This window comes from Pseudomonas fluorescens (genome assembly GCF_000802965.1).
In the GTDB taxonomy this organism is placed as follows: Bacteria; Pseudomonadota; Gammaproteobacteria; order Pseudomonadales; family Pseudomonadaceae; genus Aquipseudomonas; species Aquipseudomonas fluorescens_A.
The window spans coordinates 172,081-215,041 of the sequence record NZ_JSAK01000004.1 but is presented as its reverse complement, the minus strand read 5'-3'; the positions used below and the strand labels follow the sequence as shown (position 1 = coordinate 215,041).

At 60.1% G+C, this 42,961-nt stretch carries 50 protein-coding genes and 2 pseudogenes (1 of these 52 cut by a window edge); 35 read left to right on the top strand and 17 right to left on the bottom strand.

The annotated features are described in order from the left end of the window. Nucleotides 1-144: 144 nt before the first annotated feature. The 5 genes from NL64_RS04625 (at nt 145) to NL64_RS04605 (ending at nt 3,171) form a co-directional block, all read left to right on the top strand. A complete protein-coding gene (locus NL64_RS04625) occupies nt 145-432 on the top strand; it encodes a DUF7693 family protein (RefSeq protein ID WP_034146973.1) in 288 nt (95 codons plus the stop codon). Nucleotides 433-538: 106 nt separating this feature from the next. Then, nucleotides 539-1,108: a chorismate mutase gene (locus tag NL64_RS04620; RefSeq protein WP_034146972.1), complete on the top strand. Its 570-nt coding sequence runs from the start codon at nt 539-541 to the stop codon at nt 1,106-1,108. A gap of 206 nt (nt 1,109-1,314) precedes the next feature. Then, nucleotides 1,315-1,677 (top strand): hypothetical protein, encoded by a 363-nt coding sequence (locus NL64_RS04615; protein ID WP_034146971.1) that lies wholly within the window; start codon nt 1,315-1,317, stop codon nt 1,675-1,677. 307 nt (nt 1,678-1,984) lie between these two features. Then, entirely contained in the window at nt 1,985-2,740 is a 756-nt protein-coding gene (locus NL64_RS04610; protein ID WP_052321197.1) for an SGNH/GDSL hydrolase family protein, read from the top strand. Between the two features lie 2 nt (nt 2,741-2,742). After that, nucleotides 2,743-3,171 (top strand): nuclear transport factor 2 family protein, encoded by a 429-nt coding sequence (locus tag NL64_RS04605; RefSeq protein WP_034146970.1) that lies wholly within the window; start codon nt 2,743-2,745, stop codon nt 3,169-3,171. Here the strand turns inward: NL64_RS04605 and NL64_RS04600 are convergent. Continuing rightward, a pseudogene (locus NL64_RS04600) lies at nt 3,147-4,121 on the bottom strand (LysR family transcriptional regulator). The gene NL64_RS04605 and the pseudogene NL64_RS04600 overlap by 25 nt on opposite strands. A gap of 310 nt (nt 4,122-4,431) precedes the next feature. Between NL64_RS04600 and NL64_RS04595 the strand changes: the two are divergent. The 5 genes from NL64_RS04595 to NL64_RS04575 all read left to right on the top strand — a co-directional run bounded on the left by NL64_RS04595 (nt 4,432) and on the right by NL64_RS04575 (nt 7,863). Further along, a complete protein-coding gene (locus NL64_RS04595; RefSeq protein ID WP_034146969.1) occupies nt 4,432-4,656 on the top strand; it encodes a hypothetical protein in 225 nt (74 codons plus the stop codon). After that, the gene (locus NL64_RS04590; RefSeq protein WP_034146968.1) at nt 4,649-4,852 is read left to right on the top strand and encodes a catalase-related domain-containing protein; all 204 of its coding nucleotides are present in this window, start codon (nt 4,649-4,651) and stop codon (nt 4,850-4,852) included. The genes NL64_RS04595 and NL64_RS04590 overlap by 8 nt, the downstream gene beginning before the upstream one ends. A gap of 326 nt (nt 4,853-5,178) precedes the next feature. After that, on the top strand, nt 5,179-6,162 hold the full coding sequence (locus NL64_RS04585; RefSeq protein ID WP_172668642.1) for a FecCD family ABC transporter permease: 984 nt from the start codon (nt 5,179-5,181) through the stop codon (nt 6,160-6,162). Beyond that, complete coding sequence (locus NL64_RS04580; RefSeq protein ID WP_034146966.1) at nt 6,162-6,929, top strand: heme ABC transporter ATP-binding protein; 768 nt, start codon at nt 6,162-6,164, stop codon at nt 6,927-6,929. The genes NL64_RS04585 and NL64_RS04580 overlap by 1 nt, the downstream gene beginning before the upstream one ends. Nucleotides 6,930-6,978: 49 nt before the next feature. Beyond that, nucleotides 6,979-7,863 (top strand): ChaN family lipoprotein, encoded by an 885-nt coding sequence (locus tag NL64_RS04575; protein ID WP_034146965.1) that lies wholly within the window; start codon nt 6,979-6,981, stop codon nt 7,861-7,863. Between the two features lie 57 nt (nt 7,864-7,920). On the opposite strand, the gene NL64_RS04570 is transcribed toward NL64_RS04575, so the two are convergent. Then, nucleotides 7,921-8,310 carry a c-type cytochrome gene (locus NL64_RS04570; protein ID WP_034146964.1) on the bottom strand — a complete coding sequence of 130 codons (390 nt, stop codon included), beginning with the start codon at nt 8,308-8,310 and terminating at the stop codon, nt 7,921-7,923. Nucleotides 8,311-8,679: 369 nt separating this feature from the next. On the opposite strand from NL64_RS04570, the gene NL64_RS04565 reads away from it, so the two are divergent. Together NL64_RS04565 and NL64_RS04560 are read left to right on the top strand one after the other, a co-directional pair. Next, the gene (locus NL64_RS04565; protein WP_034146963.1) at nt 8,680-9,090 is read left to right on the top strand and encodes a cupin domain-containing protein; all 411 of its coding nucleotides are present in this window, start codon (nt 8,680-8,682) and stop codon (nt 9,088-9,090) included. Nucleotides 9,091-9,273: 183 nt separating this feature from the next. Beyond that, nucleotides 9,274-9,741, top strand: coding sequence for a hypothetical protein (locus tag NL64_RS04560; RefSeq protein ID WP_253277055.1), 468 nt, complete (start codon nt 9,274-9,276; stop codon nt 9,739-9,741). 76 nt (nt 9,742-9,817) lie between these two features. On the opposite strand, the gene NL64_RS04555 is transcribed toward NL64_RS04560, so the two are convergent. Together NL64_RS04555 and NL64_RS04550 are read right to left on the bottom strand one after the other, a co-directional pair. Then, nucleotides 9,818-10,153 (bottom strand): hypothetical protein, encoded by a 336-nt coding sequence (locus tag NL64_RS04555; protein WP_034146962.1) that lies wholly within the window; start codon nt 10,151-10,153, stop codon nt 9,818-9,820. 195 nt (nt 10,154-10,348) lie between these two features. After that, nucleotides 10,349-11,179 (bottom strand): oxidoreductase, encoded by an 831-nt coding sequence (locus NL64_RS04550; RefSeq protein ID WP_034146961.1) that lies wholly within the window; start codon nt 11,177-11,179, stop codon nt 10,349-10,351. 130 nt (nt 11,180-11,309) lie between these two features. On the opposite strand from NL64_RS04550, the gene NL64_RS04545 reads away from it, so the two are divergent. Then, entirely contained in the window at nt 11,310-12,221 is a 912-nt protein-coding gene (locus NL64_RS04545; RefSeq protein WP_034146960.1) for a LysR family transcriptional regulator, read from the top strand. Between the two features lie 85 nt (nt 12,222-12,306). Here NL64_RS04545 and NL64_RS04540 read toward each other — a convergent pair. Then, a pseudogene (locus NL64_RS04540) lies at nt 12,307-13,024 on the bottom strand (cysteine hydrolase family protein). A gap of 153 nt (nt 13,025-13,177) precedes the next feature. Here NL64_RS04540 and NL64_RS04535 point away from each other — a divergent pair. The 4 genes from NL64_RS04535 to NL64_RS29335 all read left to right on the top strand — a co-directional run bounded on the left by NL64_RS04535 (nt 13,178) and on the right by NL64_RS29335 (nt 15,685). Further along, nucleotides 13,178-14,074, top strand: coding sequence for an AraC family transcriptional regulator (locus NL64_RS04535; RefSeq protein ID WP_034146959.1), 897 nt, complete (start codon nt 13,178-13,180; stop codon nt 14,072-14,074). Nucleotides 14,075-14,094: 20 nt separating this feature from the next. Further along, on the top strand, nt 14,095-14,412 hold the full coding sequence (locus NL64_RS04530) for an NIPSNAP family protein (protein WP_034146958.1): 318 nt from the start codon (nt 14,095-14,097) through the stop codon (nt 14,410-14,412). A gap of 275 nt (nt 14,413-14,687) precedes the next feature. Further along, nucleotides 14,688-15,497, top strand: coding sequence for a DUF2092 domain-containing protein (locus tag NL64_RS04525; protein ID WP_034146957.1), 810 nt, complete (start codon nt 14,688-14,690; stop codon nt 15,495-15,497). Beyond that, a complete protein-coding gene (locus NL64_RS29335; protein WP_080757854.1) occupies nt 15,494-15,685 on the top strand; it encodes a hypothetical protein in 192 nt (63 codons plus the stop codon). The genes NL64_RS04525 and NL64_RS29335 overlap by 4 nt, the downstream gene beginning before the upstream one ends. A gap of 174 nt (nt 15,686-15,859) precedes the next feature. On the opposite strand, the gene NL64_RS04515 is transcribed toward NL64_RS29335, so the two are convergent. The 5 genes from NL64_RS04515 to speB all read right to left on the bottom strand — a co-directional run bounded on the left by NL64_RS04515 (nt 15,860) and on the right by speB (nt 22,592). Then, a complete protein-coding gene (locus NL64_RS04515; protein ID WP_034146955.1) occupies nt 15,860-16,318 on the bottom strand; it encodes a GNAT family N-acetyltransferase in 459 nt (152 codons plus the stop codon). A 148-nt stretch (nt 16,319-16,466) separates the two neighbouring features. Next, a complete protein-coding gene (gene betA, locus NL64_RS04510) occupies nt 16,467-18,155 on the bottom strand; it encodes a choline dehydrogenase (protein ID WP_034146954.1) in 1,689 nt (562 codons plus the stop codon). Between the two features lie 3 nt (nt 18,156-18,158). Next, nucleotides 18,159-19,727, bottom strand: coding sequence for a purine-cytosine permease family protein (locus NL64_RS04505; protein WP_034146953.1), 1,569 nt, complete (start codon nt 19,725-19,727; stop codon nt 18,159-18,161). Nucleotides 19,728-20,027: 300 nt separating this feature from the next. Continuing rightward, entirely contained in the window at nt 20,028-21,536 is a 1,509-nt protein-coding gene (locus NL64_RS04500; protein ID WP_034146952.1) for an aldehyde dehydrogenase family protein, read from the bottom strand. A gap of 54 nt (nt 21,537-21,590) precedes the next feature. Then, nucleotides 21,591-22,592 carry an agmatinase gene (gene speB / locus NL64_RS04495; protein WP_034146951.1) on the bottom strand — a complete coding sequence of 334 codons (1,002 nt, stop codon included), beginning with the start codon at nt 22,590-22,592 and terminating at the stop codon, nt 21,591-21,593. A 151-nt stretch (nt 22,593-22,743) separates the two neighbouring features. Between speB and NL64_RS04490 the strand changes: the two genes are divergently transcribed. The 7 genes from NL64_RS04490 to NL64_RS04460 all read left to right on the top strand — a co-directional run bounded on the left by NL64_RS04490 (nt 22,744) and on the right by NL64_RS04460 (nt 29,950). Next, nucleotides 22,744-23,658 (top strand): LysR family transcriptional regulator, encoded by a 915-nt coding sequence (locus NL64_RS04490; protein ID WP_034146950.1) that lies wholly within the window; start codon nt 22,744-22,746, stop codon nt 23,656-23,658. Between the two features lie 69 nt (nt 23,659-23,727). Continuing rightward, nucleotides 23,728-25,236, top strand: a complete 1,509-nt coding sequence (locus tag NL64_RS04485; protein ID WP_034146949.1) for a sigma-54-dependent transcriptional regulator — start codon at nt 23,728-23,730, stop codon at nt 25,234-25,236. 403 nt (nt 25,237-25,639) lie between these two features. After that, entirely contained in the window at nt 25,640-26,023 is a 384-nt protein-coding gene (gene gcvH, locus NL64_RS04480) for a glycine cleavage system protein GcvH (protein ID WP_034146948.1), read from the top strand. A gap of 43 nt (nt 26,024-26,066) precedes the next feature. After that, on the top strand, nt 26,067-27,335 hold the full coding sequence (glyA, locus tag NL64_RS04475) for a serine hydroxymethyltransferase (RefSeq protein WP_034146947.1): 1,269 nt from the start codon (nt 26,067-26,069) through the stop codon (nt 27,333-27,335). A gap of 139 nt (nt 27,336-27,474) precedes the next feature. Next, nucleotides 27,475-28,431 carry a lipoyl synthase gene (gene lipA, locus NL64_RS04470; protein ID WP_034146946.1) on the top strand — a complete coding sequence of 319 codons (957 nt, stop codon included), beginning with the start codon at nt 27,475-27,477 and terminating at the stop codon, nt 28,429-28,431. A gap of 38 nt (nt 28,432-28,469) precedes the next feature. Further along, nucleotides 28,470-29,231 carry a M15 family metallopeptidase gene (locus NL64_RS04465; RefSeq protein ID WP_034146945.1) on the top strand — a complete coding sequence of 254 codons (762 nt, stop codon included), beginning with the start codon at nt 28,470-28,472 and terminating at the stop codon, nt 29,229-29,231. Next, complete coding sequence (locus tag NL64_RS04460; protein ID WP_034146944.1) at nt 29,228-29,950, top strand: L,D-transpeptidase family protein; 723 nt, start codon at nt 29,228-29,230, stop codon at nt 29,948-29,950. Before NL64_RS04465 ends, NL64_RS04460 begins: the two co-directional genes overlap by 4 nt. 8 nt (nt 29,951-29,958) lie before the next feature. On the opposite strand, the gene NL64_RS04455 is transcribed toward NL64_RS04460, so the two are convergent. The 3 genes from NL64_RS04455 to ggt form a co-directional block, all read right to left on the bottom strand. Further along, the gene (locus NL64_RS04455; RefSeq protein ID WP_080757852.1) at nt 29,959-31,080 is read right to left on the bottom strand and encodes a sterol desaturase family protein; all 1,122 of its coding nucleotides are present in this window, start codon (nt 31,078-31,080) and stop codon (nt 29,959-29,961) included. A gap of 334 nt (nt 31,081-31,414) precedes the next feature. Next, nucleotides 31,415-31,948 (bottom strand): cysteine hydrolase family protein, encoded by a 534-nt coding sequence (locus tag NL64_RS04450; RefSeq protein ID WP_034146943.1) that lies wholly within the window; start codon nt 31,946-31,948, stop codon nt 31,415-31,417. Between the two features lie 68 nt (nt 31,949-32,016). Further along, the gene (ggt, locus tag NL64_RS04445) at nt 32,017-33,744 is read right to left on the bottom strand and encodes a gamma-glutamyltransferase (RefSeq protein ID WP_034146942.1); all 1,728 of its coding nucleotides are present in this window, start codon (nt 33,742-33,744) and stop codon (nt 32,017-32,019) included. Between the two features lie 150 nt (nt 33,745-33,894). Between ggt and NL64_RS04440 the strand changes: the two genes are divergently transcribed. Continuing rightward, entirely contained in the window at nt 33,895-34,416 is a 522-nt protein-coding gene (locus NL64_RS04440; protein ID WP_034146941.1) for a methylated-DNA--[protein]-cysteine S-methyltransferase, read from the top strand. A gap of 143 nt (nt 34,417-34,559) precedes the next feature. On the opposite strand, the gene NL64_RS04435 is transcribed toward NL64_RS04440, so the two are convergent. Further along, the gene (locus tag NL64_RS04435) at nt 34,560-35,150 is read right to left on the bottom strand and encodes an NUDIX domain-containing protein (RefSeq protein WP_034146940.1); all 591 of its coding nucleotides are present in this window, start codon (nt 35,148-35,150) and stop codon (nt 34,560-34,562) included. Between the two features lie 69 nt (nt 35,151-35,219). Beyond that, the gene (locus NL64_RS04430; RefSeq protein ID WP_034146939.1) at nt 35,220-35,657 is read right to left on the bottom strand and encodes a hemerythrin domain-containing protein; all 438 of its coding nucleotides are present in this window, start codon (nt 35,655-35,657) and stop codon (nt 35,220-35,222) included. 144 nt (nt 35,658-35,801) lie between these two features. Between NL64_RS04430 and NL64_RS04425 the strand changes: the two genes are divergently transcribed. After that, a complete protein-coding gene (locus tag NL64_RS04425) occupies nt 35,802-36,233 on the top strand; it encodes a GNAT family N-acetyltransferase (RefSeq protein WP_034146938.1) in 432 nt (143 codons plus the stop codon). A 92-nt stretch (nt 36,234-36,325) separates the two neighbouring features. Here NL64_RS04425 and NL64_RS04420 read toward each other — a convergent pair whose 3' ends face one another. Then, nucleotides 36,326-36,676 carry a hypothetical protein gene (locus tag NL64_RS04420; RefSeq protein WP_034146937.1) on the bottom strand — a complete coding sequence of 117 codons (351 nt, stop codon included), beginning with the start codon at nt 36,674-36,676 and terminating at the stop codon, nt 36,326-36,328. Nucleotides 36,677-36,823: 147 nt separating this feature from the next. Between NL64_RS04420 and NL64_RS04415 the strand changes: the two genes are divergently transcribed. The 9 genes from NL64_RS04415 (at nt 36,824) to NL64_RS04375 (ending at nt 41,821) form a co-directional block, all read left to right on the top strand. Further along, nucleotides 36,824-37,072: a hypothetical protein gene (locus NL64_RS04415; protein WP_034146936.1), complete on the top strand. Its 249-nt coding sequence runs from the start codon at nt 36,824-36,826 to the stop codon at nt 37,070-37,072. Between the two features lie 20 nt (nt 37,073-37,092). Then, nucleotides 37,093-37,422: a DUF6388 family protein gene (locus NL64_RS04410; RefSeq protein ID WP_034146935.1), complete on the top strand. Its 330-nt coding sequence runs from the start codon at nt 37,093-37,095 to the stop codon at nt 37,420-37,422. A gap of 25 nt (nt 37,423-37,447) precedes the next feature. Next, nucleotides 37,448-38,152, top strand: a complete 705-nt coding sequence (locus NL64_RS04405) for a YoaK family protein (protein ID WP_034146934.1) — start codon at nt 37,448-37,450, stop codon at nt 38,150-38,152. Between the two features lie 197 nt (nt 38,153-38,349). Next, entirely contained in the window at nt 38,350-38,742 is a 393-nt protein-coding gene (tusD, locus tag NL64_RS04400) for a sulfurtransferase complex subunit TusD (protein ID WP_034146986.1), read from the top strand. Between the two features lies 1 nt (nt 38,743). Further along, nucleotides 38,744-39,106 (top strand): sulfurtransferase complex subunit TusC, encoded by a 363-nt coding sequence (gene tusC, locus NL64_RS04395; protein ID WP_034146933.1) that lies wholly within the window; start codon nt 38,744-38,746, stop codon nt 39,104-39,106. Next, the gene (gene tusB / locus NL64_RS04390; protein WP_034146932.1) at nt 39,106-39,399 is read left to right on the top strand and encodes a sulfurtransferase complex subunit TusB; all 294 of its coding nucleotides are present in this window, start codon (nt 39,106-39,108) and stop codon (nt 39,397-39,399) included. Before tusC ends, tusB begins: the two co-directional genes overlap by 1 nt. Beyond that, nucleotides 39,396-39,731 carry a TusE/DsrC/DsvC family sulfur relay protein gene (locus NL64_RS04385; RefSeq protein ID WP_034146931.1) on the top strand — a complete coding sequence of 112 codons (336 nt, stop codon included), beginning with the start codon at nt 39,396-39,398 and terminating at the stop codon, nt 39,729-39,731. The genes tusB and NL64_RS04385 overlap by 4 nt, the downstream gene beginning before the upstream one ends. Then, nucleotides 39,728-40,729, top strand: coding sequence for a glycosyl transferase family protein (locus tag NL64_RS04380; protein ID WP_034146930.1), 1,002 nt, complete (start codon nt 39,728-39,730; stop codon nt 40,727-40,729). The genes NL64_RS04385 and NL64_RS04380 overlap by 4 nt, the downstream gene beginning before the upstream one ends. A gap of 90 nt (nt 40,730-40,819) precedes the next feature. After that, complete coding sequence (locus NL64_RS04375; protein WP_034146929.1) at nt 40,820-41,821, top strand: glutathione S-transferase family protein; 1,002 nt, start codon at nt 40,820-40,822, stop codon at nt 41,819-41,821. A 129-nt stretch (nt 41,822-41,950) separates the two neighbouring features. On the opposite strand, the gene cysG is transcribed toward NL64_RS04375, so the two are convergent. Next, nucleotides 41,951-42,961 carry the 3' portion of a siroheme synthase CysG gene (gene cysG / locus NL64_RS04370; RefSeq protein WP_034146928.1) on the bottom strand. Its footprint extends 384 nt past the window's final position, so 1,011 of the gene's 1,395 nt are visible here — the last part of the coding sequence; its start codon lies off the right edge, out of view; the stop codon is at nt 41,951-41,953.

The following is a 42,961-nucleotide window of genomic DNA, read 5'->3' as shown; positions in this document are numbered from 1 at the left end:
CTGCAAGGCAACACCGTTGCCTGAACCAATGGCTTCACCGCAGTACCCACGAAAAGCCCGGCCTGATCAGCCGGGCTTTTTCATGCTCAAAATCCATCACTCAATCGTCTATCCTGTGCCCCCGCACACTCACCGGAGACAGCCGTGCCGCCCCTGACCGCCCGCGAGGTTTACCAGCAATTGCGTGATGTCGCCCAAGGCATTCGCCCGTTCGCGCGTCTCGCCGATCAGCCCGGACAGGGCCACGCGCAGGTCGACATCGAGGGCTGGCGCATGACCCTGGATGTCGACGGCAATCATCTGCGCCACTGCCTGCATTGCCAAAGCCCCGATGGTCGTGAGTACGACGGTTGGCAGCATTACGGCACCGACCCGGTCAGTTTGCTCAGCACTTGGGAGCTGGCACAGATCGAACGACGGTTGGCTGAGTGACACGCGCGCTCAATCTTCAACAAACCCGTCAATGGGCCTTCGTTCCGCTGTCTCACCTGTGTTACATAACAGTGATAGTGAATCCAGCGTCCAACGAGGTTTACCCATGCTCCGCTTCCCACGCTTGCCGCATCTGTCGACCTGCACCCTGATCGGTCTGCTCGCGGGCGGCGCCCACGCTGAAACACCTTCCCCGGCACCTGAACCCTTGCAACCGCTGCTGGCGACGATCAACGAGCGCCTGAACATCGCTGACCAGGTAGCGCTGACCAAGTGGGACAGCGGCAAGCCGATCCAGGACAGCACTCGGGAAGCGCAAGTCATCGCCAATGCCAGGAAGATTGCGATTGAGAAAAACGTGGACGCGGATGAGGCCGCCGAATTGATCGCCGCCCAGATCGAAGCCAACAAACTGGTGCAGTACGGGCTGATCGCGCAATGGCAAGCGGCGCGCAATGCACCTGATGTACCACGGCCGGACCTGAATCAAATCAGGCCGAAACTGGATGAACTGCAAAGCCGCCTGTTGCAGCAATACGCTGATTTCGTGCCCTACCGCGTCGACCCGGAATGCCCGAACTGGCTGGCCAAAGAGCGCTCCGGCCTGATCAAGGATGCGCTGCACGGCCAGGCACTGATCCGTGCCACCGGAGAGTTGTGCATCACTGATCAATAAGCACGACCCATACCGGTAGGAGCCGGCTTGCTGGCGATAGCGCTCTCAAGGACGCCATCGCCAACAAGCCGGGCTCCTACAAAAAGCCGTCTCTACCATCCATTGACTGCGTCAATAGTCACCATCAACTCAATGAAGTTCTCTTAAAAAATCCGCGGCGTAACATTGGCTCCATACCAACCAACAACACCTTGGAGCACACGATCATGAAACGCCAAACTATCCTCAGCATCGCTTTCTCGGTTTTTGCAGTTAACGCTTTTGCCGCTACCGCTACTCAGCCAGTTGTCGCTGAAGGTGGCTCGGATCGTCTGATTGAAAGCCGTGTGGCTGAAGGTGGTTCGGATCGTTTGATCCAGAATCGTGTCGCCGAAGGTGGCTCTGACCGCCTGATTGAAAATCGCGTTGCTGCTGATGGTTCGGATCGCCTGCAAGGCAACACCGTCGCGGCCGATGGCTCCGACCGTCTGCAAGGCAACACCGTTGCCGCTGATGGCTCGGATCGCCTGCAAGGCAACACCGTCGCGGCCGATGGCTCCGACCGTCTGCAAGGCAACACCGTCGCCTAAATAAATCGCTTCACCGCAATACCCACGAAAAAGCCCGGCCTGATCAGCCGGGCTTTTTCGTGGACGCCGAGTTTGCTTTCGAGACAAACGAAAACCTGTGGCGAGGGAGCTTGCTCCCGCTGGGTCGCGAAGCGGCCCCCTCTTCATTCAAAAAGAGCGGGACTGCTGTGCAGTCCAGCGGGAGCAAGCTCCCTCGCCACAGCGTTTAAGTGAACAGCATTTCGGCTGATATGACCGGTGACGCGCCATGGGTGGATCTGGCAGCCTTGCTTAATGTGTCGCGACCTCCCTGATCTGGACCTCAAGCATGAGCAAGACCGAAGCGCTGGCCAAAATAATGCTCGGCCCCGTGCTACTTATGCAGGGGCAATACACGCGCCGGGTAACCCCAAAATTGCCGGAAGCCGAGGGCGAACGCGAGGGTGTTGCGGGAAGTGGCGAAGCCTTGCGCTTGTTGATTCTCGGCGATAGCGCCGCTGCCGGCGTCGGGGTGTCGACGCAGGCCGATGCGTTGAGCGGACAGTTGGTCAGCCTGCTGGCCAGGCAATATCGGCTGAGCTGGAAGCTCTGGGCGCGGTCCGGTCTGGATTCGCAGACACTGCTGGAATTGCTCGAACACCACGCCCCGGAACCCTTCGATGTGGTGCTGCTGTCCATTGGCGTCAATGATGTCACCAGCACCTTGGCGGTTGAGCAGTGGATCGCCCGGCAACAACGCTTGATCGACGTCCTGCGCGACAAATTCGCGGTGAAGCAGATCGTCGTCTCCCCGCTTCCGCCCATGCATCTGTTTCCTGCGCTGCCGCAACCGCTGCGATGGTACCTGGGCCATCGGGCGGCCTGTTTCAACCGGCAGCTTGCCAAACTGGCGGCAAGCACGGATCACTGTACGCTGCTGAGCACCCGGCTAGTGCCCATGGCTGGATCAATGGCGCGGGATGGTTTCCACCCCGGACCGGCAACCTACCGTGTTTGGGCAGGCGATGCCGCGGAGGTGATCGCCGCGCGCTTTCGCACAACTGCATCAGGCAACATTGAACAACAACAAAAAAACAGGAGTTGAAAATGTCTGAACTGAAACTGCACCCCAACGCCGCCGCATCCTTGAGCCAATGGCACGAGATGATCCGCAGCGGTGACTTGAGCCACTTGCCGGAGTTGCTGGACCCGCAAGCCGTGTTCCGCTCGCCCATGGCGCACACGCCGTATCCGGGCGCGCCGGTGGTGTCGATGATCCTCAACACCGTGTGCAAGGTGTTCGAAGACTTTGCCTACCACCGCGAACTGGTCAGCGCCGACGGCTTGAATGTGGTGCTGGAATTCAGCGCCACAGTCGGCGAAAAACAGTTGAAGGGCATCGACATGATCCGCTTCAACGAACAGGGAAAAATCGTCGAATTCGAAGTGATGGTTCGTCCGTTGAGCGGCTTGCAAGCGTTGGGCGCGGAAATGGGCCAACGTCTCGGCGCTTATCTGGCCGCCAGTAAAGCCTGATCGCTGGGCAGCACCGGTCGAGGCTTTGGCACCACTTGCAGCTCGACCGGCTCGCAGAAAAAACCATTGCAGCGTGAACGTAACCAGCGCTCGCCCGGATCGTTGTGCACCGCCGCGCGCCAGACCATGGAAAGCTCCTGCGAAGGCAACTCCACCGGCGCCGGCTCGGCGCGCAATCCACCCGGCGATACCATGGCCCTGGCCACGTAATCCGGCACGATGGCCAACATTTCACTGTGTGCCAACAGCACCGGCAACGCACTGAACTGCGGAACCGTCAGCACGACTTTGCGCTGCCGATCAAGCAGTCCAAGGGCCTGATCGGTGTCGTCCATCACGTTGCCTGTCGACGACACCATGGCGTGTGGACGGCGGCAAAACTCCTACAATCCTAATGGACCGGGTCGACTATCCGCCCGCAGCAGCATCGGGCGAATTGGCCGCAGGCCCTTGCGGCGTGCCGTCGCCGGCAGGTCGTGGGTATGGCTGATGCCGAGGGATACTTCGCCGCTGAGCAATATCTGCGACATCTGCCGGTGATCGGCTCGACGCACGATCAACCTGATGTTCGGTGCCTCGATTTGCAGCTGCCGCAACAGACGCGGGAGCAACGCGTATTCGACGTCATCAGAGAGTCCGACATGAAAAGTCGCTTCACTGGTGCGCGGGTCGAACGACTGGCAACGGCTCAACGCGGCCGCCATGCCGTCCAGCGCCGGCGTCAGGTTGGAGAAGATTTCTTCCGCCCGCGCGGTCGGCTCCATCACCCTTCCGGCACGAACGAACAACGGGTCATCGAACATCACCCGCAAACGGCCCAATGCACCGCTGATGGCTGGCTGGCCGAGGAACAGCTTCTCACCGACGCGGCTGACATTTCGCTCGTGCATCATCGTCTCGAACACCACCAGCAGATTGATGTCGGCACGACGCAGGTCATTTCTGTTCATGATGTTCGTTACCTGGGCACAAGGCCAAAGAGTTCAGGAAAGTGCATGGACAGGTTAATTGCGCGGATGAAAATCGTCTGTCGTACATGGGGACAGCTCACTCATGCGTTAGATGAGTGCATTGATACCTCGGTATAGCCAGTGACTAAAAAAATCAATTTTATTAATGACTTCCAACTGTTTTAGATCACCGCGTGCGCCAACGCCTGGCAGATATTTCGGGTTTTTTGTCCTAACGGAACGCAGGCCCGTGCTTCTAGGATACTGAACCGATTCTCCGCCCCCAGCCCGACCAGAAACCGAGGCGCGCATGATCGAAAACCAGACAAATAAGCCTGCCCATGCACGCAGCACACATCCCTTCCTAAAAGGAGCCGACAGCAAGATGCTGTACAACTCTGGCCAAAGGACTTCTCGTTTCTTGATCGCTACCAGCCTGAAGCCGCTGGAGAACGCGCTGGTGTGGTTGGTGGGCTTGATCGTCGCGTGCGGGATTTTCCGGGGCGGCCGGGCATTGGGATCATCGCGTGGATGAGGACCATTTCGAACAACCAGGCAATCTGTTCCGCTTGGTGTCACAAGCGCAGAAACAAGCCCTGTTCGAAAACACCGCGCGCTCACTCAGTGGCGTTTCCCAAGCGGTTCAACAGCGCCATATCGCACATTGCACCAAGGCCGATCCGTTCTACGGCGCGGGGGTTTCCAGGGCGTTGGCCGCCATTAACGGTTAACACACAAAAACCTGTGGGAGCGGGCTTGCCCGCGATTGCGGAGTGTCAGGTAACGTCAATGGCGACTGATACACCGCTATCGCGGGCAAGCCCGCTCCCCCAGGATCCGGCGAATCGCTCAGAAAAATATTCAGTGCAGGCAGGTCAGCAACCCGCGTCGGTTAGACGCGTGTGCACAAGCCGAGCGTCGATGGCATCATCAGCCGCTACCTGATCGACCAAGGAAGTCTCCTGATGCGTATGAAATCAATGCTGGCCGCCGAGATCGAGCGATGACGGCCATCGTTCGGCCGCGGCCGATGCTGATATTCCTGGGTCTGTTGCTGGTGTTAGTGTTCTGGCTGTCCCTGGCGCTCGGGCCGGTCAGCCTGCCGCTGGGCGATACCTTGCTGGCCGGGCTGCGGCTGTTCGGGTTGCCGGTGGACGGCGGCGATACCCAACAGGCCGAGCTGATTCTCGGGCAGATCCGCCTGCCGCGCAGTTTGCTCGGCATCGCGGTCGGTTCGGTGCTGGCGTTGTCCGGCGTGGCCATGCAAGGGTTGTTTCGCAATCCGCTGGCGGATCCGGGACTGGTCGGGGTGTCGGGTGGTGCGGCACTGGGCGCGGCCCTCGCCATTGTCGGCGGCAGCATGCTTGGCGGATTGCCGCCGGCCATTGAACCGTATCTGCTGTCGGTCTGCGCCTTCGTCGGTGGCTTGATCGTCACCGCGGTGGTGTATCGCTTCGGCCGCAGCAATGGCCAGACCAACGTCGCCACCATGTTGTTGGCGGGCGTAGCGATGACGGCCATGGCCGGTGCCGGGGTCGGATTGTTCACCTACCTGGCTGACGATGCCACCCTGCGCACCCTGACCTTTTGGAACCTGGGCAGCCTCAACGGTGCCAGCTATCCGCGCCTGTGGCCGTTGCTGATGGTCGCGGTCGGCGTGGCGTTGTGGTTGCCCCGTCGCGCGGCGGCACTCAATGCGATGCTGCTGGGTGAATCGGAAGCGCGTCACCTGGGTTTCGATGTCGAGCGGATCAAACTGGAGCTGGTGTTGTGCACGGCGCTGGGTGTCGGTGCTGCGGTCGCGGCTGCGGGCCTGATCGGGTTTATCGGCCTAGTGGTTCCACACTTGATGCGGCTGCTGGTCGGGCCGGATCATCGCGTATTGCTGCCGGCGTCATTGCTCGCTGGTTCCAGCCTGTTGTTGCTGGCCGATCTGGTCGCGCGACTGATGCTGGCGCCGGCCGAATTGCCGATCGGCATTGTCACCGCACTCATCGGTGCACCCTTCTTCCTTTATCTGCTGGTGCGGGGGCGTTCCTGATGTTGCGGGCAAACAACTTGCTGGTGCGGCGCGGCAGTCGCACCGTGCTGACGGACATCGATATCGAGTTGCATGCGGGGCAAGTCCTCGGCGTGCTGGGCCCCAACGGCGCCGGCAAAAGCACCCTGCTCGCCGCCTTGTGCGATGAGTTGCCGGCCAGCGAAGGTACGGTCAGCCTGGACGGGCGCAAGCTCGCTGACTGGCCCGGTCAGGAGCGAGCCAAACGCCTGGCGGTATTGCCCCAGAGTTCGAGCCTGAACTTTGCGTTCTCGGTCAACGAAGTGGTGGGCATGGGCCGCTTGCCTTATGCCAGTGGCCGCGTGCGTGATGCCGAAATCGTCGCCGAAGCGCTGGGTGCCGCCGACGCCCTGCACCTGGCCGGGCGCAGCTATCTGGCCCTGTCCGGTGGCGAGCGCCAGCGTGTGCATCTGGCGCGGGTGCTCGCGCAATTGTGGCCCGGCGCGGAGGGGCAGACCTTGTTGCTCGACGAACCGACATCCATGCTCGACCCGCTGCACCAGCACACTATCCTGCAAGCAGTGCGCGATTTCGCCACTCGTGGCGCGGCGGTATTGGTGATCCTGCATGACCTCAACCTGGCCGCACGTTATTGCGATCACTTGCTGTTGTTGCAGGACGGTCGCCCTCACGCTTACGGCACGCCGGACGAAGTCCTCACCGCCGAAGCACTGGAAGCGGTTTATGGACTGCAAGTGCTAATCCACCGTCACCCGGAACGCGGCCATCCGTTGATTATCGCGCGCTGAAACCCGCCCCCTTTTGCGAGAGAGGGCGGCAATCGTTTGAGGAGAACCGATGCGCATTCTGCTGCTATGTCTGTTCAGCCTGTTGGCTGCCTGCCAATCCAAGGACGTATCGCCACCACCGGCACCCATCGCGCAGGAAGGACGGGATCACACTGATTTCGGCGTGATCCGCGAGCTCGCCACCGGTCGACCCCTCACGCCGCAAGCGTTGGTCGAACGCCTGGCCGTTGCACCGCGGGTTTTGGTCGGTGAACAACACGACAACCCCGATCACCACGCCTTGCAGCTGTGGCTGCTGCGCGAACTGGCCAAGCAACGTCCGCAGGGCAGTCTGTTGATGGAAATGCTCAACCCCGATCAACAGGCGAAAGTCGATGCGGCTCAAGCGGCCACCCACGCTGGTCAGCCGCCGGCCGATTCTTATCAGGCACTGGCTTGGCAAGCCAATTGGGATTGGGGCGTTTACGGGGCGTTGATTAACTACGCGCTGCGACAGCCCTACCCGCTGCTGTCGGCCAATCTGGATCGCTCGCAGATCATGCAGATTTATAAACAGCGCCCGACGTTGAACGGCGAAGCGTCCACCGCCCAGCAGGTACAAACCACATTGCTGGAGGACATTCGCCAGTCCCATTGCGGCTTGTTGCCCGAGTCACAGATGCCGGCGATGTTGGCCGTCCAGCAACAACGCGATCGACGCATGGCCGAGCGCCTGATGGCCGCGCCCAAACCTGCGTTGTTGTTGGCCGGTGCATTCCATGTGCGCAAGGATTTGGGAGTGCCGCTGCACTTGCAGGATCTTGGCGCGGGCCAGGGCAACGCGGTGCTGATACTGGCCGAAGCGGGCAAGACCGTGACCTTCGAAAGCGCCGATTACGTGTGGTACACGGCAGCGCAACCGGAAGAGGATCACTGCGCGCAATTGCGTCGTTAAAAAGTCCCCTGTAGGAGCTGCCGAAGGCTGCGATCTTTTGATCTGGCATCCAAACCATCACTGCGCCGAAAAGGTCTCCAGATACGCCAACAAATCATCGATTTTTTCCTGATCGCTGATCCCCCAGAAAATCATCCTGGTGCCGGACACCACGGCTTTCGGATCTTCGATGTACGCCGCCAGTTTTTCCCGCGTCCAGACGATGCCCGAAGACTTCATGGCGTCCGAATATTGATAATCCGTGGTGCTCCCCGCCACACGCCCAACAACCCCGTTGAGTTGCGGACCAAAAAACGCCCGCGCCGACTCGCCGATCTGATGGCAGCCGCCACACACCCGTTTGAACAGTTTCCCACCGGCCTCGGCATCTCCGGCGGCGTTCGCTGGCGCGCCGAACAATCCTGCACAGAGCAGAACGGCGAAAGTCATTACCGCGGCTTTGTTCATCTACAGCTCCAGATCGGGTGTTGCGTACGGCGAAAAGTGGCGGCTATTTCATCATGTCTGGCGGCTTTACCGAAGCCTTTCAGACATCGCTCTCTGAAGCCATTCGTCGTCAACGCCTATCCTTCCCTTTACATCGATAGGGGGCAGTACGACCGTGGAGAACTACCCGAATGCCAATCAGTCAAGCATGAGCCTGTGGCGAGGGAGCTTGCTCCCGTTGGGCGGTGCAGCCGACCCATTTTTTTGGGGCCGCTTCGCGCCCCAGCGGGAGCAAGCTCCCTCGCCACGGGTTACTGTTCCGTCATTCGGTCTTTTGACTGATCGCATTACCGGGTCGTACCCGCCCTCTTCCACGTTCAGGAGAGTCCCATGCGAACCCGTTTCCCCCTCGCCCTGCTGCCCCTGTTGTTCACCCTGACCATGACCGCCCAGGGTCAGACCGCCACGCCGCCCGCGCCTGTCGTCGCGCCAGTGATGCAACAGGCGCTGGCCGATTATCCCGGCAAGGAAGTGCTGATGATTACCGTTGAATACCCGCCCGGTGGCGCAGATCCGGTTCATCGACATGACGCCCACGGCTTCATCTATGTGCTCGAAGGCACGATCGTGATGGGCGTCAAGGGCGGCAAGGAAGTCACACTGACAGCCGGGCAAAGTTTCCACGAAAGCCCCGAGGATATTCACACCGTGGGGCGCAATGCCAGCCAGGACAAACCCGCCAAATTTCTCGTATTCCTGCTGAAGGACCAGAAAAAACCGGCGGTGATTCCGGTCGATTGACCGTCGCAGTCCATACCCGTGTATGGGCTGTTCATACCAAGATATTCCCGCAGGCAACCTATGCATGAGTGACGGGATTATTGGGGCAACTAAGATGGCGACATCGAGTGCCAGCGCTGTAAGGCGCTGCATTCATTCCGCCAGATTGTTGCTCGAATAGTCCCTGCCCCATAGGTGAACATGATGAACACCCGTGCATTCGCACTAGGAATTGCCCTCTGCTCCACCATCGGTTTTATCGCGCCGTTCACCCATGCCGCCGAGACCGGTGCCGGAGCCAATAGCGCCAGTACAGCCGCGCATAACCTCGCAGAAGGCGGCGCTGACCGCATCAAGGAAAGGCAACTGGCAGCCGATGGTGCGGACCGTCTAAAACAGAACCAGGTCGCCGAAGGAGGCGCTGATCGCCTGAAGGAACGCCGAGTCGCCGAAGGTGGTGCCGATCGCCTGGAGGAACGCCGACTCGCTGCGGACGGTTCGGACCGTCTCCAGCAGAATCAGGTCGCGGGGTCCAACTACAACGCGATGCGCGGCACACGCGTGGCGGAAGGTGGCTCAGAACGGCTGCGGCAAAATCATTACGCCGACGGCAGCAATGGCTACGATGCCAGCTCCGACGTCATGCCCCACTTCTGCCTGGAATGCCGCTGACCGGGCATTGATACTCCGCCAGCGCGCAAAAAAATCCGGAGCCTGTCGAGAGCTCCGGATTTTTTGCTTGTGGCTTTTACTGCACGTTTTTCAGCTTGATCACATCACCGGACACCTTGGTGGTGTAGCCGTTCAGGACCCACGCCCAGAACCAGCGTTCCTGCACTTGGGTATTGATCATGGCATCGCCGCCCTTGGCTTTGATCGCCGCGTCCTGTGCACGTACAAAACGGCTGTTCTGCCGAATCGGGATCACACCGAACAGCATCAGGCCGGTGGCGCTGGCTTCGCTGTGACCCAGCACGGTGTACTGGTTGCTGTCGTAATGCTGGGTGTTCATCGGCGCGCCGCTGCAACCGGCCAATACGAGACCCAACACGGTGGTAGCAACAACTTTACTGAGGTATTTCACAGTACAACTCCATGAGAAAACGCCCGGGATCCATCTCTCGGGCGGCGCGCATTCTAGCGGAGATGATGGCAAGTGGATATCACCCAAAACAGCTCAAACCTGTAGGAGCCGGCTTGCTGGCGATGGCGGAGGAACAGTCGACACAGATGTCGCCTTTCGGACCGCTATCGCCAGCAAGCCGGCTCCTACACAGCATCAGTCCTTGAAGTCAGTGGACAGCGCCAGCTCATTCCACTCCGCCAACTCCTGAGCGACCAGGCGGTTTTTCGATTCGATGCGGGCGATGGTGTCGCTGCCCAGCGCCAGACGCTGTGGCGGTTTCGGCGCATTGACCAGCGCGAGCATGGCCTCGGCAAACTTCACCGGATCGCCCGGTTGGGCATGGTTGGCAGATTCGGCATGCTTGCGCATCAAACCCACCGTTTCGTCGTAGTCCGACAGTTCCAGCGCGGTCTTCACCAGCGACTGTTCATCAAGGAAATCCGTGCGGAAAAAGCCAGGTTCGACCACCGTGGCGTGAATCCCCAGCGGCGCCAATTCCTGATGCAGGGCCTCGGTAATGCCCTCCACCGCGAACTTGGTCGAACCGTAGACACCCCAACCCATGTAGGCCTGATAGCCGCCGATGGAGGAAATGTTGATCACATGCCCCGAGCGCTGGCGACGCATGTGCGGCAGCACCGCGCGGGTCACGTTGAGCACGCCGAAGACATTGGTGGCGAACAGGCGCTCGGTCTCGCTGGCGCTGGTTTCTTCCACCGCCCCCAACACGCCGAACCCGGCGTTGTTAATCAGCACATCGATGCGGCCAAAACGCTTGATGCCTTCTGCCACCGCCTGATGCGCTTCTTCTTCGCGGGTGACGTCCAGGCGCACTGCCAGCAAGTTTGGATGATCGCCCAGTTTGGCGGTGATTTCTTCGGGTTTGCGGGCCGTGGCAATGACCGCGTCGCCGGCACGCAGAGCGTGTTCTGCGATGAGAGTGCCAAAACCACGGGAAGCGCCAGTAATGAGCCAAGTACGCATATCAACTCCTCCTGTCAGCGACCCGAGCGTGATTGCCGGGCCTTCTTGATGAGTTGACGCCACTTTAAAACTCCACTACTGATGTGATAATCCCAATAATTTTGCATGACTTTGTGAAAGGTATTCACAGATGAAAGCGCCTTCAGCGGCAGAGCTCTCGACTTTCCTGTGCGTGGCCACACACTTGAATTTCAGTCGGGCAGCGGTGGAACTCGGGCTCACGCCTTCGGCGCTGAGCCATTCGGTGCGGACGTTAGAGAACCGTCTCGGCGTCAGGTTATTCAATCGCACCACCCGTAGCGTCGGGTTGACCGAAGCGGGCGAACGTCTGCACGCACGATTGAAACCCGCCTTTCGCGACATCGACGATGCATTGGAAGACCTGAACCATTTCCGCGATAAGCCCTCGGGCAACTTGAGAATCACCGCAGGCCGCCAAGCCGCTGAACTGGTGCTGTTGCCGATGGCCAGCAGCTTCCTGGAAGCCTATCCGGACGTGAGGCTGGAGATCGTGACGGACGACGCGCTGGTTGATGTGGTGGCGCAGGGATTCGACGCCGGTGTGCGGTTCGGTGTTCGGCTGGAGGCCGATATGGTGTCGCTGCCTATTGGCCGCTACATGCGTTCGGTGGTCGTAGGCTCGCCGGCATTTTTCCGCAAATATCCCGTTCCGCAAAAACCCGAGGATCTACATGGCCTGCCGTGCATCCGCCATCGCTTCCCCAGTGGCACGCTGTATCGCTGGGAATTTGAACGTGGCGGGATCGCCCAGGAAATCGAGATAGACGGCCCGCTGACTCTCGGCGACGTCAGCCTGATGGTAGGCCCGGCGTTGCAAGGTGCGGGCCTGGCCTACGTATTCGAAGACATGGTCAAGGCACAGATTGCCAGTGGCAGCTTGATACAGGTCTTGGCCGACTGGTGTCCCTTCTACCCCGGTTTGCACCTCTACTACCCCAGCCGTCGACATGTGCCGGCGACGCTAAAGGCTTTCATAGAATTCGTTCGTGCCGCCCGACCTGAGGCCACCTCAATCCTGTAGAGCTGGCTTGCCAGCGAAGGCGGCCTCACGTCCTGCATCGCGACTGACGACGCCTTCGCCAGCAAACCCGGGACAGTCCGTACCCTCAGGCCTTGAGATAGTCCAGCGTCTGCGCCGTACTCCACAGGGCGTTGGCGATGTAGCGGTAGTTGATCAGCGCGGCCAGGTAACCATCGCCTTCCGGAGTCGTCGGGCCGGCGGTGGCGTCACGCACCACGGCCACTTCAAAACCCTGTTCCAGCAGCTCTCGCAGGTGCGACTCGACGCAGAGGTTCGCCGCCATGCCCGCCAGGATGACTTGCGACACACCGTGCTTGCGCAGTTGCAGGGCCAGGTCATTGGTTTCCGGGCCATACACCTTGTGCGGCGAAGCGATGATGGTTTTGCCGTCGAGAATGTACGGTTTGAACTCGGGCATGAAATCGGCACCGGAGTTTTCGAAACCGTCGAGGGTCAGCGGGCCCTTGCGGTCGAACATGCTGATGCTGTGCATGACCTTTTCCAGCGGCCCCGAAATGCCATTGGTGGTCACACGGAAAGTAATAATGCGGGGAAACGGCGACGGTGATGCCGGCGTCTTTGGCCGCGGCGAACAACTGGCCGAGGTGATTGACCACGTCGTGCTCGACAACGCTTTTGCCGAAGACGCTCCAGCTCACGCCTTCGGGGCTGAGGAAGTCGATCTGCGGGTCGATCACCACCAGCGCCGTGCGTGACAGGTCAAGCTTCATGCCCGGGTCCGGCAGCGCGGGCTCTGCCGGGTCGGCGTACGGGGTGGCGGTGCGGATCGAGTCGTTGCTCATAGCGGGGAACTCCGGACGTGGATGAGAAAAGTCGCTCTGCGCCATGGCGCCCGACAGGGGCGTTGCTTAAGATCGGCGAGAACTTCATCCTACGGTCGCGCCCTGCTGCACTTTTGCCAGGACGTACAGAGTCTTTACCCGGGCGTCTCCAACATGGACATTCTTTCCGAATTCTTCGAGCGCACGCACCTGCAAGGCCGGCTATTTTTTTCCGGCCCGGTGGACGGCACGCTATTGCTCGACAAGCCACCGGGCATGGCGTTTATCCACGTGATCAGTCGCGGCGGCATCGACATGGTGCAACCGGGACTGCCGAAGATTTCGATCAGCGAGCCGAGCGTGCTGTTCTGTCCCAGCAGTTGCCGTTACCAATTACGCTCCAGTTCAGCCGAGGGCGCCGAATTGATCTGCGCTTCGTTCCAATTCGGACGTAATTCTTTGCAGCCCTTCCCGCTCGGGCTCAAGGAAACGCTCGTGTTTCCATTCAGGGAACTCATCAACCTCACGCCCTTGCTCGGCACGCTGATCAACGAATTCCAGAACCCCGCGCCGGGCCGGACCAAGGCACTGAACCTGCTGCTCGAATACCTGTTTGTGCTGCTGGTGCGGCGCTCGGTCACGGAGGGCAAGATTTCCAGCGGCTTGCTTTACGCCCTACAGGATGGTCGCCTCGGCGCGGTGTTCAATCGCATTCACCAGGCGCCCGAAGCGCTCTGGACCGTCGTGAAAATGGCCAGCCTGGCGAACATGTCACGGTCAAAATTCTCCGCCTGCTTCACCCGGATCATGGACATTTCACCCATGGGCTACGTCACCGCATGGCGGATGAAACTGGCCCAGGATTTATTGCGCGACGGCGTGCAGATCAAAGTGATCGCCACGACGGTGGGCTACAGCTCGCAAGCCTCGCTCTCGCGAACCTTCCTCAACGTAGTGGGCTGGCCACCGGCCGAATGGCTCAAGCGCGATGCCAGCGGTGAAGATGTACCGCAGATTACCGCGCGGGTTTTGCGCGACCCGCCGGACCATTCAACGACTGAAAACTTCTAACCCTGCCTGTGAGAAAACCAATGGTTACCTGCTACCTGAAATATGTGCTGGACCCGTACAAGCTCGAAGCGTTCGAACACTACGGCAAGTTATGGATTCCACTGGTGGAGAAATTCGGCGGCCAGCATCACGGCTACTTTTTGCCGTCCGAAGGCGCCAATAACATTGCCTTGGCCATGTTCACTTTCCCCAGCCTGGCGGCTTACGAAACGTATCGCCAACAGTCGATGAACGACCCGGAGTGCATCGCTGCCTTCAAATACGCAGAAGAAACCCGCTGCATCCTCAGCTATGAGCGCAGTTTCTTCCGGCCGGTGTTCGGTAATCCGAAACAATAAACAACCCGTGGCGAGGGAGCTTGCTCCCGCTGGACTGCGCAGCAGGCCCATTTGTTGGGGGCCGCTTCGCGACCCAGCGGGAGCAAGCTCCCTCGCCACAGGTTCACTGTCTGGTTTAACTGATCGGGTGGCATTTGTATTATTCGGAAATGGGAGGAATAACGGACTAAAACCTCAGATGAATGGTCAGCCAATACAAGGCGAACTGCTGTTGATGGGACTAGCGTTATAGGTCCGCATTGCCAATCCGGCATTCTTGATAGCGGTGACCTGCCATGGAAAAGATCGCCCCAAAGTTGCTCGAAAGCGCTTTAACCCGCGTCACTGGAGCGGGCATTGCTTTGATCATCGGACTTGGCACAGCGACTGCGGCACACGCCGATGAGGCGTATGCCAAAAGTTTGATCAAGACCATGTCCGACTATATGTCAGCGCAAAAAAACATATCGTTCAACTACGACACCATCCTTGAAGTGGTCACCAAAGATCAGCAACGACTGGCCTTGGCCGGTTCCGGCACTGTCACCATCAACCGGCCTGACAAGCTGCGCAGTTCGCGCGCCAGTGGCTTTGCCGACATCGAGATGGTGTTTGATGGCAAGACCCTTACGTTGTTGGGCAAAGGCAAAAACATCTACACGCAGGTCGAAGTCCCGGGCACGGTTGACCATCTGCTCGATGAGTTAAAGGACAAATACAACAGGCCACTGCCCGGCGCCGACCTGTTCATGTCCAACCCCCAGGATGGTTTGATGGCAGACGTGAACGACATCAAGGATCTGGGAAGTGGCGTTATCGGCGGCACCGAATGCGATCATCTGGCGTTCAGGAAGAAGGATGTTGATTGGCAAATATGGATCGCCCAGGGCGACCGCCCCTACCCTTGCCGTTATGTCATCACTTCAAAAACCATCGCGGGCAGTCCGCAGTACAGCATTCAACTCAGCGACTTTAAAAGTGGCGATGCCGCAGCCTCTTCTGATTTCACCTTCACCAACTCGACCAATGCCGGGAAAATCGATCTGAAAGACCTGCCCAACGCTGAAGACTTGCCAAGCAACTTTGTGCGAGGAGAAAGCCAATGAACCTCTTGATGAAATCCTGCGGCTTACTGCTGGTTGGATTCGTGCTGATGTGCGCGCTGGAACTGGGAGAAACCTTGTCGATCCCCGGCGTGCAGGGTTTTGTTCCTCACGCCGAGGCGGAAGTCGGTCGTCCTCTCTCGCCCGTCAGTGTCGCCGGCGTGGCGAGGCGCAGTTCGCGTCGGGACTGAAAACTGCCCGGCCCTCGCCTCAAAGGCACGATCCTTTGTAGGAGCCGGCTTGCTGGCGATGGACTCAAGTACACCGCGTTCGACCAGTCCACACGCGTCATCGTTAACGACCATCGCCAGCAAGCCGGCTCCTACGAGGGCCGTGCTCGGCATATTAAGTGATACCCAGACCACCTAGCCTTGCTTCAGCTCCAGGCAGTAGGTGTAGTAACCCGGATCACGCACATAACCTAACGACTCATACAAACGCTGCGCACTGTGGTTGTCGGTGGCGGTTTCCAGCGTCATGCCTTTGGCGCCCATCAACCGGGCAAAGTCGCGGGCGGTGTTCATCAGCAGCGTGCCGACCCCTTTGCCCCGGGCGGCGGGCGTGGTGAACAGGTCGCCGAGCAGCCAGGTACGGTGCGCGTCGATGGAGGAAAAGGTCGGGAACATCTGCACGAAACCCAGCGCTTCGCCGTCAGTGTCCTCGACGTAGAAGATCACTGATTCGTCGCGGGCGATGCGTTCGGCGATGAAATCGCGGGATTGCGGCAGGTTCGACGGCTGGCCGTAGAAGCCTCGGTAGGCGTCGAATAACGGGGCGATTTTGTCGATATGTGAAGCGTCGGCACGCAGGGCCTGGATAGCCATGAAGGTGCTCCATTGCGGTCTCAAGGATTTACAGCCTAGCCCAAGATCGGAAGATCAAAAGATCGCAGCCTGCGGCAGCTCCTACAAAGAAACACTTGGAATGCATTCCCCTGAAGGAGCTGCCGCAGGCTGCGATCTTTTGCTTTTATCACACCCGCACGTTACGCCCCGGCAACGTCGAGCGCTGGCTGTTTTCCCAATCTTCGACCAACCCCACCGGCACATCCGCTGCCGGCAGCATATTGCGCCCGAGCACCAGGTCCGATGCCCGTTCGGCAAGCATGATGGTCGGTGCGTTGAGGTTGCCGTTCGGCTCGGTCGGGAACACCGAGGAGTCGATCACCCGCAGCCCGGCGATGCCGCGCACGCGCAATTCGGAATCCACCACCGCCATGTCGTCCTCGCCCATGCGGCACGAACCGCAAGGGTGATAGGTACTCTCGAGGTTTTCGCGCACGAACGCATCGAGGTCTTCATCACTGGTCACATGCGCCCCGGGGGCGATTTCGCCGTCGCGGAAGCGGTCCATGGCTTTCTGGCCGATGATCTCGCGGGTCAGGCGGATGCAGCGACGGAAGCCTTCGCGGTCCTCTTCCCGTTGCAGGTAATTGAAGCGGATTTCCGGATGCTCGTAAGGGTCGGCCGAGCGCACGCGCACGTAGCCGCGGCTCTTCGGTTTGTTCGGCCCGGTGAGCACCATGAAACCGTGGCCCTTGATCGGCTTGTTACCGTCATAGCGCATGGCGGCAGGCAGGAAGTGGAACTGAATATCAGGCCAGCGCAGGCCCTTGTCGGAGCGGATAAAACCACCCGCCTCGAAGTGGTTGGTGGCACCCAGACCATCCTTGAACAGCAGCCAGCGCAAACCGATCATCAGTTTGCTCAGCGGGTCCATTTTACTGTTGAGGGTCACCGGTTCCTTACAGCCGAACTGGATGTACACCTCGGCGTGGTCCTGCAGGTTCTCCCCGACTCCCGGCAGGTCATGCCGCACGCCGATCCCAGCCTTGCGCAGGACCTCGGCCGGACCGATGCCGGAGCGTTGCAGCAGGTGCGGCGAACCGATCGGCCCGGACGAAATCAGCACTTCCTTGTTGCAATAGACCTCGTGGGTCTGGCCACCGTGGTCATAGATGATGCCCACGGCGCGCTTGCCTTCGAGGATCACCTGGCGAGTCATCGCGTGGGTGATCACGGTCAGGTTCGGACGGCCCATGGCCGGGCGCAAGTAGGCGTTGGCGGTTGAACAGCGCACACCGTTTTTCACGGTCATGTGCATGGCGCCAAAACCTTCCTGCATGAAGCCGTTGCAGTCGTCGGTCTTGATGTAACCGGCTTCTGCGCCCGCCTCAACCCAGGCACCGTACAACGGATTTTTCATGTGGTTGCCGTTGGTGGTGTGCAGCGGCCCGGTTTGCCCGCGATAGCTGTCACCGCCGGACTCGAAGCTTTCAGCGCGCTTGAAGTACGGCAGGCAATTCTTGTAGCCCCAACCCTGCGCGCCGAGGGATTCCCACTCGTCGAAGTCATAGGCGTGGCCACGGATATAGACCAGACCGTTGATCGACGACGAGCCACCTAACACCTTGCCGCGCGGGCAGTGAATGCGCCGGTTGTTGAGGAACAGTTCCGGTTCGGTTTCGTAGCGCCAGTTGTACTTCTTGGTGTTCATCGGGATCGAGAACGCGCTTGGCATCTGGATCACCACGCTCTTGTCGCTGCCACCGAATTCCAGGACCAACACCGAGTTGGCCGGGTTTTCGCTCAGGCGGTTGGCCAACACACAACCTGCCGAGCCTGCGCCGATGATGATGTAGTCGTATTTTTGCGTTGCCATGATTTATCTCCGGACCGCCGATTCGCTGAAAACGGGCATCGAGGGTTTGGTCAATGAGTCACCGGTGGTGTACTGCGGACAGGTTTTTTCGATGTGCTGGATGACGACTTCTTCGGCCTTGAGGTCGATCGAGCGACTCAGCCAGTAGTACGCCACGCCCGAGACGATCAGGCCGACGAGCCAGGCGATGTCGATGCTGCCAAGCGCCTTGGCCAGCGGGCCGACATACACCTCGCGCTGCTCGACGCCATCGAAGATGTAGAAGAACGGGATCATCGAGATAAAGCCGATGGCATACGCGGCGATGCCACGCAGGCCCCAGCTGCCGTAGATGTTGCCGTGGGGCATGAAGAAATGCGGGATGGCGTAGCGGCCCTTGCGCACGAAGAAATAGTCGGTGAGGTTGACCGAGGTCCAGGGCACCAGGAAGTACAGCATCACCACCAGGTAGATGCCGAGCACCGACAGGCCTTTGCCGGAACTCTGGATGCTCAGGGCCACACCCAGTTGCAGCAGGATCACGAAGGCGATGGCGAGGATGCGCGCCTTGCGGGTGGGTTCGATGTGCTTGATCGAGTCGACACAGGTCAGCGTGGTCAGCTTGGCGCTGTAGATGTTCATCGCGATTACCGGCAGGAACGCCAGGATCGTGACCACTACCACCGCCGTGCCCATCAGCGGCGACACGGTATTGCCGACTTGCCCGAGGGCCACCAGCACGTCAGTGGAATGCAGGTGATCGGCCAGCCAGCCGCCCACGGAAATCATCCACGCGCCGGACAACGAGGCGCCGAGGAAAACCACCGCAATCAGTTTGCCGCTTGAGGTGTTTTTCGGCAGGTAACGCGAGTAGTCGGAGACATAAGGCGCGTAGGCAATGTTGTAACTGGCCGCCGCCGCGAACTGGGCGATGAAACCGGTCCAGTTGAAACCCAGCGGTGCCGGGGCCACTTCGCCCTCGGCGAGCGCCGGCAACACGGCGTCGGGCACCCAGCCCATGAGCACCGCCAGCGTCACCAGACCGTAAAGCGGCAACGACAGGTACAACGCCCATTTGAAGCTGCGGTGCATCCAGTCATGGCCGAGGATCGCCAGCACGGCGGCCGGTATCGTCACCGCTACCGCGATTGCCCAGGGGTGGAACCCGAATAGCGTATGCAGGCCCTGCATCATCAACACCAGGTTGACGATGTTGAAACCGGCGAACACAAACAGCGTCGCCAACAGCACCAGGATCACACCGCGATAGCCGAACTGCGCACGGGACTGGATCATTTGTGGCAAGCCCAGGTGCGGGCCCTGGGAACCATGAAACGCCATGAACAGCGTGCCGAACATGATGCCCAGCGTGCCGGCCAGGGTGGTCCAAAGTGCGGTCAAGCCGACGCTTGGGCCGACGAAGCCGATGGTCATGGTGAAGAAGGTGAAGTTGCCGAGAAACCAGAACGGGCCCTGGCTCGACAGTTTGTCGGAGCGCTCGCTCTCAGGGATGAAATCGATCGAATGGCTTTCCACGACGCTACTGTCATCGAGGACCGACACGCTCGGGGCGGACTTGGCGTTAGTGTTCATGATGGACTCTTATTGTTGGAAGATCATGACGAAAAAACCGCATTCTTTCGGGCTCTGTGGCGAGGGAGCTTGCTCCCGCTGGAGCGCGTAGCGGTCCCGCTTTTTTGGGGGCCGCTTCGCGACCCAGCGGGAGCAAGCTCCCTCGCCACAGGTGTCCCTTTTGCCTCCTTGCCGTTGCTGATTCTTCATGCCGAATGCTGTCCCTGTAGGAACTGCCGCAGGCTGCGATCTTTTGTTTTTTACAAGCAAGATCAAAAGATCGCAGCCTGCGGCAGCTCCTACAGGGGCCGTGGTCGGCTATCAGGGCAGCGTGATCCACACCGCTTTGGTCTCGAGCAGGTAATCAAGCTGCTCCGCGCCCAAATCCTTGCCGAACCCGGACTGTTTGTAGCCACCAAACGGCATCGACGGGTCCAGGGTGCCGTGGGCGTTGACGTAGACCGAGCCCGCCTTCAACCGTGGGATCAGGCTGTGCACCTTTCCAAGGTCATTGGAATAGAGTGCCGCCGCCAGGCCGAAGACCGAGTCATTGGCCAGGGCCAGCGCCTCTTCCTCATCATCGAACGGCGCGGTGACCAGCACCGGGCCGAAGATCTCTTCCTGGACGATGCGCATGTCGTTGCGGCAATGGGCGAAGATGGTCGGCTCGACGAAGAAGCCAGGGCCATCGACCGGTTGGCCGCCATACACCAGCTCGGCGCCTTCCTGCTTGCCGGTCTCGATGTACTCGGTCACGCGCTGTTTTTGCAGGGCCGAGACCAGCGGGCCGATGAAGCAATCCGGATCCAGGCCGGGCGCGATCTTCAAGGTCCGGGTGTAGGCGATCAGTTCGCGCAGGAATTCGTCGTAGACACTGCGATGAATGTAAGCCCGCGTACCGGCGTCGCACACCTGGCCCGAGTTGAAGAACACGCCGTTGGCCACCGCTCGCGCAGCGGCCGCAATGTCCGCATCGGCGAACACGATTACCGGTGATTTTCCTCCGAGTTCGAGGGTTAGTCGCTTCATTTCGTCCAGCGCTGCGCGGCCGACGGTGACGCCCACGGGCGTCGATCCGGTGAAGGTCAGTTTGTCGATGCCGGGGTGCGTAGCCATGGCTGCGCCGACCACACTGCCGCGCCCGGTGACGATGTTGATCACGCCGTCAGGGATGCCCGCTTCCTGCACCAATTCGGCAAAACGCAGGGCCGACAGCGAAGTCAGTTCAGCGGGTTTCACCACCACAGTGCAACCGGTGGCCAACGCCGCGCCGAGTTTCCAGGCCATGGTCTGCAACGGGAAGTTCCACGGCACGATGGCGCCGACCACACCCACCGCTTCCTTGCGGGTATAGGCCAGGTAATTGCCCGGCAGCGACGGCTCGACGGTACGGCCGTGGAGCTTGGTCGCCCAACCGGCGAAGTAACGCAGGGTATCGACGGTGCCCTGGATATCGACATCCTTGGCGAAGGCCACCGACTTGCCCATGTCGATCGATTCAATTTCCGCCAATTCGGCGGCGTTCTGTTCGATCAGATCCGCCAGGCGCTGCATCATGCGCTCGCGTTGCGCCGGTTTGGCCTGACTCCATTCGCCGCCGTCGAACTGCGCGCGGGCCGCCTGCACCGCGCGGTCCAGGTCATCGGTGGTGCCCATGGGAATGCGGGTGATCAGGCCTTCGGTGGACGGCTCGATCACATCGGAAGTCTGGCCGTCGCTGGCGTCGACCCAGGCACCGCCGATGAACATTTTCTGGACCTTGCTGAGGAAGGTCTGGGTGGCTTCGGAGACGCCGAATTTCTGCAGGTAACTTTTGACGATCGTGTCCATTTTTATTCTCTCTGCCCGGCAGTCAGGTGCTGCCGGGTCTTGTGGTTTCGATGATCAGGCTGGAATGGATTCGCTCTCGGCAGCCGCCCGCACCTTGCCCCGCTCGTGGAAGATGAAACCGATGCTGTTGAGCAGTAATTGCGCGGCGAGGATCGAGGTCATGCCGGTCGGGTCGTACACCGGTGCAACCTCCACCAGGTCCATGCCGACGATGTTGCCTTTGCTGCGCTTGGCCAGGGCCTGGATGATTTCCAGCACTTCGTAGTAGAGGAAGCCGCCGTGGCTCGGGGTGCCGGTGCCGGGGGCGATGGACGGGTCGAAACCGTCGATGTCGATGGTGATGTAGTAGTTGATGTTCTGCGGGATCAGCGCCAGTACACCGTCGACGCCGAGGCGGCGTACGTCGCGCACCGAGAGGATTTTCGAGCCGGCTTCGTGGGCCGCTTCATAGTCGTCGCGGTTGGACGACGAGACGTTGCGGATGCCCATTTGGGTCATGCCGACAATGTGGTTCATTTCCGAGGCACGGCGCAGCGGGTTGCCGTGGCCGTAGCGCACGCCGTGGCGCTCGTCGACGAAATCCAGGTGCGCATCGAAGTGGATAATGTGGATCGGGCCGCGGCCTTCAAAGGCCTTGATCACCGGGGCATGCACCGAGTGATCGCCACCGAGTACCACTGGCATCACACCGGCGTCGAGGATCTTGCGCACGGCGTATTCGGTGTTCTTGTTACTGGTTTCCATATCGGTGTGGACGATGTCGGCATCACCGACGTCGACCATGCGCAGGTCTGAAGCAGTCAGGTACATGACGTCGTCTTCGTGGTCGTAGGCGCCAGCATGGCCGAAGGAAAACAGCGTCGATGCCTCGCGAATCCCGCGTGGTCCGAAACGTGCGCCGGAGCGCCATTGGGTGCCCATGTCGTTGGGCACACCGAGCACCGCAACGTCGGCATCCAGGGCATCCCAATCGGTGCACACCGGGGATTTGCCAAAGGTGCAATGACCCACGAATGGCAGGTTCAGACGACCGGACTCATAACCGTTGTTCGACATTTCTAGCCTCTCCACTTCTTGTTATCGGCTTGACGGACTGCAAGGCGACCGCCGTTGAAAAGACTATGGGCGCAGCTTTTCGTGGAAAAAATGCTAAACATCAGATACTCATATCGGCATTGCCGATGCATCCACACGCGGGAGATCCAAGGTGATTCAACTGCACGATGTCGACCTGAAGCTACTTCGGGTATTTGCCACGATCGTCCGCTGCGGCGGCTTCTCGGCCGCGCAAGCGGCGTTGAACGCCGGCCAGTCGACCATCAGCGAACAAATGACCCACCTGGAAACCCGGCTCGGGGTCAAACTCTGCCAACGCGGGCGCAGCGGCTTTCGCCTGACCGAACAAGGCGTGGCGATCCATGAAGCCACTCAGCGCCTGCTCTCGGCGGTGGAAAACTTCTGCATGGACGCCGACGTACTCAAGCAGCACATCAGCGGCAAGCTCAACCTTGGGATCATCGACACGACGATTACCGACCCGGACTCGCCGATCCCGCGCACTACTCAACGCTTCGTATCGCGCGGGCACGATGTACACCTCAACGTCTACGTCGGCACCCCCGCCGAGCTGGAAGAACGGGTGCTCGACGGCCGCTTGCACCTGGCCATCGGGCACTTCCCGATCCATGTCCCGGGCCTGCTGCAATCACCGCTGTATCAGGAAGCCCTGGGCTTGTATTGCGGGCGGCGGCACCCGTTGTACGGGAGCCTTGCCGAGGGCGAGGAACTGCTCGAAGAAGTCGCTGCGGGGCGGATCGTGGTGCGTGGCTACATGCAGCAATACGACCTCGAACACTTGGGCGTGAGCAAAGCGGCGGCCACCGTGGACAACATCGAAGCCACGGCGATCCTGATCATCTCCGGCGCCTACCTGGGTTTTCTGCCTGAGCACTTCGCTGCGCAATGGGTCAAGAGTGGCGAGATGCACCAATTGGCGCCGGCCAGCCTGCGTCTGAAATCGCCGTTCGACGTGATCACCCGACGCGGCGTTGCGCCGCCGCCGATCCTCCAGGCATTCCTCGAAGACCTGGCCGCCAGTGCCCGTAAATCCGGGCAGGCATAACGTGACGCTCGCCAAATTCAAATTTCGCCCTGCATACTGATTTCAGTTCGCCCATCTTGCAGGCTCGTCATGCGCATCCACGTTACCTTCATCGACCGCGTCGGCATCACCCAAGAAGTCCTGGCCCTGCTCGGCGGACGCAGCTTCAACCTGGACGCCGTGGAGATGGTGCCACCGAACGTTTACATCGATGCGCCAACCCTCGGTGCCGAGGTGCTGGAAGAGTTGCGCGAGGCCCTGTTCGGCGTGCAAGGCGTGCAAGCGGTGACCATGGTCGACATCCTTCCGGGCCAGCGCCGGCGCCTGCAACTGGATGCCTTGCTCGCGGCCAGTTCCGACCCGGTACTGGCGGTGGATGATCGCGGTCATGTGTTGCTGGCCAACCCGGCGCTGATCGCGCTGTGCGGTCGCGAACCGGCCGGAGAATCGCTGTCCGCGCTGTTCGATGATGCCGATTTGCAACCCACACTGATCGCCCACGGCTTCCGCTTGCCGATGCGCGAAGTCAGCCTCGGCGGCCACACCTTTTTGCTCGACGCCATGCCGATCACCGATGCCGGCGCCCTGCTCACCCTGTATCAACCGAACCGCATCGGCGAACGCCTGTCGGCACTGCATCACGATCACGCCGAAGGCTTCGATGCGCTGTTGGGCGAATCGCCGCCGATCCGTGCGCTGAAGGCCCGGGCTCAGCGGGTGGCGGCCCTCGATGCGCCGCTGCTGATCCAGGGTGAAACCGGCACCGGCAAGGAACTGGTGGCCCGCGCTTGTCATGCGATCAGCGGGCGCCATGAAAAGCCGTTCCTGGCCTTGAACTGCGCGGCGCTGCCGGAAAGCCTGGCCGAGAGCGAACTGTTCGGCTACGCCCCCGGTGCGTTCACCGGCGCGCAACGGGGCGGCAAGCTCGGCCTGCTGGAACTGGCCGATCAGGGCACGGTGTTTCTCGATGAAGTGGGGGAAATGTCGCCGTACTTGCAGGCCAAATTGCTGCGCTTTTTGAGCGATGGTTGCTTCCGTCGCGTGGGGGGTGACCGTGAGGTGAAGGTCAACGTACGGATCCTCAGCGCAACCCACCGCGACCTGGAAAAAATGGTCAGCGAAGGTCACTTTCGCGAAGACCTGTTCTACCGCCTCAACGTGCTCAACCTGCAAGTGCCGCCGTTGCGCGAACGCGGTCACGACATCCTGTTGATGGCCCAGCACTTCATGCAGCAAGCCTGCGCGCAGATCCAGCGCCCGGTCTGCCGCCTGGCACCCAGCACCTTCCCCGCCCTGCTCGGCAACCGCTGGCCGGGCAACGTGAGGCAATTGCAAAACGTGATCTTTCGCGCGGCGGCGATTTGCGAAAACCCGCTGGTGGACCTGGACGATCTCGACATTGCCAGAACCGCTGTAGAGCGGCAGAACGATGGTGAGGTGGGTAGCCTGGAGGATGCAGTCGAAGGGTTTGAAAAGAACCTGCTGGAGAAGCTGTATCGCAGCTATCCGTCCAGCCGCTTGCTCGCGGCACGATTGCAAACCTCCCACAGCGCCATCGCCATTCGGTTGCGCAAGTACGGGATTCCGGCCAAGCCCTGATCCTCAGCCAGAACACATTTTCACCGACAACACATGCCCCCTGTGGGAGCGAGCCTGCTCGCGATGAGGCCGTGTCAGTCGATATCAATTTTGCCTGTCACACCGCAATCGCGAGCAGGCTCGCTCCCACAGGGGATTGGTGTGGTTGCTGAATTCGTCGTATGCAAATCGATACAGCGTAGCGAAATCAAGACAAACCGTTCCCCGCAGCAATTACCGCACCTGCGCCCGCAACCCTGCTTGCCTGTATTGATTTCAATACGGATGAGATCTCTCGCACCTCACAAAATAACTTCAAGCCATTGAATTACAACAATTAATCAACCTTGGCACCACCCTTGCTATCACTCCTCCAACCCCGCTCGCCGCCTGCCGCGAGCGTAAAAAACAATAAGGAGTTGATATGAGCGAATTGCGTTTCACCGTTGATCACGAATGGTTGCGCCTTGAAAGCAATGGCCTGGTCACGGTCGGCATCACCGAGTTTGCCCAGCAGGCGTTGGGCGATGTGGTGTTTGTACAAGTGCCTGAGGTCGGCAGCTTCGACACGGGTGCGCAAGTGTCGGTGCTGGAGTCGGTGAAAGCTGCCAGCAGCATCGGCATGCCACTGGACGGCGAAGTGGTCGAGATCAACGCGACGCTCGAGGACACCCCGGAACTGGTCAACGAAGACCCATTGGGCGAAGGCTGGTTCTTTCGCTTCAAACCGGTCGATGTCGAGGCCATGAGCGACTTGATGGATCAAGACGCCTATCAACGCCTGACCGCAGAACACGCCGACGCTTGAAGCCCCCCTTACGCATTTCCTGAATCCACAAAAGGCCCCCACTATGTTCAGCACCTTCTTTAGCAAGCAGGACCAGATCAAAGGCTACGACGACGAACTGCTGGCGGCGATCAACGCCGAGGATGCGCGGCAGGAACACCACATCGAACTGATCGCTTCGGAAAACTACACCAGCCAACGGGTGATGGAAGCCCAAGGCAGCGGCCTGACCAACAAGTACGCCGAAGGCTATCCGGGCAAGCGTTATTACGGCGGCTGCGAGCATGTCGATGTGGTCGAACAACTGGCCATCGACCGCGCCAAGCAATTGTTCGGCGCCGATTACGCCAACGTCCAGCCGCACTCCGGCAGCCAGGCCAACGCCGCGGTTTATCTGGCGTTGCTGCAGGCCGGCGACACCGTGCTCGGCATGAGCCTGGCCCACGGCGGCCACCTGACCCACGGCGCCAAGGTGAGTTTTTCCGGCAAGCTCTACAACGCGGTGCAATACGGTATCGACACCGACACCGGCCTGATCGACTACGACGAAGTCGAGCGTCTGGCGGTCGAGCACCAGCCGAAGATGATCATCGCCGGTTTCTCCGCCTACTCGAAGACCCTGGACTTCCCGCGCTTCCGGGAGATCGCCGACAAGGTCGGCGCTTACCTGTTCGTCGACATGGCCCACGTCGCCGGGCTGGTGGCCACCGGTCTGTACCCGAATCCGCTGCCCTATGCCGACGTGGTCACCACCACGACCCACAAGACCCTGCGCGGTCCCCGTGGCGGGCTGATCCTGGCCAAGGCCAATGCCGAACTGGAGAAAAAACTCAACGCCGCCGTGTTCCCCGGCGGCCAGGGCGGCCCGCTGATGCACGTGATCGCCGCCAAGGCCGTGTGCTTTAAGGAAGCGCTGGAGCCGGCGTTCAAGGCCTATCAGACCCAAGTGATCCGCAACGCTCAGGCGATGGCCAAAGTGTTCATCGACCGTGGCTATGACGTGGTGTCCGGTGGCACCGACAACCACCTGTTCCTGGTCAGCCTGATCCGCCAGGGCCTGACCGGCAAGGACGCCGACGCCGCCCTCAGCCGTGCCGGCATCACCGTGAACAAGAACGCGGTGCCGAACGATCCGCAATCGCCGTTCGTGACATCAGGCTTGCGCATCGGCACCCCGGCGATCACCAGCCGTGGATTCAAGGAAGCCCAGAGCATCGAACTGGCGGGCTGGATCTGCGACATCCTCGATCACCTCGGCGATGCCGATGTCGAGGCTCAGGTAGCGCGGCAGGTGGCGGCCATGTGCAGCGATTTCCCGGTCTACCGCGACTGAATGCACCACACAAACTTGTAGGAGCAAGCTTGCTCGCGATAGCGCAGTGTCAGTCGACATCAATGTTGAATGTTGCACCGTGATCGCGAACAAGCTTGCTCCAGGTCCGTATTTTGTTTGACAGAACTTGGGGAAACCTATGAACACAGTGCAAGTCGGCACCAAACTGCGCGGTGCAGAAAAAGTCGCGCGGATTCCGGTGAAGATCATCCCCACCGATGAATTCCCGCGCAAACCCGACTGGATTCGGGTGCGCATGCCGATCTCCCCCGAGGTCGACCGCATCAAACAATTGCTGCGCAAACACAAGCTGCACAGTGTCTGCGAAGAAGCCTCCTGCCCGAACCTCGGCGAGTGTTTTTCCGCAGGCACGGCGACGTTCATGATCATGGGCGACATCTGCACCCGTCGCTGCCCATTCTGCGACGTCGGCCACGGTCGCCCGAAACCACTGGACGTCAACGAGCCGAGCAACCTGGCTGTGGCCATCGCCGAGCTACGCCTTAAATACGTGGTGATCACCTCGGTGGATCGCGATGATTTGCGCGACGGCGGCGCGCAGCACTTTGTCGATTGCCTGCGGGAAATCCGCAAGCTGTCGCCGGGCATTCAACTGGAAACCCTGGTGCCGGATTATCGCGGGCGCATGGACGTGGCCCTGGCGATCACCGCCAGCGAACCGCCGGACGTGTTCAACCACAATCTGGAAACCGTGCCGCGCCTGTACAAAGCCGCGCGACCGGGTTCGGACTTCGAGTGGTCGCTGGACTTGCTGCAGAAGTTCAAGCAATCGGTCCCGCATGTGCCCACCAAGTCGGGCCTGATGCTGGGCCTTGGCGAAACCGACGAAGAAGTCATCGAGGTCATGCAGCGCATGCGCGAGCACGAGATCGACATGCTCACCCTCGGCCAGTACCTGCAACCCTCTCGCAGCCACTTGCCAGTGCAACGTTTCGTGCACCCGGACGTGTTTGCCTGGTTCGCCGAGGAAGGCGCGCGAATGGGCTTCAAGAACGTCGCTTCCGGGCCGCTGGTGCGCTCGTCCTATCACGCCGATCAACAACTGCATGGAGGTGAAGCCGCTTTCAAGCCATGATGGGGTGACTTGTCATGGATTTGCGGAGGCGCGGCCCGATGCGCTGTACAACTCGATCATTGCTGCTGTTTTCAAGCCTTGTTTTGCCGTGCCTGGTCAGCGCCGAAACGAAACCGGAACACATGGTGTATGTGCGCACGATCGCGCCGGATATCCAGCAAGACATCCGCTACGCCAGCGCCCACAACTTCACCGGGCACCCGCTCGATGGTTACAAGGCGCCGGAGTGCATGTTGTCGCTGGACGCCGCCAAGGCTCTCGCCCGGGTGCAAACGGCACTTGAGGCGCAAGGCTATGGCTTGAAGGTATTTGATTGCTATCGCCCCAGCCGCGCCGTGGCGGACATGGGACGCTTCGCCACGGAACCGGGCGATCCGCGAAAGGCCGAGTTTTATCCTCGGGTGGACAAGCAAGACTTCTGGCGACTGGGCTATGTGGCGCGGGTGTCCAATCATTCCAGGGGCGGCACCGTGGACCTGACCATGACCGGCCCGGATGCCCTGCCGGCCGACACCTGGACGCCTTCAGCCACGCCCGTCGATTGCACGGCGCCTTATGGCCAGCGTTGGCATGACGGCGCCGTGGACATGGGCACCGGTTTTGATTGCTTCGATGAGCGCGCGCATACCGATTCGACGCTGATCGACGCCACAGCCAAAGCAAATCGCCAGCGGCTCAACAGCGCCATGGAAAAAGAAGGATTCACCGGTTACTCGGCTGAGTGGTGGCATTTCACCTATACCCGTGATCCAGCCTTGAAGACGGTCATGGATTTCCCCATTACGCCGCTGGCGCCATGAACAGACTTCTCAGAATCTGCGTGTTTCTGGTCCTCCTGCTAAACGGTGCCGCGATGGCTCAGGGGCTCGACGACAGTGACCAGTTGATCGTGGTCACCAGCAAAAACTGGGATGACATTGAGGCCACTGCCCAGCGCTACGAACGGCACGGCAGCACGTTCAGAAAGTTCGAAGCGCCGTTTGCGGTAGTGCTGGGAAAAAACGGCATGGGCTGGGGCAAGGGATTACTCGCCACTGAGCAGCTTCAGGGGCCGGTGAAGCAGGAAGGCGACGGCAAAGCGCCTGCCGGGATGTTCAAACTGGGCACAGCGTTTGGCTACGACGCTTCAGCACAAACCCGCCTGCCCTACCTCGCACTCAGCCCGACCATCGAATGCGTGGATGACCCTCAGTCCACGCGTTACAACGAACTGGTCGACGGCGCCACGATGGCGAAAGACTGGAACAGCTCAGAGCGCATGCGTCGCCGTGATGATTTGTATCGCCAGGGCATTGTCATCAAGCACAACACTCCGGCGTCCCCCGCTGCCGGCTCTTGCATTTTCTTCCACATCTGGCGCGGCCCCACAGCCCCAACCCTTGGCTGCACGGCCATGGACCCAGCGGATATCGCTCGCTTGTTCAACTGGCTCGACCCCCGCCGATCCCCGCTGCTGGTGCAATTGCCCGAGGCGCAATACCAGCAGCTGCGCGAACGCTGGAACCTTCCCGAACGTTGATCAACACATCACTGTAGGAGCCGGCTTGCTGGCGATAGCGGCGCGTCGGCCGACATTTGTGGCGACTGTCCCTCCGCCATCGCCAGCAAGCCGGCTCCTACGGGGTTACCCCCTGACGGCGTAATCGCTTCCGGGCGTTTGATCTCAAGAACTTTGTGTGCTGTTTCCACAAACGGCGTAACGATCAGGCTGTAAAGGGTCAGGTAACGCTGATGATCCGCTTCACCCGTACCGAATCGAATAGCCTCAGGCTTCGATTGCGTGACGTACAGCGTGCCGAACATCCAGTCCCAAACAGACAGGTTGATGCCAAAGTTCTTGTTGAAATGCCGGGGCGCGTCGCTGTGGTGGACCTGATGCTGCGCCGGGCTGTTCAGCACATGCTCCAGCGCCGGCCCGAACGAGAGCCAGACATGGCTGTGCCGCAGGTTTGAGGCCAGGGCATTGAGGATGAATACCATGTAGGTCACGCCAAACAAGGTGTAGCGGCTGATCTCGCCGCCACAGGCGTACCAGAACACACCGGCATAGGCACCTAGGAACACGATGTCGATCAGGCGCTCGATCATTTTCTCGACAAAGTGCACCCGGCTAGCCGTCACGGGGACCAGCACCGGGGCCGAATGATGGACTTTGTGAAAGGCCCACAAATAGCGCGAATGGTAGGCGCGATGGGCCCAGTAATGGATGAAGTCTTGCAGCACGAACACGCCCAGGCCGTAGAGCAACGACAGCACCAGATGCTCCTCCACTTGCACCCGCGCGCCCCAGAGCCGGGTGAAAAAACTGATGTAGTCGCCGGAGCGCAGCACGTACGGGTCCACCCACCCCACGATGGGCACCACCAGCATGACTTTGAGGATCGCGCGCACGAAGTAGTAGCGGTAATCCAGCAGCGCCGAGGGATGAAAATGCACGCGGTTGCCGCCGATGAACTGCCAGAAAGTGCGCGCGTCAGTCAGCTCGCGGGATTTCCGGTAGCGGAACAGCACGTAAGCGATGGCGTAGGACGTGAACAGAAAGGCGAGACAGAGACGGCCATTGAGGTCGAATAAGCCACGGAATTGCTCGCTGACAGGCGCGATCACCCACCGGAACAGGTATTGGTAAAGAAGAGCGAGAACATCCATGAAAGGCTGCCCTCTCCGTCGAAGTGTGAGAATCGCTTTTGCAGGAGCCGGAGTCCTGCGAGCAATTTACGAGGTGGCTCCTACGGTTGATTTGCAAGTGTAGACGTTATTGAGGATGGATCGTATTCAGCGTCGTGGATTTCCGTCAACTGTACCGCGCCGAGAGCGACGAAGGATTTTGCTGTTTGCTACGTGATTTGAGCGACGAGTAAACCTGTGGCGAGGGAGCTTGCTCCCGCTGGGGCGCGTAGCGGCCCCGCTTATCCCTGAAAAAAGCAGGACTGCTGTGCAGTCCAGCGGGAGCAAGCTACCTCGCCACAGGTTCGGGTTGGTTTCAGAAGTGGATTTTGTTGGTCGGGACGATGTCGATCCGCGCCACCGAACCGGTCAGGTGTGCCCAATCCTTGTTGTGTTCGGTAATGATGTCTTCGGCAGCCGTGTTGCCGTTATCGACCGTGGAATGAGCGTCAGATGCCAGCACCACGTCATAGCCCAGTAGATGCGCCTGACGCACGGTTGCATTCACGCAGTAATCGGTTTGCAGACCACAGATGACCAAGCGTTCGAAGTCCTGAACGGGCAACAGTTTCTGCAAGTTGGTCTGATAAAACGAATCGCCAGTGGTTTTACGCACGCGATGATCCTTGGGCGAAGTTTCCAGCCCCTCGGCCAGTTGCCAGCCCGCCGCTTCATGCGCAAACGGACTGCCCGCTTCCTCATGCTGGATCAGCACCACCGCAACCCCGGCCTTTCGCGCTCGGGTGCTGAGGTCGTTGATGTTGCCGATGACGCGCTGGATCTCGAAGCACTCGTACTCGCCAGAACACAGCGCCTGCTGGACGTCGATGATGAGCAATGCAGTGGTCATGCTTCCTTCCTTGAAAAGTCAGTGGATCAGGGGACGAACATAAGTCCGTCCCCAACCAAACACAACCCTCAATAACCGAGCGACAAACCGGTGTTGCGCCGTGGATCGTTGGCGCCGTAGAAACGGTTTTTGCCCACCGGTTTACCGTCTAGCGACGGCGCCCCCACCAGGATCGCCGCCAGGTGGTTGGCATCCTGCGGCCCGGCAAACTTGTGGCCCCAGCTTTCAAGGATCTTCACCGTGTCCGGGCTGGTGGTGAAGGTTTCCAGGTTGGTTTCCTCTGGCAGCCATTGCTGGTGGAATCGCGGCGCATCGACGGCTTCCTGGATGTTCATGCCGTAGTCGATGACGTTGAGCATGGTCAGCAAGGTCGCGGTGATGATGCGGCTGCCACCGGGCGTACCGACCACCATCACCACTTTGCCGTCCTTGGTGACGATGGTCGGGCTCATGGACGACAGCGGTGCCTTGCCGGGAGCGATGGCGTTGGCCTCGCCCTGGACCAGGCCGTACATGTTGGGCACGCCGATTTTCGAGGTGAAGTCGTCCATTTCATCGTTGAGGATGACCCCGGTCTTGCTGGCCATGACCCCGGCACCGAACCAGTCGTTGAGGGTGTAGGTCACCGACACCGCGTTACCCCATTTGTCGACGATGGAGTAATGGGTGGTGTTGCTGCCTTCATGGGGCGCGACGCCGGGTTTGAGGTCCTTGGACACCCCGGCCTTCTGCGGACTGATCGCTTCGCGCAGCTTGGTTGCGTAGTTTTTGTCGAGTAGATGGGCGATCGGGTTTTTCACGAAATCCGGGTCGCCCAGGTAGCTGTTGCGGTCCACGTAGGCGTGGCGCATCGCTTCGATCTGATAGTGCATGCCCTGGGCCGAGTGGTAGCCCAGATCCTTCATCGGATAGCCTTCGAGGATGTTCATGATCTGGCAGATCACCACGCCGCCGGAGCTCGGTGGTGGTGCCGAGACCACGTGGTAGCCCCGATAATCGCACTCGATCGGCGCCAGTTCGCGGGTCTTGTATTTGTCGAGGTCGGCCTGGGTGATGATGCCTTTGTTGGCCTGGCTTGAGGTGACGATGGCGTCGGCCACCCAGCCTTTGTAGAAACCGTCGGCGCCCTTCTCGGAGATTTCCCGCAGGGTTTTGCCGAGGTCTTTCTGCACCAGTTTCTGCCCGACCTGCATCGGCTCGCCGTTACTCAGGAAAATCGCGCCGGAATCCTTGATGTCCTTCTTGAACACGTCGGTGGCGTACTCCAGCAACTCGACGTCACCCTGCTCCAGCACGAAGCCGTCTTCGGCCAGTTTGATGGCCGGGGCGATCACTTCCTTGCGCGGTTTGGTGCCGTATTTCGATAGCGCCAGTTCCATGCCGGACACGGTGCCCGGTACGCCGACGGCCAAGTGGCCGCGCGTGCTCAGGTCTGGAACGACATTGCCTTCCTTGTCCAGATACATATCGGCGGTGGCGGCCAGCGGGGCTTTTTCACGGAAGTCGAGGAACGTCTTGCGCCCGTCGGCCAGTTGAATGGTCATGAAACCGCCGCCACCGAGGTTACCCGCCGCCGGATACACCACGGCCAGCGCATAACCCACCGCGACCGCGGCATCGACGGCGTTGCCGCCGTTCTTGAGCACATCCACGCCGACATCGCTGCCCAGATGCTGGGCGGTGACTACCATGCCGTTTTCGGCCGCGACCGGGGCCAGGGACGCCGCATGAGCCATGAGGCAGCTGAGCGCCAACGAGGTCGCAATCAGCGTTTTGGCAAAAGGTTCGTACTTCATGAGTCGGTCTCTTTTTGTTTTGAGGCTCTGTGCAAAAACAGAGGGAACGCATCAGGAGCAGTAGGCAAGTATGGTCGGGATTGCGTATTGCGCCTCCCCGACGAGGCAGTATGCTTAACACCTGTTCAACAATTTGGCGTGGCCTGCGGCATGACCTACACCTGTATCACCCTGGCCTCGCCGGTCGGCGAGTTGAAGCTGGTCGCGAACGGTTCACGACTGGCTGCCATCCTCTGGGAAAACGACAAACCGGGTCGGGTGCGACTCGGTCCGATGACTGAAGCGCCAGACAATCCGATCCTGCTGCGCACGGCCGAACAGCTGCGCGAATATTTCGCGGGCACGCGCAACCGGTTCGATCTGGAGCTGGATTTCGTGGGTACGGAATTTCAGAAAAAAGTCTGGGCAGCATTGCTGACCATTCCCTTCGGTGAGACCCGCAGCTACAGCCAGATCGCCGAGCAGATCGGCAACCCTAGCGCGGTCCGGGCGGTGGGTGCGGCGAACGGCAAGAACCCGATATCGATTGTCGCGCCGTGTCATCGGGTGATTGGCGCGTCGGGGAAATTGACAGGGTTTGCCGGGGGGCTTGAGGCGAAGGAGCGCCTGCTGACGCTCGAGGGCTGTGAATGGTCGGGGGCCTGTAAAATGGACGATTTGTTTTCGAGCTGATGCAACCTGCTTTTTGTGGCGAGGGAGCTTGCTCCCGCTCCAGTGCGTAGCGCTGGTAAAAATCTTCGACAATTCAGACATTTTTTGGGGGCCGCTTCGCAGCCCGGCGCGAGCAAGCTTGCTCGCCACAAATGCGGAACGGATCAATCAGAAAAAATGTTTTTCATCGCCGCATACTGCAACAGCATGATGGTCTTCGCATCGCAGATTTCCCCGCGATAAAACGCTTCAAGCGCTTCTTCGAATGCCCATTCCAGCACTTCCAGTTCTTCGGTTTCTTCTTCCAGCCCACCGCCGTCGCTGACCTTGGAAGCCGCGTCATATTCAGCGATGAAAAAGTGCAGTTTTTCCGTCACCGAACCCGGGCTCATGTAAGCCTCGAAAACCTTCTGCACATGGTGCACGCGGTAGCCGGTCTCTTCCTCCGCTTCATCGCGGATGCGGTCCTCGGGCGCCGCGCCATCGAGCAGCCCTGCCGCCACTTCGATCAACAAACCGTCGTGACCATTGACGAACACCGGCAACCGGAACTGTCGGGTCAGCACTACGGTTTTCTTTTCGCGGTTGTACAGCAGAATCGCTGCACCATTGCCCCGGTCGTAGACCTCACGGGTCTGGCGTTGCCATTCGCCGTTGTTGCGTTGGTAATCGAAGGTGATTTTCTTCAGCAGATACCAGTCGTGGGACAACACCTGAGACTCAAGGATGTTGACCCGTTCGGCTGTGTTCGACATGACAGCGCATCCTGTTTTTTTGAAGTCCTGCATGTTAGGTGAAAACAGGAAAGGCTTGCGACTGTTCCCTCAAGAGAGCTGCGCCTTGTATTCCTTCAAGTACTGCCCCGCCAGGGTTTCTTTTTGTTTGTCATCGAGCAGTTTGCCGGCCATCTGGAAGAACTTCTGCTCTTCCTCCTCGAGATGGTGATGGACCTTTTCCGACAGCTTCTTCGCGGTCGCCAGCCAGGCCGGGCTGGACATCTCGGTTTCGTCCAGTTCCTCCATCATTTCGTCCATTTCGTGATGTTCGGCAATCGCATGGCGGCTGAGGTCGACGCCGTTGTCGAACTCCATCAACGGAATATAGAAATGCCGCTCTTCGGCGGTTTCGTGGGCCTGGAGTTCGGATTTCAGCTGTTTGTAGGCTTCGACACGCTCAGGGGTGTCGCCGCTGGTCTTGATCAGTGCTTTGGCATAGGTACGCTGGCGTTCATGGCTTTCACGCAAGGCTTCGAAAATATTCACGGCGTGTCCTCATCGGTCGCGTTCGGGATGACGCGTCTTAATCAATGACATCTGCGCGCGAGCGACGGTTCCAACCGGTTGCGGCGATGGAACATTAGCGGCGACCACGTTAGGCTGGGCGTTCACAGCCATAAGGACATAGCCATGACGTTGCGAATAGAGTTCTCGCCTACCCCCACGGAAGAGGAACGCCAGGCCATTCTGCTGCCGTTGCGCGCCTACAACGCGTCGAAAGCCGACGGCGCCATACCCGAAAACATTGCCCTGCTGGTACGCGACGAAAACGACCAGATTCTCGGCGGACTCTACGCCCGATTGTTTTACCAGTGGCTGTTCATCGACTTGCTGTCGGTGCCGGAACAGGCCCGTGGACAGGGCATGGGCACCCAGCTGATGCAGATGGCTGAAGACTTGGCGCGGGAGAGAAAATGCGTCGGCCTTTGGCTCGACACGTTCGAATTCCAGGCGCCGGATTTCTACAGGAAATGCGGCTACAGCGAGATCGGTCACATCGCCGACTACCCGCCGGGGCATAAGCACTTCTTTTTCCAAAAGCGCCTGAAGACCGACGCATAACCTGTAGGAGCCGGCTTGCTGGCGATGGCGTCTATGAAATCGCCATCGCCAGCAAGCCGGCTCCTACAAGGGGTTTGCGTCAATTCATACGATCACAGGCACGTGGCCAACGCTGCCAACCGGCGCTTCGCGACGAAGTCGTCCTTTTGCGCGTAGTAGCTCAACACGGTGCCGTTGGCATCGGTGGTCACGTCCACGAAAGACTCCGCCGAACGGTTGTAAACGGTGGTGCCGCCCTTCTCCGCAGGCTCCAGGTACGCAGCAGCGTCAACACCAAATACCGCTTCGTCTTGCCAGGAAAACTGCACACACTGGGCGACGTCTTTTGCCGGCTTGTCCGAGTTCAGGGTTTTGTACGGGGCCTTGGTGCGAGCATCGTTCATTGCCGAGCCCGCGCATCCCGCCAGCAAGGTAACGGCCAGCGCCACCATCAGAATTCGCATTGCATTCACTCATCAGGAAAAAGCGGACTGTATCACCGTGGCACCGCCTATCGTTCTGCTTTACTTCATTTATACCGCGACACCACGCGACGATTCGCGCACCCTGTCGCGCCATAACGCTGCATCGCACCTTTGACTGGAAACCCCATGACGCCCAACGCCGAGTTTTACAAACCGACCACTGAATACGCCGACAAGCTGATCAGCCAGATCGGGCAGACACCCTCCTGGATCGCCAAGCGCATTGGCGTCACCGACAAGCGGATCCGTTACATCCTCGATGGCGAACGAACCGTCAAAGGCGAAACCACGCCGATCCAAATGACCTACACCGAGCAATTTGCCCTCGAATGTCTGGCGGCTGCGGCCAAGGCCAGCAAGAAACAGTCTTCGTAATCCATTCTCAAGGAGCGACCATGGCGGCATCCGAGCAGCAACATGAACAAGCGCTGAAAAAGTTTCTCGATGAACGTCCCGAGCTGCGCGTCGAACTCGACAACCTTAACCCGTTGCTGGCACAAGCCAAGGGCGAAACCGCGGCGCAGTATCGCGATGAGCGTCTGCACGAGGCCTTCGAAGCGGAAGCCGAGCGCCTCGGCCTGTTCGCCTGGGAACTGACCCTGCAACTGACCGCCGCTACCCCTGAGGACTATCAGGCCCAACGCCTTGAAGTGCACAAGGAAGTGGCCGAGATGGCCGGCATGGACTGGCTGGAATATTGCGACTTATACGGGATTGAACCGTAACTTTTGCTGAAGGAATACCGCACCGATGCTGCCTACCGCCTCCAAGACTCACGCCAGTCCCGGCCATCTGCACACACAGAAATGGCGTGGGCGCATCGGCTTGAGCCTGGTGGCCATGCTTTCGGTATTGGCCGGAATGACCGACGCCATCGGCTTCATGGCCAGCGGCGATTTTGTGTCCTTCATGAGCGGTAACACCACCCGTATGGCCGTTGCCATCAGTGCCGGGGACTTGGGGTTGACCCTGCGTCTGGTGCTGCTCATCGCCACCTTCATCGTCGGCAACGCACTGGGCATTATTGTCAGCCGCCTCGGCGGGCGCCGGTCGCTGCCGTTGCTGTTGTGCATTGCTGCCCTTCTGTGTGGCGCCGCAGCCTGGCCTTATGACTCGCAGTTGCCCGCCCTGCTGGCGGCGATCATCGCCATGGGCATGCTCAATGCCGCCGTGGAAGAGGTCAACGGCCTGCCGGTCGGCCTGACTTACGTCACCGGCGCCCTGTCGCGCTTCGGCCGCGGGTTGGGTCGCTGGATGCTCGGCGAACGCCGTAATGGCTGGCGCGTGCAACTGATTCCCTGGACCGGCATGTTTGCCGGCGCGGTACTCGGCGCCGTGCTGGAACATCAGTTCGGGCTCAAGGCGTTGTTTGCCAGCGGTTTGTTGGCTGCCGCGCTGGGTTTGCTGTCGCTGAAAATCCCCCGGCGTTGGCAGTTAGGTTACATGCCCCGCTGAGTTTTACGTTGCCTGTTCGGCCACCATCGCTGGCAAGCCAGCTCCCACAGGGATTGGTGTGATGCCTAAGATTGCGGGTTCACCGCAAACCTGTGGGAGCTGGCTTGCCAGCGATGAGGCCCGCACAAACAACATCGATTTAGCCGCCCCGCCGATAAAGCTTTATCATGGCCGCAGTTTCGCTGATCGAGTCCGTCATGAAGTTCGCCATCGCCATATTCTCCGCCGCCCATGCGCCCTCCTCGCGCCGCGCCTTGCTGTTCGCCCAGGCCGCGCTGGCCGGCGGGCATGAAATTGTCCGGCTGTTTTTCTACCAGGATGGCGTGTTCAACGCGTCCAGCAGCGTGGTTACGCCCCAGGACGAGCAGGATTTGCCCAAGCAATGGTGCTCCTTCGTCAGCGAGCACCAACTGGACGGCGTGGTGTGCATCGCCGCCGCTCTGCGCCGAGGCGTGTTGAACGAGGAAGAAGCCAAGCGCTATCAACGCGAAGCCATCGCCGTCGGTGCGCCGTGGGAATTGTCCGGCCTCGGCCAGTTGCACGATGCGGTGCAGGACGCTGACCGTCTGATCTGTTTCGGAGGCGCTTGAGATGGCTAAATCCTTATTGATCATCAGCCGCCAATCGCCATGGTCCGGCCCGGGTGCGCGCGAAGCGTTGGACATCGTGCTGGCCGGCGGCGCGTTCGATCTGCCCATTGGCCTGCTGTTTCTCGATGACGGCGTGTTTCAACTCGCCGCGCAACAGAACGCCAAGGCCCTGCAACAGAAAGACCTGAGCGCCAACCTGCAAGCCCTTCCGATGTTTGGCGTTGAAGAACTGTTTGTCTGTAGCGACAGCGTTGCCGAACGAGGCCTGGCCCCAGAAGCACTGTCGCTGGAGGAAGCCCAAGCGCTGGCCGCCGACGAAATTACCGCACTCATTGACCGTTACGACCAGGTGATCACCCTCTGATGTCGACTTTGCATGTGTTGTCTCACTCTCCGTTCGGCGACGATCGCCTGAGCAGCTGCCTGCGCGTGATCGGCGCGAACGATGCGTTGCTGCTGTCCGGCGACGCGGCCTATGCCTTGCAGCCGGGCACTGCACCTTTCAGCGCGCTAAACGATCGCAGCCTGGCTCTCTACGTCCTGGCCGAAGATGCCCAGGCACGCGCCATCGAGATCCCGGACTGGGCCAAGGCCATCGAATACCCGGCTTTCGTCGAGCTGTCGATCCACCATGACAAGGTCAACAGCTGGCTATGAATGCATTAACGATCGGCGCCCGCGCCATCGAACTGGACAAGGACGGCTTTCTGGTCGAGCTAAGTGACTGGTCCGCCGATGTGGCCACTGCTCTGGCGGCGGCCGAAGACATCGAGTTGAGCCCGGAACACTGGGAAATTCTCGAGCTGCTGCGCAGTTTCTACGCCGAATTCCAGCTCTCACCGGCCACCCGTCCGCTGATCAAGTACACCGCATTGAAGCTCGGCCCGGAAAAAGGCAACAGCCTGCACCTGAACCGACTGTTCAAAGGCACCCCCGCCAAACTCGCCGCGAAACTGGCGGGCCTGCCCAAACCGACGAATTGCTTATGACCGACTATCCAGCGCTGACCCTCGAAACACCCGCCGAGCACCCGTTCGCCCAGTTCGTGCGAATCCTCGGCAAAGGCAAACGCGGCGCCCGCGACCTGACTCGCGAAGAAGCACGCGAAGCCATGGGCATGGTGCTCGACGACAAGGTCGAAGACACCCAGCTCGGCGCGTTCCTGATGCTGCTGCGACACAAGGAAGAAAGCGCCGAGGAAATGGCCGGTTTCACCGAAGCCTTGCGTGAACGCTTGAATCCGCCTGCGCTGGCGGTCGACCTGGACTGGCCGACCTACGCCGGCAAGAAGCGTCATTTGCCGTGGTATCTGTTGGCCGCCAAGTGCCTGGCGCAGAACGGCGTGCGAATTTTCATGCACGGCGCTGGCGCCCACACGGCGGGTCGCTTGTATAGCGAACAGCTGCTGGATGAGCTGAACATCCCGTTGTGCCGTAACTGGCAACAGGTCAGTACGGCGCTGGACAACGGCGGCCTCGCCTTCATGCCGTTGCTGGACTGGGCGCCGCAACTGCAACGCATGATCGACCTGCGCAACACTTTGGGTCTTCGCTCGCCGATTCACTCGCTGGCGCGAATTCTCAACCCGCTCGGCGCGCGCTGTGGTCTGCAAAGCATCTTCCACCCCGGCTACCAGGCAGTGCATCGCGATGCCAGCGGCTTGCTCGGCGACACCGCGATCGTGGTCAAGGGCGATGGCGGCGAGATCGAGATCAACCCGGACGCCGACAGCCACTTGTACGGCACCACCGGTGGCGAAAGCTGGGATGAGGAATGGCCGCAACTGTCGAGCCAGCGCCACGTCAAACCGGCCAGCCTCGAACCCGAGCATCTGAAAGCCGTGTGGCGCGGTGATGCGGTCGACAGCTACCCGCAAATGGCCCTGATTTCCACCATGGCCCTGGCCATGCGTGGCCTCGGCCAAACCCGCGAGCAGGCGTTCGAAACCGCCCAGCAATATTGGGATGCGCGGGACAGATCGATTTAACCGATCATAACCGCCCAACCTTTGCGCTTTTTTATCGAACCTATCGGCATAGACTCTTCTCCAACGCTTATCGGTTGAGGAGTCGCGAACATGGGTTTATTAGTCGAAGGTCGCTGGCAGGACAAGTGGTACGAAAGCAGCAAGGACGGCGCGTTCCAGCGGGAACAGGCGCAGCGTCGCAACTGGGTGACCGCTGACGGCCAGCCGGGCCCGACCGGTGTCGCAGGCTTTGCCGCTGAGGCGGGGCGTTATCACCTCTATGTGTCCCTCGCCTGTCCGTGGGCTCATCGCACGCTGATCCTGCGCAAACTCAAAGGCCTCGAAAACCTGATCGACGTATCGGTGGTCAGCTACTTGATGCTGGAAAACGGCTGGACCTTCGACAAGGCCCACGGCTCAACCGGCGACAAACTCGATCACTTCGACTTCATGCATCAGCGCTACACCGCCGACACCGCCGATTACACCGGTCGCGTCACCGTGCCGGTGCTGTGGGACAAACAGCAGAAGCGCATCGTCAACAACGAATCGGCGGAGATCATCCGCATGTTCAACGGCGCATTCGATGAGCTGACCGGCAATGACCTGGATTTCTATCCGCAGGCGCTGCGTGGCGAGATTGATGCGCTGAACGAGCGGATTTATCCGGCGGTGAACAACGGCGTTTACCGCGCCGGGTTTGCTACCTCGCAAACGGCTTATGAAGAAGCGTTCGACGAATTGTTTGCGGAACTGGCTCGACTGGAACAGGTGCTGGGTGCCAACCGTTACCTGACGGGCGAATACCTGACCGAAGCGGACATCCGCTTGTTCACCACGATAATTCGCTTCGACGCCGTGTATTACGGGCACTTCAAGTGCAACCTGCATCGGATCGCCGATTACCCGAACCTGTCGAACTGGCTGCGCGAGGTTTACCAGTGGCCGGGCATTGCCGAGACGGTGAGTTTTGAGCACATCAAGAATCACTACTACGGCAGTCACAAGACCATCAACCCGACGGGCATCGTGCCGAAAGGGCCGGAGCAGGACTTCACCACTGCCCATGATCGGGAGCGGGTGAGCGGCAAAGGGGTTTGGCGCAGGGCCTGAAATTTACGTAGGCTTTGAAAGCCTCATCGCTGGCAAGCCAGCTCCCACAGTGATCTATGTGATGTTGAAGATTGTCGCTTCAACACAAAACCTGTGGGAGCTGGCTTGCCAGCGATTGGCACACCCGGTTCAGAGTTGCCCCTGAGCCCCTTCAAACCACGCCAGTTTCTCTCGCAGTTGCACCACTTCCCCCACGATCACCAGCGTCGGCGCATGCACTTCATGCTCCGCCACCAGGCGCGGAAGGTCGGCCAACGTGCCGGTAAACACCCGCTGATTGACCGTCGTGCCCTGCTGAATCAACGCCGCCGGGGTGTCCGCGCCGCGACCATGCTTGATCAACTGCTCGCAGATGCTCGGCAAGCCCACCAACCCCATGTAGAACACCAGGGTTTGCGCTGGCGCGACCAAATCAGCCCACGGCAAATCAGTCGTACCATCCTTCAGGTGACCGGTAATGAACCGCACAGACTGCGCGTAATCACGGTGGGTCAACGGAATCCCGGCATACGCCGCGCAACCGCTGGCCGCCGTGATACCCGGCACAACCTGGAACGGGATACCATGGGCCGCCAATTCTTCGATCTCTTCACCGCCACGGCCGAAGATGAACGGATCACCGCCCTTCAACCGCACCACACGCTTGCCTTGCTTGGCCAGGTCCACCAATTGCTGGTTGATCTGATCCTGCGGCACGGCGTGATCGGCGCGGCGCTTGCCGACGTAAACCCGCTCGGCATCGCGGCGGCACAACTCGAGAATCGCCGGCGCCACCAACCGGTCGTACAGCACCACATCGGCTTGCTGCATCAGGCGCAAGGCGCGGAAGGTCAGCAGGTCCGGATCACCCGGCCCGGCACCGACCAAATACACCTCGCCAGTGGCCACCGGCGCTTCACCATCAATCTTCGCTTGCAGCAAACGTTCGGCTTCAGCACCCTGCCCGGCCAGTTGCCGGTCGGCAATCGCACCCTGAAAAACGTCTTCCCAGAACGCACGACGCTGTTGCACATCCGGAAACAGGCCTTTGACCTGATTACGGAAACGCGCCGCCAGTCCGGCCAGTTGACCGTAGGTGGAAGGAATCCAGGTTTCGATCTTGGCGCGGATCAAACGCGCCAGCACTGGCGCATCGCCGCC

Bases quoted from the DNA above. Each gene is read 5' to 3' on its own strand.
- NL64_RS29335 (WP_080757854.1), top strand. From the start codon at position 15,494: ATGAACCTCTTGATGAAATCCTGCGGCTTACTGCTGGTTGGATTCGTG.
- NL64_RS04620 (WP_034146972.1), top strand. From the start codon at position 539: ATGCTCCGCTTCCCACGCTTGCCGCATCTGTCGACCTGCACCCTGATC.
- NL64_RS04525 (WP_034146957.1), top strand. From the start codon at position 14,688: ATGGAAAAGATCGCCCCAAAGTTGCTCGAAAGCGCTTTAACCCGCGTC.
- NL64_RS04415 (WP_034146936.1), top strand. From the start codon at position 36,824: ATGACGCCCAACGCCGAGTTTTACAAACCGACCACTGAATACGCCGAC.
- lipA (WP_034146946.1), top strand. From the start codon at position 27,475: ATGAACACAGTGCAAGTCGGCACCAAACTGCGCGGTGCAGAAAAAGTC.
- gcvH (WP_034146948.1), top strand. From the start codon at position 25,640: ATGAGCGAATTGCGTTTCACCGTTGATCACGAATGGTTGCGCCTTGAA.
- NL64_RS04420 (WP_034146937.1), bottom strand. From the start codon at position 36,676: ATGCGAATTCTGATGGTGGCGCTGGCCGTTACCTTGCTGGCGGGATGC.
- NL64_RS04560 (WP_253277055.1), top strand. From the start codon at position 9,274: ATGAACACCCGTGCATTCGCACTAGGAATTGCCCTCTGCTCCACCATC.
- NL64_RS04505 (WP_034146953.1), bottom strand. From the start codon at position 19,727: ATGAACACTAACGCCAAGTCCGCCCCGAGCGTGTCGGTCCTCGATGAC.
- NL64_RS04580 (WP_034146966.1), top strand. From the start codon at position 6,162: ATGTTGCGGGCAAACAACTTGCTGGTGCGGCGCGGCAGTCGCACCGTG.
- NL64_RS04605 (WP_034146970.1), top strand. From the start codon at position 2,743: ATGTCTGAACTGAAACTGCACCCCAACGCCGCCGCATCCTTGAGCCAA.
- NL64_RS04575 (WP_034146965.1), top strand. From the start codon at position 6,979: ATGCGCATTCTGCTGCTATGTCTGTTCAGCCTGTTGGCTGCCTGCCAA.
- NL64_RS04515 (WP_034146955.1), bottom strand. From the start codon at position 16,318: ATGGCTATCCAGGCCCTGCGTGCCGACGCTTCACATATCGACAAAATC.
- tusC (WP_034146933.1), top strand. From the start codon at position 38,744: ATGGCTAAATCCTTATTGATCATCAGCCGCCAATCGCCATGGTCCGGC.
- NL64_RS04535 (WP_034146959.1), top strand. From the start codon at position 13,178: ATGGACATTCTTTCCGAATTCTTCGAGCGCACGCACCTGCAAGGCCGG.
- NL64_RS04405 (WP_034146934.1), top strand. From the start codon at position 37,448: ATGCTGCCTACCGCCTCCAAGACTCACGCCAGTCCCGGCCATCTGCAC.
- NL64_RS04565 (WP_034146963.1), top strand. From the start codon at position 8,680: ATGCGAACCCGTTTCCCCCTCGCCCTGCTGCCCCTGTTGTTCACCCTG.
- NL64_RS04465 (WP_034146945.1), top strand. From the start codon at position 28,470: ATGCGCTGTACAACTCGATCATTGCTGCTGTTTTCAAGCCTTGTTTTG.
- ggt (WP_034146942.1), bottom strand. From the start codon at position 33,744: ATGAAGTACGAACCTTTTGCCAAAACGCTGATTGCGACCTCGTTGGCG.
- NL64_RS04375 (WP_034146929.1), top strand. From the start codon at position 40,820: ATGGGTTTATTAGTCGAAGGTCGCTGGCAGGACAAGTGGTACGAAAGC.
- NL64_RS04460 (WP_034146944.1), top strand. From the start codon at position 29,228: ATGAACAGACTTCTCAGAATCTGCGTGTTTCTGGTCCTCCTGCTAAAC.
- NL64_RS04500 (WP_034146952.1), bottom strand. From the start codon at position 21,536: ATGGACACGATCGTCAAAAGTTACCTGCAGAAATTCGGCGTCTCCGAA.
- NL64_RS04380 (WP_034146930.1), top strand. From the start codon at position 39,728: ATGACCGACTATCCAGCGCTGACCCTCGAAACACCCGCCGAGCACCCG.
- NL64_RS04610 (WP_052321197.1), top strand. From the start codon at position 1,985: ATGAGCAAGACCGAAGCGCTGGCCAAAATAATGCTCGGCCCCGTGCTA.
- NL64_RS04615 (WP_034146971.1), top strand. From the start codon at position 1,315: ATGAAACGCCAAACTATCCTCAGCATCGCTTTCTCGGTTTTTGCAGTT.
- NL64_RS04455 (WP_080757852.1), bottom strand. From the start codon at position 31,080: ATGGATGTTCTCGCTCTTCTTTACCAATACCTGTTCCGGTGGGTGATC.
- NL64_RS04435 (WP_034146940.1), bottom strand. From the start codon at position 35,150: ATGTCGAACACAGCCGAACGGGTCAACATCCTTGAGTCTCAGGTGTTG.
- NL64_RS04595 (WP_034146969.1), top strand. From the start codon at position 4,432: ATGATCGAAAACCAGACAAATAAGCCTGCCCATGCACGCAGCACACAT.
- NL64_RS04485 (WP_034146949.1), top strand. From the start codon at position 23,728: ATGCGCATCCACGTTACCTTCATCGACCGCGTCGGCATCACCCAAGAA.
- glyA (WP_034146947.1), top strand. From the start codon at position 26,067: ATGTTCAGCACCTTCTTTAGCAAGCAGGACCAGATCAAAGGCTACGAC.
- NL64_RS04385 (WP_034146931.1), top strand. From the start codon at position 39,396: ATGAATGCATTAACGATCGGCGCCCGCGCCATCGAACTGGACAAGGAC.
- NL64_RS04425 (WP_034146938.1), top strand. From the start codon at position 35,802: ATGACGTTGCGAATAGAGTTCTCGCCTACCCCCACGGAAGAGGAACGC.
- speB (WP_034146951.1), bottom strand. From the start codon at position 22,592: ATGTCGAACAACGGTTATGAGTCCGGTCGTCTGAACCTGCCATTCGTG.
- betA (WP_034146954.1), bottom strand. From the start codon at position 18,155: ATGGCAACGCAAAAATACGACTACATCATCATCGGCGCAGGCTCGGCA.
- NL64_RS04440 (WP_034146941.1), top strand. From the start codon at position 33,895: ATGACCTACACCTGTATCACCCTGGCCTCGCCGGTCGGCGAGTTGAAG.
- NL64_RS04530 (WP_034146958.1), top strand. From the start codon at position 14,095: ATGGTTACCTGCTACCTGAAATATGTGCTGGACCCGTACAAGCTCGAA.
- NL64_RS04545 (WP_034146960.1), top strand. From the start codon at position 11,310: ATGAAAGCGCCTTCAGCGGCAGAGCTCTCGACTTTCCTGTGCGTGGCC.
- NL64_RS04570 (WP_034146964.1), bottom strand. From the start codon at position 8,310: ATGAACAAAGCCGCGGTAATGACTTTCGCCGTTCTGCTCTGTGCAGGA.
- NL64_RS04410 (WP_034146935.1), top strand. From the start codon at position 37,093: ATGGCGGCATCCGAGCAGCAACATGAACAAGCGCTGAAAAAGTTTCTC.
- NL64_RS04550 (WP_034146961.1), bottom strand. From the start codon at position 11,179: ATGCGTACTTGGCTCATTACTGGCGCTTCCCGTGGTTTTGGCACTCTC.
- tusB (WP_034146932.1), top strand. From the start codon at position 39,106: ATGTCGACTTTGCATGTGTTGTCTCACTCTCCGTTCGGCGACGATCGC.
- tusD (WP_034146986.1), top strand. From the start codon at position 38,350: ATGAAGTTCGCCATCGCCATATTCTCCGCCGCCCATGCGCCCTCCTCG.
- NL64_RS04450 (WP_034146943.1), bottom strand. From the start codon at position 31,948: ATGACCACTGCATTGCTCATCATCGACGTCCAGCAGGCGCTGTGTTCT.